The sequence below is a fragment of the Paenibacillus sp. NFR01 genome, assembly GCF_900111565.1.
Lineage (GTDB): Bacteria > Bacillota > Bacilli > Paenibacillales > Paenibacillaceae > Paenibacillus_AQ.
On sequence record NZ_FOIK01000003.1, the window covers coordinates 1 to 57,671 of the forward strand.

A 57,671-nucleotide genomic window follows, 5' to 3' on the forward strand; every position below is an offset into this window, starting at 1 on the left:
CTCCGTCTTTCATCCTCTCTTCAGGCGAAAAGAGGAATTATCCGGTATTAGCTACCGTTTCCGGTAGTTATCCCAGTTCATGGGGCAGGTTGCCTACGTGTTACTCACCCGTCCGCCGCTAAGCTTATCCCGAAGGATAAACTCCGCTCGACTTGCATGTATTAGGCACGCCGCCAGCGTTCGTCCTGAGCCAGGATCAAACTCTCCATAAAAGTGTTTGACTTGCTCATTTAAAACATCTGACGAGAATTTGCATTCTCTTTAATACTCACTCGTTGTTCAGTTTTCAAAGATCAAACTTTGTTTCGCCGCTGCAATTTCTCATCAGCAGCAACTCTTATACTATATCATATCCAGCCGTTCGATGCAAGCTCTTTTTTTAACTTCATTCGAGCGTTTCATCTGATATTTCTTGGCCGGAATAATAATATACCATGTACAGAAGATGAATGCAAGCTTTTTTTAAAACATTCCCTTTATGCAATAATCTCCTGAATATACAACTCCCGTTCCAACATCAAATTCACGATTTTTCCCTCGATCTGAACCATTGGTCTTGTAGGGTTACTGCGGTCTGTGAAGATAATCTCTCCATGCCGGCCGTCGCTGAGCCGCACTTTTGTGCCATTATACAGTTCGGTGGCTTTTTGAATAAAGATTTGTACAATGGCCGGGTCGAGTTTGCCGAAGCTTTCTTTGAGTATTTGCTCTAATACCAGATAAGGCGACTGCGCTTTACGGTAGGACTTTTCCAGCGTCATGGCATGAAAGATGTCGGCAACCGCGACGATTTTGGCATAGGCATGAATTTGCGTGCCATCGAGATGCAGCGGATAACCAGTGCCGTCCACCTTCTCATGATGCTGCAAAGCTGTTAAGCGAACACCTTCGTTGATCGCCGTTACCGTACGGAGAATCTGATAGCCAAGCGTTGTATGCTTACGCACTTCTTCCGCTTCCGAATGTGTTAATGTCATTGGCTTATGTAAGAGGAAGTTATCAACTTTCGTGTTGCCGATATCGTGAAGCAGACCGGCAAACGCCACCTGCATCCAATCCTTTTGCGGATAGGCGCACCACTGGGCCAGTTTGTACGACGTCAGGGAAGATAATACCGCATTGTGGTAGTTGTAATCCTCTTCACGCAATGCCCGTGGAACAAATTTAAGCACATGGTAATCTTTAAGATGAGCAATCAGCGCCTCGAGTTGGCCGCGCAGCTCAAGCATCGGCAACGGGGCCGCGCCGGCAGAGCGGTAGCATTGCTTAATCAGAGACAGCATCTTGTCATATTCATCATGTAGCGGAGAATTACTCTTGGAGAGCAGCGCTTCATTGACGACCGCGCCTGCTTTGACCGTATTCGTTTTTGCAGCTTTTGGACCCTCACCCGGCTTAGGCTCAGCGGCCTGAACCCCTTCAATCTCCACCTGTTGGATTAAAAAGGCCTGCAAAATCTCAAGATCGCGCGGCAATATGACTTTTCCTTTGGTAAAGAGCGTTCCTCCCAGTGGAGTAACAACATCTTTGATGATTTTCGAACCCGGTTTGATCTCTGATACCGCAACGTACGGCATATGCTCAGCCCCTCTATCCCAAAACTTCACGTGGTTAAAATTTGTCCATTTTATTATAGTATGGATACTTATCATCGGCTAGATAGACAGAAAAAAAAGAGCACGGTTCCCCGTGCCCTTTACGTCGTATTATTCGTTTTGGTCTTCGGATGTGTCTTGGAATGTTTCTTCTGATGCGCCTTCATCGGACGATTCCAAATCGGCTTCATGATCAGATTCTTCTTCCTTGTCGGCCCGGCACAATGTAGCTACGGCGTCATCCTCACGGATATTGATCAGCTTCACGCCTTGGGCATACCGGCCCATCGTCGAAATTCCATCCATGCTCATCCGGATCAGCGTACCGCTGGTTGTAATAATCATCAGGTCCTCATCGGTTTTAACGACCTTCAGACCGACGACAAGACCGTTCTTCTCGGTCAGGTTGATCATCTTGATCCCCTTGCCGCCGCGTGTCTGGAAGCGGAAATCGCTTGCTGGCGTCCGTTTGCCATAGCCGTTGGCCGTGACAATCAGCACTTCAAGTTCCTTATCGACGCAGTCCATACCGATGACATGGTCATTCTCATCCAAGGTGATGCCTTTGACCCCTGTGGCACTGCGGCCCATAGAGCGCACATCGTTTTCAGAGAAGGTAATGGACATGCCGTTGGCGGTACCGATAATCAGATTTTGCGCGCCATCGGTCAACTTGACTTCGATCAGGGAGTCTTCTTCACGAAGGTTAATCGCGATCAGGCCGCCTTTGCGGATGTTGTTATAGTCCTCAAGCGGCGTCTTCTTCACAATGCCTTCGCGTGTAGCAAAGAACAGATATTTATCGCTGTCGCTTTCCTCAACCTGAATGACCGCGCTGATCTTCTCTCCTTGTTCGATTTGAATCAGGTTAATGATCGGAGTTCCCCGCGCAGTCCGGCCAAGCTCCGGAATCTCGTAGGCCTTGATCCGGTAGACTTTACCCTTGTCGGTGAAGAACATCAGGTAATTATGCGAGTTGCTCACAAAGAGATGCTCGACAAAATCCTCGTCTTTGGTATCCATGCCGATAACCCCGCGCCCGCCCCGCTTCTGGCTGCGATATGTGTTTACTGGCAGCCGCTTGATATAGCCGGTATGGGTAACCGTAATGACAACCTCTTCGCGCGGGATCAAATCCTCATCCAGAATGCTTTCTTCGCCGATCGTAATCTCCGTCCGGCGTTCGTCGGAATAACGGTCGCGGATATCCTGCAGCTCATTGCCGATAATCTCCAGCACGAGATGCTCATTAGCCAAAATCTCACGATATTCGGCAATCTTGGCGATCAGCTCGTTATATTCGTTTTCGATTTTTTCCCGTTCCAGACCGGTCAGGCGTTGCATCCGCATGTCCAGAATCGCCTGGGCTTGCTCCACGCTAAGGCTGAAGGTCTCCATCAATCCGTCGCGGGCAATCTCCGTTGTACGGGATGCGCGAATCAAGGCGATGACCTCATCCAGATGGTCGAGTGCTACCCGCAAGCCTTCGAGAATATGCGCACGGGCTTCCGCTTTCTTCAGATCGAAAATCGTCCGGCGACGGATGACTTCGATCTGATGCTGCAGATAATGGTGCAGGACATCGCGAAGATTCAGGATCTTCGGCTCATTGCCGACGATCGCCAGCATGTTGATGCCGAAGGTCGACTGCATGGCCGTATGTTTATACAAATTGTTCAGAACGACATTCGGGTTAACGTCGCGCCGCATTTCCACAACGATACGCATCCCGTTGCGGTCCGATTCATCTCTGAGGTCGGTAATGCCTTCAATCCGTTTTTCACGGACCAGCTCGGCGATTTTCTCCACCAGTCTCGCCTTATTCACCTGATAAGGCAGCTCGTGGACGATGATCCGCGCCTTACCGTTGTTGTCTTCAATCGTCGCTTTCGCGCGCATCGTCACCGAGCCGCGGCCGGTACGATAAGCCTGGCGGATCCCTTCACGGCCAAGAATATAGCCGGCAGTCGGGAAATCCGGACCTTTGATATATTCCATGAGCTCCATAGGCGTGATATCGGGATTCTTGATCATCGCCTGCACGCCGTCGATGACTTCGCCGAGGTTATGCGGCGGAATGTTCGTAGCCATCCCTACGGCAATGCCGGAGACTCCGTTTACAAGCAGATTCGGATAACGGGAAGGCAGGACAACCGGTTCATTTTCTTCGCCGTCATAGTTGGGTGCAAAATCAACCGTCTCCTTGTTCAGATCGCGCAGCATTTCACCAGCGATTTTGGAGAGACGGGCTTCGGTATACCGCATAGCCGCCGCCATGTCACCGTCGATCGAGCCGAAGTTGCCGTGGCCGTCGACCAGCATATAACGCATGGAGAAATCCTGGGCCATCCGGACCATCGTTTCATAGACCGCGGAATCGCCGTGCGGGTGGTATTTACCGATGACTTCGCCCACGATTCTCGCTGACTTCTTATGAGGTTTATCCGCAGACATCCCAAGTTCCGACATCGCAAACAAAATGCGTCGGTGAACAGGCTTCAGTCCGTCCCGCACATCCGGCAAAGCCCGGCTAACGATGATGCTCATCGCGTAATCCATAAAGGAATCGCGCATCTCCACACCAATGTCCCGATCTCTGATTTGCGGGTTATTTTGTTCAGCCATGTGTTGCTGGACCTCCTTCAGTTAAAAAACCGCTACCCCTAATTATATTACTTTCACAAAAACTGCACAATTAAACGCCTGATGGCTTATCCGTCTTCAAAGAACTCTTTTTTTAGAGCAAGCAGGGGTATTCGCCCTTTCCGCCACTATCACACCTACATAGACTGTAGAAAAAGAGCTGCGGCGATTGTCCATCATTCGTCAATTAAGGGGCTCTCGCATCCTTATATTATAACATTGTTTACTAAGCTTGTCCTGATATTTCAGCCTGCATAGGAGGAAGATGATGAGTATACAACGGGTTTCAAGCAAATGGGCTAAAACAAAAGTCATCCTGCAAAATCCCCGGCTCTCTCCCTATATTCCTGAAACACGAGTATACACCAGCTCGGGTTTATCCACGTTGCTCGGACTATACGAAACCGTTTATATAAAGCCTGACCGCGGCACGTACGGTGTCGGCGTGATGCGTGCGGAACGGCATGTGCTGATGCCGCAAGTCAGCAGTCTGGATCCAGAGCCTGAGGATGCAGAGCTCCCTCCCGAAACGGATGAGCAGCTGCAGCCGGCCGTAGCTGTAACCGAGGAACCCCAGACGCTGTACATTCTCCGCCATGGCAAAGAGTCGCACTCTTTTATGACAGTCGAAGCCCTGAATAATGCCATCGCCCAGCGGATTCAGAAACGAAAGTATCTAATTCAGCAAGGCATTCAGCTTCTCTGCCATGAGCGGCTGCCGTTTGATTTGCGGATCCTGACACAAAAAAATCCCCATGGTGGCTGGGAAACGACCGGTATGGTGGGCAGAGTAGCGGCTCCGCAGAAAATCGTAACCAACTATCATAACGGGGGCAAAGTAGAATGGGTCAGCAAGCTCCTGAAAGATCATATGAGTCCCATCGAGGCAGCCGCAACGATCAAAAAACTAAAATTGCTCGGACAGCGGATCGGGCAGCAACTGGAGAGCGCTTATCCGTCGATCAAGGAAATCGGCCTGGACGTTGCCATCGATGAGCATCATGACTTGTGGCTGCTGGAGGTCAATACGCTTCCCGCTATCTTTATTTTCAAACAGTATCCCGATAAAACCGTTTATGAAAAAATCCACCGCTACGCATCGGCATACGGCCGACTCAAAAAGAATAAACCGGCGGCTACCTCTAGACGAAAATCACCCGCCAGACGTTCCAGCCGGAGATGACAAAAAAAGAACCTCCGCCTGTTCATACGAACAAGGAAGGTTCTTTAGGTTTGTGCCGCTGTTAAATATCGAGATTGCGTACCGATTGGGCATGCTCTTGAATAAATTCGCGCCGTGGCTCGACATTGTCGCCCATCAGCGTATCAAAGATAGCATCGGCCAGAATGGCATCTTCAATCGTAACCTGCAGCATGCTGCGGTTCTCCGGATCCATGGTCGTATCCCACAGCTGCTCGGCATTCATTTCCCCGAGACCTTTGTAACGCTGTACGTTGACCTTCACGTTGTCTCCAAAGGAGGCGATGATCTCATCGCGCTCTTTTTCGGATTGGGCGTAGCGTACCACTTTATTGCGTTCGATCTTGAAGAGCGGCGGCTGGGCAATATAAATAAAGCCGGCATCCACAAGCTTGCGCATATAGCGGTAAAAGAAGGTCAGCAGCAGCGTCCGGATGTGGGCACCGTCGACGTCGGCATCGGTCATAATTACGACTTTGTGGTACCGTGCCTTGCTCAAATCGAAATCGTCGCTGATGCCGGTACCGAGCGCGGTAATGATTGCCCGGATTTCGGCGTTGGACAAGATCCGGTCAAGCCGGGCCTTCTCTACGTTGAGAATTTTGCCGCGCAGCGGCAAAATCGCCTGGAAATGCCGGTCCCGGCCTTGTTTGGCCGAACCGCCTGCGGAGTCCCCTTCGACGATATACAGCTCGCTGATCGAAGCGTCCTTGGAGGAGCAGTCGGCCAGCTTGCCCGGCAGGGCACTGACTTCCAGTGCGCTCTTGCGGCGCGTCAATTCCCGTGCTTTACGGGCCGCTTCCCGCGCACGGGATGCCTGCAGCGATTTCTCAAGCACGCGGCGGGAGATCGCCGGATTTTCTTCCAGGAATTCCTGCAGCTTCTCCCCGAACAGCGATTCCACGACGCCGCGCACTTCGCTGTTGCCGAGCTTGGTTTTGGTCTGGCCCTCAAATTGCGGCTCAGGGATCTTCACGGAGATGATCGCCGTCAGACCTTCGCGGACGTCATCGCCGGTCAGATTGGAGTTACTGTCCTTGATGATGCCGGATTTGCGGGCATAGTCGTTGATGATCCGCGTCAAGGCACTCTTGAAGCCGGATTCATGGGTTCCGCCTTCATGGGTATTGATATTATTGGCGAAGGAGTAGATGTTCTCCGTATACGAGTCGTTATATTGCAGCGCGATTTCGACCTGGATCATGTCGCGCGAACCTTCGACGTAGATCGGCGCTTCATGCAGCGCTTCTTTTTTCTCGTTCAAATATTTCACGTATTCCACAATGCCGCCTTCGTACTTGAAGGTGTTGGACACGCCGGTCCGTTCATCGAGGATGGACAGCTCAATGCCTTTGTTCAGGAAGGCCAGCTCGCGCAGACGGGTAAGCAGCGTGTTGTAATCAAATACCGTAGTTTCGGTAAAAATCTCCGGATCGGGTTGGAACGTTGTTGTCGTTCCGGTTTCTTCCGTATCGCCGACGATTTTGATATCGTACTGCGGCGCGCCTCGGCGGTATTCCTGACGGTAGGCGTGACCATCGCGTTTGACGGTTACCTCAACCTTTTCAGACAATGCGTTGACTACGGAAATCCCTACACCGTGCAGACCGCCGGATACCTTGTATCCGCCGCCGCCGAATTTACCGCCCGCATGAAGGACGGTCATGACGACTTCCAGCGTCGATTTTTTCAGCTTAACGTTCTCCCCGACCGGGATCCCCCGGCCGTTATCGATAACCGTTACGCTGTTATTTTCATGGATGATGACCTGAATGCGGTCGCAAAATCCGGCCAACGCCTCATCGATACTGTTATCGACAACCTCCCAGACCAAATGATGCAGGCCTTTGCTGCTCGTCGAGCCGATGTACATGCCGGGACGCTTACGGACGGCCTCCAGCCCTTCCAGGACCTGTATCTGGCTCTCATCATATGTCGGTTGATTCATGGACATGCTTTCACCTACTTCTTTTATATTTCAAGCAAGATTTTTGCTCTCTTTTTGAGTGTTGAGGAAGAAATCGGAGAGTAGTAGATTGTATTTTTGGTCACAACGATGGATTTGGCTTCTTCGTCGCCGATCCGCTCGAGCCGCTTGTCTTGCAGGGAACAGGCGATAAACTGCTTGGATATCTTGGAAGATTTCTCAATCGAAATATCAAAGATCGCAATCAGCTCCGAGGACCGGATAATTTTTTCCCCGCCCAAATGAATATACATCGTCTTCCTCCGCTCTTTAGAACTCCACGCTTCCGTCATGGACATGATACAGGCATGCGCCCTTCAGCTTTCCGGTGTTCAGCCCTTCGACGCCCGTAGCGGTAATAAAGGTCTGAACCTTGCTTTGAAAGGTTTCGATCAGCTGGGTTTGGCGGTACGGGTCAAGCTCGGATAATACATCATCCAAAAGCAGCACCGGATATTCACCGATCTCTTCGTGAATCAGCTCGATTTCCGCCAGTTTAAGCGACAGCGCCGCCGTGCGCTGCTGCCCTTGCGAACCGTATACCTGAGCTTCCCTGCCATTGATAAAAAAGGACAGGTCATCCCGGTGGGGGCCCGTCAGCGTCATGCCGCGCCTGATTTCCTGATCTCTTGTTTGTGATAACTTTAACATAAAATTGTCCAATAAGACAGCTTCATCTTCCTCTTCGCGTTCGCCAAACGACGGAACATAGGCTAATTTCAGCTCTTCCCCGCCGCTAGTAATCCCTCTATGAATGCTTTCGGCCCACACTTGCAGCTTCTTTATGAATTGTTTCCTCTTTTTGATAATTTTAACACCGTGCTCGGCCAATTGGGTATCCCAGATCTCCAGAAGTTCTCTTGCGGAACCTTCTTTCCCCCATAATTGCTTTAACAGATTTCCTCTCTGTACCAGCACTTTCTGGTATTGGGACAAATGAAACAGATAGCCGGGCTGTACCTGGCCGATCTCCATATCGAGAAAACGGCGCCGTACCCCCGGCGTGCCTTTCACAATTTCCAGATCCTCAGGCGCGAACATCACCACATTTAGCGATCCGACGAATTCACTCAGCCGGCGCTGCTCCAGCCCGTTGATTTTGGCTTTTTTACCTTGCGGCGAAAGCATCAGCTCCAGCTTCAATTCGCCGTATTTGCGTTCCACCTCGGCAATAATATGGGCGGAACCAGAGGGAGCATCGAAAGCGATCAACTCCCGGTCTTTGGTTGTACGGTGACTCTTCGTCATGGCCAGCACGAACAGTGCCTCCATGAGATTGGTTTTGCCCTGGGCGTTTTGCCCGAGAATCAAATTGACATCGCCCAAGCTCTCCAGGCGCAGTATGCCGTAGTTGCGGTAATGCTGCAATCCGATATTTTTGACAAACACGTAATGCGCGCCTCCTCCGGATCGCTCTTCCTATTCCCGGCTTCCACCGTCCTCGACGATGAACACTCCGTTGTCCTCGACCTCTATTTTATCACCTGGGTAAAGCTTCCGGCCACGCCGTTCTTCAAGTTCACCGTTTACGCGTACGGCTCCTTCCTGCAGCAGCGCCTTCGCCATACCGCCTGTGGATACGCAATCGGAGAGCTTCAAAAACTGGTCCAGCTTAATATATCCACTGTGGATAAGTATTTTTTTCATCGTTCGTTATTCCTTCCCTCACTTATCCACAGTCGTGCGGACAGTGATCTTAGTTGGTTGTACGGTACGGCAGAATGACATAAAGCGCGCGGCTGTCGTCCAGTGGACGCAGAATAATCGGACTCATCATTCCGGTAAAAGCAATGGTCAACTGCTCGCTGTCCACGACCTTCAGCACGTCAAGCATATATTTGGAGTTGAAGGAGATCCGTAGCGGTTCGCCTTTGAAATCGGCAACTTCGAGCTCCTCCCGTACCTTTCCGAGTTCCGACGAGCTGGAGGAGATTTCGATATCTCCGTTATCGAGCGTCTGCATGCGCACAATATTCGTTTTTTCCTCACGGGACAGCAAATAAGCGCGATCGATGGAATCGGTCAGTTTTTTTGTGTCCAAAGTGAGTTCTGTTTTGAAGGCTGTCGGAATAATTCTAGAAGTATCCGGATACACGCCGTCCAGAATTCGCGTGTAGAACAGCACTTTGTCGATTTTGAACAGCACCTGGTTGTCGGCGACGACGATGTCCACGAGCATATTCTGATCCGGAATGATTTTGCTGAGCTCGTTCAGCGTTTTACCGGCAATGACGATGTTTCCGAATTGAACATTGTCCGTTCCTTCAAGACTTGCCGAGCGGGTGGCCAGGCGGTGGCGGTCCGTCGCGGTGAATTTGAACTCGTTATTGCTTAGGTTCCAGAGAATGCCGGTCAGAATCGGCGTTGTTTCCTGGGTGGAAATCGAAAAAGCCGTTTGCTTGATCATATTCTTCAGCAGATCGCCAGGAAGGGAGATCATATCGTTCTCTTCGATGCTCGGCAGCACCGGGAATTCCTCCGGATCTAGGCCGACGATTTGAATTTCTGTCGATCCCGAGGAGATAAAGGTTTGAAACCCTTCCTTCACTTCCATCTGGATTTCTTTGGACGGCAGCTTTTTGATGATTTCAACGAAAAATTTGGCAGGCAAAACAACGCTTCCCGGTTGTTCGACCTTCACAATGGTGTGATTGTCATCTTCCGCTGGAATAAAGGATTGGATAGAGATGTCGGTATCGCTTGCGGTAAGCGTTACGCCATTGTAATTTACTTCAAACTTGATGCCGGTCAGAATCGGTATGGTTGTACGGCTGGAGATGGCTTTCGATACGTGGCCAATGGATTCGTTAAGCTCATTTTTGAGAATGGTGATTTTCATAGTTTCACTCCTAGCGAGAATTTGGAGAATGGTCTGCGGAAGCTGCTGTGCAGCGCCGCTTTTTATGATGAATTAATTATAGTTATTAATAGTATTAGTAGTAGGCGGGACGATTATGTGGATAACCTGGACAAGCGCATAAAATTAAGCCTACCCACATGTGTATAGATTGTGTATAGGCTCTTTGTTCCTCTTAGGAAGGATTTTTAATTTTCTCTGCGATGTTGTTTACCACTTTATAAAGCTCCTGATCCTCTTTCATCGACTGCGTTATCTTCTCGTGGGCGTGGATGACGGTGGTATGGTCGCGCCCGCCGAATGCCTCCCCGATCTTAGGCAGCGAATAATCGGTCAGCTCCCTGGATAGGTACATGGCGATCTGCCGCGGAAAAGCTACGGCTTTGGTGCGTTTGCGCGCCTTGAAATCCTCCATCCGCAGGTTGTAATATTCGCCGACCTTCTGCTGAATGTCTCCGATCGTAATCATCTTCGGCCGGCTGGACGGGATAATGTCCTTCAGCGCTTCGGCAGCCAAATGGGTCGTGACATCCTGGTTCGTCAATGAAGAATAGGCGACGACGCGGATGAGCGCTCCCTCCAGCTCGCGGATGTTCGTATCGATCTGGTTGGCAATATACATCATCGCTTCGTTTGGAATATCAAGGTTCTCCGCTTTTGCTTTCTTGCGCAAAATGGCGATCCGCGTCTCCAGATCCGGCGGCTGAATGTCGGTGATCAGGCCCCATTCGAAACGGGAGCGCAGCCGCTCTTCCAGCGTCGGAATTTCCTTGGGCGGCCGGTCGCTGGAGATAATAATCTGTTTGCGTTCCTCATGCAGCGCATTGAATGTATGGAAAAACTCCTCCTGCGTCGATTCCTTGCCGGCCAAAAACTGAATATCGTCGATGAGCAGAATGTCGACATTGCGGTATTTGTTGCGGAAGCTTTCGCCGCGGTTGTCGCGAATAGAGTTAATGAATTCATTCGTAAATTTCTCAGAGGAAATATAAATAACCTTATGATTCGGATTATGTTCCAGCACATAATGCCCGATGGCATGCATCAGGTGGGTTTTACCGAGTCCAACGCCGCCATACAGAAACAGCGGGTTATAAGCCTTGGCCGGAGCTTCGGCGACAGCTAGCGAAGCGGCATGGGCAAAACGGTTGCCGGAGCCGATGACGAAAGTATCGAACGTATATTTCGGGTTAAGCAGATGCGTCTGGGCTTCCTCGCGGGATACCGCTGGAGCCGGAGCGGCCTGCTGAATGACCGGCTCAGCCGGCTTGTTCTCTTCGATGACGAATCTGACGTCGACTTGTTGCCCGGTCACTTCCATGACCGTGGCGCCGACCAGCTTGGTGTAGCGGCTCTCGAGCCATTCCACGGCAAATGTCGTCGGAGCGGAGATAATCAGCGCATCGGAAGAAAAGGTTAACGCTTTCGTCGCTTTAAACCATGTATCGAAGCTGGGTTTGCTTAATTTGGTCTGGATAATCGATAAAATTTGCTGCCATAATTCGGAAGTATGGCTGTCCACAGACTGTCACTCCTTTAAATCTTCCAAATGTGGCGTCAGCCATGAAGTGGAATGTCGAAGAAAATAGGTTGGTGCAGAAACTTATCCCCAGCAAGCAGTATCAAGAGACACAAAAATATGGATAAATTTGAATTGTTCACAACTTTATCCACAGCTTGTTGATAATATAGAGAACTAACAAATCTATTCACAATCAAAAGTAATACCATCATAGCAAAACCACCCTTGTTTTTCAATGAGCGGCGATAATTTATCCACAAATTCAAGCGCTTGTGTACAATTCTTAATAACAACACTACATATTGTTGATATGTTGTTCACCGTTCGACAAGTTCCGTCAGGGGACTTGTTTTTTTGTGCACAGCTTATGCTCAGTCGTTCAGGTTCGACGGCATTCGCTTAACCACAGGTGGATAACTGCCGAAAGCTGTGGATGAATCTACTTGCGTGTCTAAACGTGCATAATAGGAAGCTTTTTTGGAGAAGGAAGATCAAGGTTGACTTCTATGTATGGGTTGTGCTTTAATATATAAAGGTGTTTTCTGTGAGGTTGTTGTCCGTAAATCAAGGACGGCTCGTCCGTTAATATGACATTAATGAAGATCCTGTAAGGGAGGTGCAATACATGAGACCGACGTTCAAACCGAATGTGAGCAAACGCAAAAAGGTGCATGGTTTCCGCGCAAGAATGAGCACGAAAAACGGCCGTAAAGTGCTGGCAGCCCGCCGCCTGAAAGGCAGAAAAGTTCTGAGTGCGTAAGCGAGGCCACTTAGAGGGACCACTACGGTGGTCCTTTTTTAGTAATATCAGAAGTATAATTTCATGGATGATTTAGGTTCTGGGGTCCCCTCAAGGTTGCTTGGCAAGGCTTCAAAGTCAAGGCATGCTTTGTGGGGTATTTTATATGGGGCGATAATCGGGTTCCACAGCTGCCGATTGTGACGGAAACGGCACATTCCTTCCATCAAGGGGGAGAGGGACCTTTGTTTAGACCGATGTAATTTACCGTTTATGGCGGTGTCCATGTGACCATACTAATAAGAAGAAAAAAATTCGGACCGCGGCAGGCGGCCCGGTTTTTGAATAGGGGATTGCCGTGCACAAAAGTTTACGATTACGAAACCGCGCCGACTTCAGCCGCGTATACCGCCATGGGAAGTCCTTTGCAAATCACCAGTTCGTCGTATACTGGAACAACAGGAAAGAGGTGGAGCGGTTTAGGCTAGGAGTATCGGTCAGTAAAAAGGTAGGCAACGCCGTAGTCCGCAACCGCATGAGACGGCTGGTGAAGGAGATTATCCGCCATCACGAGACAGAGATCGCCGAGGGGCTGGACATGGTGTTTATCGTAAGAAAAGGTGCGCTGTCGAAGGATTACGCGGAGCTCGAAAAAAGCGCGCTGCATGTGCTGCGCAAAGCCAAGCTGCTCAAGGCTTCACGCAAGTAAGGCCTTCTAAGGGGCTTGTTTATTTGTATTCATAATTATGGTATGATTTACGGTGCAATGGAATGTTTATGAGAGGGGTTATGAAGTGTCTCTATTGAAGACTAGACGAGGAAAATGGTTTCTCCTCCTCGCTGTAATGATGATGTCGTTACTGGTGCTTTCAGGCTGCTCGCCGTCGGCGAATGTAACGCATACTACGGAGGATTTGAAAAATGGTGGCTTCTGGCAGAGCAATGTAGTTTATTACTTCGCCATTGCCCTCAATAAGTTCGCTGAGTGGTTTAATGGACAATATGGTCTGGCCGTGCTTGTCATGGTGATCATCGTCCGTACAATAATTTTGCCGCTTACTATCAAGCAGGTGAGAAGCTCGCGCGCGATGCAGGCCATTCAGCCGGAGCTTGAGAAGATCAAGAAGAAATACAAGGATCAGCCGGAAAAAGTGCAGCAGGAAACGATGCGCCTCTTCCAGGAGAATAAAGTTAACCCGATGGCAGGCTGTCTGCCGCTGATCGTGCAAATGCCGATTTTTATCGCCCTGTACAACTCGATCTATTACAATCCGGCGCTGCGCGAGCATTCGTTCCTCTGGCTCCAGCTCGGCAAACCGGACCATTACTTCATTTTGCCTTTGCTGGCTGCAGCGACTACATTCCTGCAAACCCGGATGATGACCAAAATGAATCCGGTACAGCAGCAAGGCCCGATGCAGTTCATGATGATGGTGTACCCGGTACTGATTTTCATCATGTCCTACAACTTCCCGGCCGCACTTCCGCTGTACTGGTGTTACAGTAACTTGTACACCATCATTCAGAACTATTTTTTATATCGCAACAAGAACAAAACGAATACCAATTTGGCTGTTGCGGGTGCCGGAAGCGGCAAAAGTACTGCTGCTCCTGCCGTGAAGAGCACTGGCGGCAAAGCTTCGAAGGGAGCTAAAAAGTCGAAATGAGCAAAGTCGTCGCGACAGGGAAAACCATTGAAGAAGCTGTAGAACGGGGACTGAATCAGCTTGGCGTTCAAAAGGACCGGGTTACGGTCCAGATACTCGAACAGCCGTCAAAAGGGTTCCTTGGATTGATCGGTGCGAAGGGAGCCAAGGTAGAACTTACCTTGATTGCCGAAGCCGCACCGGTATCAGCGGCGAGTGCTCCGTCTACTCCTCAGCAGTCATCTAAGGAGAACATACAAGAGGCGACCGGCGGTGTACCGCGCCAAGATTCCGGACAACCGGCAAAGGATGCTTACCAGGAGGCCGTTCATTTCATTGTGGATGTAGCCCAAAGCATGGGACTTGTAGTTGAAGTAGAAATCGCTCATAGCAAGGAATCGACTACGCTGCAAATATCCGGTCCGGATCTGGGTCTCTTGATCGGCAGAAGAGGACAAACCCTCGATGCTTTGCAGTATTTGGCCAATATTGTGGCCAACCGTTATTCCGACAGTTTTATTCGTCTCGTGCTGGATGCGGAGAATTTCCGCGAACGGCGCAAAAAGACGCTGGAAGAGCTGGCTGACCGGCTGGCCAGCCGGGTGGTACGAACCCGGAAGGAAGTTGTCCTGGAGCCGATGTCTCCCCAGGAACGCAAGATCATCCATTCGAGGCTTCAGGACCACCGTCAGGTCAGCACCCTGAGCAGGGGTGAAGAACCGAATCGCCGTGTCGTAATTACGTTGAAGTAAAGAATATTGCCGCAATGACTCCTTGACCATTTAAGGGGTCATTGTTTTTTTAGATGAGCGTAAATTCTATTAATTGAGGTGAAAGCAGCAATGATCAGTGATACAATCGCAGCCGTCTCTACCGCGCTCGGCGAAGGTGGGATTGCGGTCATTCGGGTCAGCGGGCCGGAGGCCATTGCCCAGGTTCATCCGCTGTTCCGCAGCCGGATTCCGCTGAATGAGGCGGAAAGCCATACCGTTCATTATGGACATATCATTCACCCGGAACATGGAGAACGGATGGAGGAAGTGTTGGTTACCGTAATGAAGGGACCGCGTTCTTTTACCACTGAAGATGTTGTGGAGATTAGCGCGCATGGCGGAATTATCGCCGTACGGCGCATTATGGATTTGCTGCTGCAGCAGGATATCCGACTGGCCGAGCCCGGTGAATTCACGAAACGCGCTTTTTTGGGAGGGCGGATCGATCTGTCTCAGGCAGAAGCGGTTATCGACCTGATTCGCTCCAAATCAGACCGGGCGTTCTCAATTGCCCTGAAGCAAGTGGACGGGTCACTGTCCGATAAAATTGCCAACCTCCGTCAAACCCTGATCGAGATGCTGGCGCATATCGAGGTAAACATCGATTATCCGGAGCATGATGTCGAATCGCTCACGGCTGAATATATCAAGGATAAAAGCAAGGAAGTTATGGAAGGCATCAACAGGCTGCTCAAAACAGCCAATGAAGGAAAAATTCTGCGTGAGGGGATTACGACGGCGATTGTCGGCCGGCCGAACGTCGGCAAATCCTCGTTGCTGAATGCGCTGGCCCGCGACAATAAAGCGATTGTGACCGACATTCCGGGCACGACGCGTGATGTGATAGAAGAATATGTGACGATTAACAATATTCCGCTCAAACTGCTTGATACTGCGGGAATTCGCGAAACGATGGATATTGTGGAAAAGATCGGCGTTGAGCGTTCCAAAGCCGCTTTCGGAGAAGCCGATTTAATTCTGCTGGTGCTGAATGCAGGAGAAGAGCTGCATGAAGACGAATTGGCTCTGATGGAACAAATCCACGGTAGACAAGCTTTGGTCATCATGAATAAAATGGACTTACCGACGCGTCTGGATCAAGGGCAACTGCTGGCTTATTTTAAAGAATCCAGTATTGTGCCGATGTCGGTGCTGGAGGAAGAGGGATTGGATAAGCTGGAGGATGCCATTTCACAGCTTTTCTTTGAAGGAAAGCTGGAATCAGCCGATATGACTTATGTCAGCAATGTACGGCATATCGCCCTGCTGAAGAAAGCCTACAAATCGCTGCAGGATGCTTATGAGGCCGCGGAGATGCTGATTCCGATCGATATGATTCAGATCGATGTCCGGCTCGCTTGGGAGCAGTTGGGCGAGATTGTCGGGGATACGGCTGCGGATTCGCTGCTGGATCAGATTTTCTCCCAGTTTTGTTTGGGCAAGTAGCTTTGACTGCGCACCGGAGCAAGGTGCGATGACTATATATGTACAGGAGGAAAAGCAATGAGTTACGAAGGAGGCAGCTATGACGTTATCGTCATCGGCGCCGGCCATGCCGGCAGTGAAGCTGCGCTGGCAGCAGCCCGGATGGGCTGCCGTACGCTGATGATTACAATTAATCTGGATATGATCGCTTTTATGCCGTGCAACCCGTCGATCGGCGGTCCGGCCAAAGGTCATGTTGTGCGGGAAATCGATGCCCTGGGCGGTGAAATGGGCCGCAATATCGACAAAACCTTTATTCAGCTGCGTATGTTGAATACCGGGAAGGGTCCTGCAGTGCACGCGCTGCGCGCGCAGGCGGATAAATTCCTGTATCAGCATGAGATGAAAAAAACAATGGAAGAAACACCGAATCTGACACTCCGGCAGGGGATGGTCGAAGAGCTGATCGTCGAAGACGGCCGCTGCGCGGGCGTTGTGACGAAGACAGGCACAGTCTACCGCAGCAAAACGGTCATTTTGACGACAGGCACCTATCTGCGCGGCAAAGTGATCATGGGTGAGCTGACCTACGAATCCGGCCCTAACAACCAGCAGCCTTCCGTAAAGCTGTCTGAGAACCTGCGCGGGCTTGGTTTTGACCTGGTCCGCTTCAAGACGGGTACGCCGCCGCGCGTGCATAAGGATTCGATTGATTTTTCAAAAACAGAAATTCAACCGGGGGATGAAAAACCGAAGTTTTTCTCCTTCGAAACGAAATCATCGGATAACGAGCAACTCCCGTGCTGGCTGACTTATACTTCGGAAGTTACGCATCAAATCATCAATGATAACCTGCACCGTGCACCGATGTTCACCGGCATTATTGAGGGAACCGGACCCCGGTATTGCCCTTCCATCGAAGACAAGGTCGTCCGATTCAGCGACAAGTCGAAACATCAGATTTTCTTGGAGCCGGAAGGTAAAAACACCTCCGAATATTATGTGCAGGGTCTTTCGACCAGCCTTCCCGAAGATGTACAGCTGGCAGTGCTGCGTTCCATCCCGGGGATGGAGAAGGTAGAGATGATGCGCAACGGGTATGCCATCGAATATGACGCGGTCGTGCCGACACAGCTATGGCCTTCGCTGGAAACCAAACGTTTGCCGGGGCTGTTTACTGCGGGACAAATCAACGGCACTTCGGGTTATGAAGAAGCAGCTGGACAAGGCATTATGGCCGGAATCAATGCTGCACGTAAGGTGCAAGGCAAAGAGCCGGTAGTGCTGGACCGTTCGCAAGGTTATATTGGCGTTCTAATTGATGATCTCGTCACTAAAGGAACCGCTGAGCCTTATCGTCTGCTGACTTCGCGGGCGGAATACCGGCTTCTGCTGCGTCACGATAATGCCGACCTCCGTTTGACTCCCATTGGCCATGACATCGGTTTGATTCCGGAGGCCCGTTATCAAGCATTTATCGATAAAAAAGAACGGGTGGAGCGGGAAATTGTCCGCCTGCAGGAAACAAAGGTTAAACCGTCGGAAGTCAACGAAGCTTTGGCACGTTATGAATCCGCTCCGATTGTGGACGGCAGCAATCTGCTGACATTGATGCGGCGGCCGGAAGTGGGCTATCATTTCGTGGAAGAAATTTCGCCGTCTCCGGAAGCGCTGGATGAAGATATGAAAGAGCAAGTGGAAATCCAGATCAAATATGCTGGTTATATCGAAAAACAATTGATGCATGTGGAGAAGCTGCAAAAGATGGAACAGAAGAAAATTCCGGAAGATATCGATTATAACGAAATTCACGGACTTGCCATCGAAGCGCGTCAGAAGTTGACGAAGATTGCCCCAATCTCCATTGGTCAGGCTTCGCGGATCTCAGGGGTAACGCCGGCTGACATTTCAATTCTTCTGGTGTATCTGGAACATTATAACCGGGTCACGGCAGCGAAAGGATAATTTATGGATACAACAGTGTCTCAATTTACGACTTTGCTCCAGGAGCATCATATAAAGCTTGAGGCAGCGCAGCTCGTACAGTTCGAACAGTATTATACCGAGCTGGTAGCATGGAACGAGAAAATGAATTTAACCGGCATTACCGAGCGGGACCAGGTGTATATGAAGCATTTTTATGATTCGCTGACCCTTTCCATCTATGTAAATATGAGCGAAGCAGAACGTCTTGCGGATATCGGCTCTGGTGCCGGCTTTCCGGGAATCCCACTAAAGATTTGTTTTCCGCATCTAAAGCTAACCATAGTTGATTCTTTAAGCAAGCGTATTACGTTTTTGCAGCATATTTGCGATACCCTGCAATTAAAGGATGTCACACTCATTCACGGTAGGGCAGAGGATATTGCCCGATTGACAGAGCATCGGGATGCTTACGATGTGGTTACTGCACGGGCTGTGGCAAGACTGTCGCTGCTAAATGAGTTTTGCTTGCCCTTTGCCCGCAAGGGAGGTTTATTTGCCGCTATGAAAGGCAGTGATCCTGCAGAGGAAGTACGCGAGGCAAAGCGCAGCCTTAAGGAATTACGGGCGGAACTGACCAAAGTTGAATCGTTTACGTTGCCGGTTGAGGATTCGGCGCGGCACATTATTTTGATCCGGAAAACCATGGAAACACCGGCTAAATATCCCCGCAAGGCAGGCGTTCCCGCCAAGTCGCCATTAATCTAAAATGTTTCACGTGAAACATTTGGAAAATCCCTTTAGAGACCAAATCACATGATTTGGTCTCTTTCGGTTGCAGGAAAAATAGGACTATACGGAGAATAGGATTATTGGCTGAAAAGTGATAGAATGATATAGTAAGACTTTTGCAGGAACCGGCATCATGAAACGGTATTTCTTGCTGTACGATAAGCTTTTGCCATAGAGCGTATGAGGATCGTACTATAACGAAATTAGGTGGTTATGAACGGAATGAAAGAACAATTCACCAAGCTTTTTGGGTTTACCGAGCGGAGCAGCGGAGAAGAGATCAAACAAATCCCGGTCCAAGAGGTTGTCAGCAGTCCTTATCAGCCACGGACTATTTTTGATGACGAGAAGATCGATGAGCTGTGTCAAACCATTAAGACTCATGGCGTCATTCAGCCCATTGTCGTCCGGCAGCGCGATTCGCATTACGAGATTATCGCCGGAGAACGTCGCTGGCGTGCGGTAAAAAAACTAGGCATGGAGACAATTCCCGCCATTATCCGCGAATTCAACGATTCTCAGGCTGCATCAATCGCCCTGATTGAGAACCTGCAGCGTGAAGGGTTAACCTCAATCGAAGAAGCTATCGCCTATCAAAAATTGATTGATATCCATCAACTGACACAAGAGAGCTTAGCTCAGCGCCTCGGCAAAAGCCAATCCACCATTGCGAATAAAATTCGACTGTTGCAGCTGCCTGAAGAAGTGAAGAAGGCACTTATGGAACGCCAGATTACTGAACGGCATGCGCGTTCGCTTCTATCGCTGGACAGCGTAGAGATGCAACTGAAGGTTCTCGCAGAGATCATCGCTAAAGGCTTGAACGTCAAGCAAACCGAAGCAAGAATCGCTTTCTATAAAGCCGTGACGCAAGAAGCGGCCAAAAAGTCCAAACGCATCTCTTATACCAAGGATGTCCGGCTGGCACTGAATACGATCCGACAATCGATCGACATGGTCACCGGCTCTGGTATGGAAATCAAAACATCGGAAAATGATCGCGGGGATCATTACGAAATCGTGATTCAGATTCCAAAACGCTAATTGAATCATGCGATACAAAGGCGGCCCTAAGGTGAGTTGGCCGCCTTTTCTGTGACCTGTATACCATGATATAAGCAGGGGGATTGAGATCGTCGCCTGCCAACAACTTACGACCTACAAGATGATTCTTTCTAACAATTCGAGGTGAAATACGTGTCCAAGATTATTGCCATAGCTAATCAAAAGGGCGGTGTCGGCAAAACAACTACATCGGTTAACCTTGGAGCCAGCTTGGCTACACTAGGGAAAAGAGTGCTTTTGGTTGACATCGATCCGCAAGGCAACACAACCAGCGGCGTTGGCGTCAACAAAGCTGATGTCGAAAACTGTATCTACGATATCCTTATTAATGAAGTGAATCCGCAGGATACAATTCAGCAGACGGAAGTTGAAGGGCTTCATATCATTCCGGCAACTATCCAACTGGCTGGTGCGGAGATCGAGCTGGTATCTACCATCTCCCGGGAGCTAAAGCTTAAAAAAGCACTGCACACCGTCAAAAAGAATTATGATTATATGATTATTGATTGCCCGCCATCCCTTGGCATATTAACAATTAACTCGTTGACTGCAGCTGATTCCGTCATTATCCCGATTCAATGTGAATATTACGCGCTTGAAGGACTCAGCCAATTGCTGAATACCGTTCGGCTGGTGCAAAAAAATCTTAATCCGCATCTGCAGATTGAGGGAGTGTTGCTGACCATGCTGGATGCCCGGACAAATTTGGGGATTCAAGTTATTGAAGAAGTGAAAAAGTACTTTCAGGAAAAGGTCTACAAAACGATTATCCCGCGTAATGTCCGCCTGAGCGAGGCGCCGTCCCATGGCCAATCCATCATTACGTATGACTCGCGTTCCAAAGGGGCGGAAGTATATTTGGAGTTGGCGAAGGAGGTAATCTCCTATGAATAAGCGATTGGGGAAAGGTCTGGATGCACTGATCCCATCTCTGTCCATTAATGAAGACGATAAAGTCGTTGAGATTCCTTTGGCGCAGTTGCGGGCTAATCCGTACCAGCCGCGGAAGGATTTTAATGAAGAAGCGATTCAAGAACTGGCAGAATCCATTCGGCAACATGGCGTTATACAGCCGATCATCGTTCGCAGTGTTTTAAAAGGGTACGAAATCATTGCCGGTGAACGCCGGTTCCGGGCTTCGCAATACTGCGGCAAAGCGACGATTCCGGCAGTCGTCCGCAATTTCAGTGATCAGCAGGTTATGGAAATCGCTTTGATCGAGAATCTCCAGCGGGAGAATCTGAATGCGATGGAAGTAGCGGTTGCTTATCAAGGCTTGATGGACCAATTCACATTAACCCAAGAAGAGCTTTCACTCAAGGTAGGGAAATCCAGATCGCACATCGCCAACTTTCTGCGGCTTCTTTCCTTGCCGGAGGAAGTAAAGGAATATGTTTCACGTGGAACAATTTCTATGGGACATGCCCGTGCCATCGTTGGTTTAAAGAATACAAATACCATTAAGCAATTGGCTGAACAATGCGTCGAGCAACAATGGAGCGTCAGACAATTGGAAGAAGTGGTTAAGAACCTGGATCGTAAGCCGGCAAATGCGGTGAAAGGAAAAATAGTTAAACGCGATCCCTACATTGATAATGTAGAGGAAACATTGCGTGAAAGATTTAAAACTACCGTTAAAATCAAACCCGCAAAAGACAAAGGGAAAATTGAAATCAATTACTATAGTGCTCAGGATCTCGAAAGACTGCTGGAACTTTTGGGCAACGGATAAAGGAACATCCCCGAAACATATCTCGAAATATCCTGTAAGAGGGTATGGTGAGATATGTTTTTTGAACTAAAAGAAAAGGGGGAGACTATGGAACGATTGGTGTATCTTGATCATGCGGCAACTTCCTGGCCAAAGCCGTCAGAGGTGGCTGCTGCGATGATGGACGCGCTGGACCATGCGGCTGCGAATGCCGGACGCGGGAATTACTCGTTAGCTTTAGATACCGGTAGAGTGCTTATGAGAGCCAGAATGCAGCTTGCAGAACTATTTGGAGTAACCCATGCCCACGATATTGCTTTTACCCATAATACGACCATGGGGCTGAATATGGCGATTCAAGGTTTTCTCCGCCCGGGGGATCATGTCTTGTCCACCATGACCGAACACAATTCGGTCCGCCGGCCGCTAGAGCATCTGCGCAAAAGTATTGGTATCGAAATTGATTATGTAAAAGCCGATGCCGCCGGACAAGTTGATCTTCATCAAATGAATCGCCTGTTTAAAACCAATACGCGAATGGTGATTTGTAATCATAGCTCCAATCTGCTTGGCAGCATATTGCCGGTCGGTGACATTGGTGATCTGACAAAATCGCATGGAGCGACGTTTCTGGTCGATGCCGCGCAAAGCGCAGGATCGATTGCAATCGATGTGGGAAGCATGAATATCGATATGCTTGCTTTTCCCGGCCATAAGGGATTGCTGGGGCCGCAAGGGACAGGAGGCTTGTACATTTCGCCGCGCATCGATTTGGAGCCGCTATTGCTTGGAGGCACCGGCAGCCAATCGGAAAACAGCGACCAGCCGACCGTTCGTCCTGACCGTTATGAAGCGGGCACGCAAAATACGGTGGGGATTGCGGGCTTGCTTGCCGGCGTGAATAAAATCAAATCGCTGGGAATCAGGAATATTCATCAGCATGAATGGCAGCTTGTACAACGGTTGATGGAGGGGCTGGAACGAATTCCGGGATTAAAGCTGCTGGGGCCGGCAATCGGACTTCCGCGCAGCGGAATTGCGGCTTTTACTGTCGAAGGGCAGGACTCAGCGGGAGTTGCCCACCAACTGGACCGCGAATACCACATAGCTGTACGCGCAGGTATGCACTGCACGCCGCTTGCGCACCAGACCGCAGACACGATGGCCAGTGGAGCCGTTCGGGCGAGTGTTGGACCAAGCACCACCGAAGAAGAAGTGGATTATCTGCTGCACGCAATGAACGAACTGTACGGAAGTAAAAACAAATAATAGATGGAATGCCAATTGAAGCCGAGTTGGCAATGTCGCTGGCTCTTCTTTGGCAGAAGCTTCTCATGAAATATCAGGAAAACAAAGGATGGGTCCCTACATGTCACAGTTAAATGAAACGATAAGCGATCAATTGGGATGGTTCGTTATCGGGTTTACAGCAGTTTCACTGATCTTGTTATTGATTGCAATTGTGCAAGGGGTTAAGCTGCGTAAAATGCGGCGGCGGTATGAAGCCATGATTAAGGGAAGCGGTGTCGAAGACCTGGAATCCCTGCTGATTGATTTGCGGACGCAAAGCGACCAGTTGGAGGATACCCAAAATGCACATAAAGACATGATCGAATCGATACAAACTAGAATGCGCGGGATGAAAGCAAACGTAGCAATGAAGCGTTATAACGCCTTCGGAGAGCGCGGCAACGACCTTAGCTTTTCATTGGCTATTCTTGACGACAATAAGGATGGGCTGGTGCTGACAAGTTTGTACAACCGCGAGAATTCCTATCTTTACTCCAAAGGATTGACCGGCGGTGAAGCGCAGGTGCAATTATCTCCGGAGGAAAAAGAGGTTATTGCTCTCGCGTCGCAGCGGATCTAGCATGCAGTTTCCATTGCTTCAGTGCAGAATAGAGACTGACAGCAATAATATCCGATAAACGCATTACGAGGCTTAACCGGGTGTTCTGGAGCACGAAATACTCCATAAAGCCGCCGACATTCACGATGCCGGTTAAATGGATATCACCCACCGGGGAGAGCTGTTTATTGACTCCCGCGCCGGGACGCAGTGGTCCATCGATAACCTGAATGGAGCCGACGCTTCCGGAATGGCCAAGGCAGGCGTCGATGGCAATAACAAAAGGATTTTCGTGGTCCTTGTGGATTTGTTCCAGCGTCTCTTCTAAATTAACGGCATGGACCGGTTCATCCAGAGTGCCGTATAAATGGAAAAGCGGGCTGCGAAAGCGGGCCAAGGCGGTGCCGACCAGCGGACCCAGGGAGTCGCCCGTTGAACGGTCCGTACCGACACAGACGATGACAAAAGGAGTTTCGGGTCGGGTACGGGCAAAATAAAATAGCAGACGGTGAGTGATGGCAGAATAGATGTCGGGATCGGTATGTGCTATTTTTAAACAAGACGGTTCTTGCTGAGGTATGGCTTTCGATAAGAAGTTCATATCATCATCCTTCCCGAAGACGGCGAAACTTCCAGTGGAAGCATAGACCGATAGATTTGGCGCACTGCATGAATGTCTGGTAATGTTCCTAGTATATGGATGAAACTTGGTTTTTATACTTCAGCAAAAGATAGAATTATTCGCTTTAAGAGGGGGAGGGGAAGCGATGGACCAGGAACTGCTGATTGCCTTTGACTCGACGCAACAGGCGCTGCGCGCGGAAATGCTGCTGGAGTACGCAGAAGTGGAGATTGATATTTTCCCGACTCCCAAAGAAATCACGGCAGGCTGTGCAATGTCGATCCAGTTTTACCGCAGTGCTTTGGCTGAAGTGAGGACGATCATTGCTGAGCAAAATGTGGAGATCCGCGGGATATTCGGCAAAGACGAAAAAGGCGGGTATCAATGGATTGATGGACAGGAGGAGTTGAATGAAAACCTGGATGCTTAGTGCATTGGCTGAGGCTACAGACGTGAAGCAATTAGAAAACTTTAAGGACAAGGTCGTGAACTGGGTTACGGATGCCGATATGTGGGCGGGCGTGCTGTTTGCTGGTATCCGGATCATTGTGATCTATCTTTTGACACGTCTGATCATTCGCTTTGTCTCCAAAGTCATTGATCGTTCCATTGAGCGGGAGAACCCCCGCGGACTGCTCAACAACAGCCGTCGTGTATCGACGGTAGGGGGACTATTAAAAAATGTCACGAGCGTGATCTGCAATTTCGTGATGATCATGCTGATTTTGTCCGAATTCCATTTTGACCTGGCACCGCTGTTGGCTGGAGCGGGAGTGGTGGGGTTAGCCATCGGTTTCGGGGCGCAAAGTTTAGTCAAAGATGTCATTACCGGCTTCTTTATCATTTTTGAGGATCAGTTTGCAGTGGGCGACGTCATTCAGACTGGAACTTATAAAGGGACGGTGCAGGTCATCGGCCTGCGGACGACGAAGCTGCTGAGCAGCACCGGCGAAGTGCATATTATCCCCAATGGTTCGATTGCCAATGTGACGAATTATTCGCTCGCGAATGCCCTAGCCGTAGTCGATGTGCCGATCAAAATGGAGCGCAGCCTGGAAGCCTCTCTGGCTTTGATTAGCGGGGCGCTTCGCGGCATCGAAGAGCGCAACCCGAATGTGGTTGAATTCCCGAATGTTCTTGGCATTCAATCCATGAATACCTCCGAATACGTCATCCGGGTGGCGGCGAGCTGTCTGCCAAACGGACGGGAAGCGGCGGAGCGGCAAATCCAAAGCGATATCAAAGTAGCACTCGAAACACAGACCGCGCTGGAGGCAGCTCAAGCGGAAACGGCGGCCAGGGCCGCGGAAGAAGCGGCTAAACGGCAGGCGGCGGATGAAGCTGATGCGGAAAGGCGAAAGAGCGGGGAGGCTGCTACAGACAGCGACGTGAAGCGGGAGGCAGCAGCGGCCCAAGAAAACAACAAGGAGGAGAAGCGGTAGTGGAACGGAAGGTCTTCGGTTTGGGCGACATCGTACAAATGAAGAAGCCGCATCCTTGCGGAAGCAATGAAATGGAAATTATACGCATGGGGATGGATATCCGGATCAAATGCACCGGCTGCCAGCACAGCGTACTGATCCCCCGGGCCAAGTTTGAAAAAAATCTTAAAAAAGTAGTGCATTCCGCGGCAGAAACCGAGCAAAATAATTAGGCTTGTCAAAGCCGGTTCAGCGTGATATAATAAATCTTGCTGCGGAGAGGTACCCAAGAGGCCCAAGGGGGCTGACTCGAAATCAGCTAGGCGTGTCAAAGCGTGCGTGGGTTCGAATCCCACTCTCTCCGCCACCTAGCCCATAAATGACAATCCTTTGCCTGAAGGCAAAGGATTTTTTTGTGCCCAATTCACTAAGTTAACAGTAAATGCAAAAAAAAAGAAGGACCCTTTCGGGTCCTTCCATAGGCGGCACATCAATGATGTTCGGATTTCTCTGTTTGTAGCCGCTAAAGTGGCGGGCCAGCTCAGGCTGTTGCCTTTACACTTCCCGGATGACAATAGTTGCTGGAATCAGAATCCTTGTGATCGTGTTCGTCTACGACGTTCAACGGAACCACACCTCTCTTTTGTACCGCCTGAGTATAGTATGGCCGGCTTTGCCCGTTCTATACTTCAAATTCGAAAATTAGTGCACGCGCGCCTTCTCGACTTTTTTCCACTTGCGATCCTTGTTGCTGGTTTCCGGGAAGCGTTCACCCTTTTCCAGTTCAATCCGCTTTGGATCCTGAATCTCCGTATGGAAGCTTCGCGCCTCGCCAACCTCCACATAGATGCCCGGATTCGGGGCACGGTCGCCTTTTTCAAATTCGGTACGTTCACCCATTGCTGCTTCCTCCATCTCATGAGTAGAATAGATGCCGTTTTATTGTGCGCCGCAACGCATTGCTTCATGTAGTTGGTTTTTAACCATGATCTGCCGAGCCTAGATATAGCTTGCAATGCTGCGGACAATTTGGTATATTAATACGGTGCGAGTTTACATTTGTGCTCGTCCTTGCTCCTGACTTGATCAGGGGCCTCAGACCATAAGGAGGTGAAAATTATGCGCAAATACGAAGTGATGTACATTATTCGTCCTGACATTGAACAAGAAGCCGTTCAAGCAGCAGTCGAAAAATTCCAAGGCGTCATCTCCAACGGCGGAGAAATTACAAAGCACGAAGTGCAAGGTAAACGCCGTCTTGCGTATGAGATCAAGAAATTCCGTGATGGCGTTTATGTTCTTGTTAACTTTACTGCAGAACCTGCAGTCGTTACCGAGCTTGAGCGTCAAATGAAAATTTCTGACGAAGTCATTCGTTATCTCATCACGAACGACGTAGCCTAAGACTTACCGAGCTTTGCAATGAATTGCCCAAAGGAGGGGACCTGAATTGTTGAACCGTATCATTTTGATCGGCCGGTTGACGCGTGACCCGGAACTTCGTTATACTCCAGCCGGCGTGGCGGTAACCCAGTTTACGCTTGCCGTAGACCGACCGTTTACCAGCCAAGGCGGCGAACGCGAAGCGGACTTCATTCCCGTCGTAACGTGGAGACAGCTGGCGGAGACCTGTGCCAATTATTTGCGCAAAGGCCGTCTGACAGCCGTAGAAGGACGCATTCAGGTACGGAATTACGAGAATAACGAAGGTAAACGTGTATACGTGACCGAAGTGATTGCCGATAATGTCCGTTTCCTTGAATCTTCGCAAAACCGTGAGGGCGGCAACGCTCCAAGCGGTGCGAGTATGCCTGAAGAGCCATCCTACGGTGGCGGCAACAGTGGACGCGGTAACAATAATAACTACTCGCGTAACAACAATAATCAAGATCCTTTTTCGGGCGATGGAAAACCGATCGATATTTCGGATGATGATTTGCCATTTTAATTAGGAAGGACTGACAACTGACATGGCTTTCAAACAAAGAGAAGGCGGAGACAACGACAAAAGACCAGCACGTCGTGGTGGACGCAACAAGCGCAAAAAAGTGTGCTACTTCACTGTGAACAAAATTACTCACATTGACTATAAAGATACTGATTTGCTGAAGAAATTCATCAGCGAACGTGGTAAAATTTTGCCGCGCCGTGTAACCGGCACAAGTGCGAAATACCAACGTGCTCTGACCATTGCTGTAAAACGCTCGCGTCAAATCGCGCTGCTGCCTTACACAACGGAATAAGCTTACAGAAAGCGGCCGGATTCCCGGCCGCTTTTTTAATTCGGAAATTTATTTTACTGCTCCGCTGCTGCCCGGTGCAATTGACGCCGGCCTGAGAATATAGTACATTACAGATATCCTAAGCCAAAGGGGAAATTTTGATGTCGGTGAGCGTTCTTAACTAAGCAATTTCATATCACGGTTCAATAAGCGAGCGGTGCTTTAAAGTACCTGCTTTGTTTGCATCTGCTTGAAGGCGGAAGCATCTTGTTGAAGTGATGAAATTAGTTAAGAACACGCAAAGCGTCAACATTGGCCTCATTCCGGCTAACTGTTCACTTTGAGATTACCGTGCTCTTGCAGCACGGTTTTTTTGCGTTCAAGGAAGGTTGCCCCTGTAAAGGCAGCCTGGTTTGAGCGCTGCAAAGGAGGACAATCCGGAAGCGAAGAGGGCAAAGACAGCGAACGCGCTGTTTTTGCCCTCTTTTTTACGTTTAGGCGTCTATTTTAAAGCAAGACGAATGCGATCGGAGGAATAGAAAAATGAAATGGCAAAGCATCAATATTCTTGAATACGAACAAATCAAAGCGGATCTGCAAAATCATATCGTATCTTATGAAGGCAAAAGGCATGTAGAGGAACTCATGCCGATGACATCGCTGGCGGCAATCGGGCGGGCCATGGAAGAGACGGAAGAAGCGAAGGAGCTCCTGGACAAAGGGGCAAGCGTACCGATTCCTTCCCTTGAAGGAATGGAGTGGATGATGTCCCTGCTGGGCACGGGATATTTATTTACGGAAGGCGATCTTACGGCGGTTGCTACTTTTCTGAACAGCTGCAGCCAGCTGCGAAAATATATGGCTGCCAAGGAAATGTTCGCGCCGCGGATCGCGGCCTATGCCGGTTCGCTGCTGGAGCTGCGGCAGGTGCGTGAGGAGATTGAACGCTGTATCCGATTTGGCGTCATTGAAGATGATGCCAGCAAAGGGCTGGAGAAGGTACGTAAGCGCCTGGCAGTAGCTAAAGAAAGGCTGCACCGCAAGCTGGATAGCCTGATGGCAAAACACCAAAGTATTCTGCAGGAGAACTTGATCAGCATGCGCGGCGGACGATATGTCATTCCGGTCAAACGCGAATACCATAAGCAAATCAAAGGAGCGGTACTGGACCAATCGACCAGCGGCCAGACGGTATTTGTCGAGCCGTATGAAATTGCTGCACTTCAAGGAGAGATGGAGCTGCTCAGTGCCGAGGAAGCCAGGGAAGAGGCTATCATTCTGAGCCAGCTAACGGCCATGGTGGAGCGGGAGCAGGAAGCGCTGCGGCTGAATATTGAGATCACCGGCAATTACGATTTCATCTTTGCCAAAGCGAAATACGCCCGTACGCTGGGAGCCAAGCGCGTCTCGCTGAATGAGCGAGGAATCTTCAAGCTGAATGGCGGGCGGCATCCGAAGCTGGCGCAAATGATCCCTGTCAGCCTGGAGTTCGGACGGGGATACAAGTCACTGATTATCACCGGCCCGAATACGGGAGGCAAGACCGTTGTGCTGAAGACGCTGGGGCTCCTTGCCGTTATGGCACAATCCGGACTTCTGGTGCCGGCGGAGGCGGACAGTGAATTTGCCGTTTTTGGCGACGTGATCAGCGTCATTGGCGACGGACAAAGCCTAACGCAGTCGCTCAGCACCTTTTCCGCGCAAATGAAAAGCATTGAAGGGATGCTGCGGCAAGCCGAGCCGGGCGTGCTGCTGCTGATTGACGAGCTGGCGGCAGGAACAGACCCGGGCGAAGGCTTTGCCCTCTCCATTGCGATTCTGGAAGAGCTGAGCCGCAAGGGGGCCAATATCGTCGTTACCACCCATTTCAACGAACTAAAGACGTTTGGCGCCACCGCGGAAGGTTTCCGCAATGCAAGGATGGAGTTTGACAAGGAGACGCTCCAGCCGCTGTATAAGCTGACGATTGGCGAAGCCGGGGAAAGCTATGCGCTGCAAATCGCCGCGAAACTCGGCATTCCGGAGGCGGTGATCGGCCGCTCCCGCGAGCTCGTCGGCGCCCGGCAGCCGCAGGGGAGCAATATCGGCCTTTTGCCCATAACTCCGCAGCTTACTATGGAAAGAGACCAACTGGCGGGCAGGCCAAACCGGCCTTCCAAGCCGGAGCAAGCCCAAAACGTGTCTCATGAGATAATGGAGGAAGTATCGGAACTGCCGAAATCGTCTAAAGGGTTTGCCATCGGGGATGCGGTCTATGTGACCTCGCTTCGCCGGACAGGGATTGTCTATGCCGAGCAGGATCCCATGGGGATGGTCGGGGTTATGATCCAGAAACAGAAGTTGCGCTTTAACCATAAGCGGCTGAAGCCTTATTTATCCAAGGATGAGCTGTATCCGGAGGAATACGACTTTGACATTATTTTTGAAAGCAAGGAAAACCGCAAGAAACGGAAGCTGATGCGGCGTAAGCATGTCGAAGGAATGAGCATTATCAAAACGGAGGATGAATAAGACAGGATACACGGTCCGCCCGCAGGGGCGGGCTTTTTTTTCGTTAACCGCCTTTTTATTAATTTGGAACAAATTTGCCAAGCAAACGTCATATACATATGTAAAATCCGCGACCTGTTGCAGAAAATGTCGTTAATTGTTATTTCCTTTTGCAAGCCAAGTGTTTACAATAGAAATATTGTTTGTTTCAAGCACGGAAGGGGGAAATTAAAATACGGGGTTCATCCCGCATTCATTCGTGTAAAGTCATGTGAGGATCTGTTCATATATATTCCATTATAAAGAAGGTAAATTTAATATGAAAAAACTGAAAAAGCGATATATCGCGCTTCTTGTATTGTTCCTTGTCGTTGCCGGCGGGTATATATTCCGCAATTCGCTGGCAGTACTCGCCTTTGATTTATTTTTGTCCGATAAGGTGGAAGCCAAATTGGAGCAGGAGTCGTATAAGCCGCTCGATAATGAGGGAGTCACGGTCAAACCCGAGCCGGTCGTTTATAAAAGCGATCCGTTTTCGGTTATGTTGCTCGGTACCGACCAGCGTGCTGAGGAGCCGGCCCGTTCCGATACGATGATCTTCGCCGTGGTGCGCCCGGAGGATTACAAGCTGCTGCTGATCTCCATTCCGCGCGATACGTATACCGAAATCATCGGCCATAAAGACAATAAAAAAGACAAGATTACGCATGCCTACGCATTCGGCGGACAGAAGATGGCCAAAGATACGCTGGAGGCGCTGCTGGATAATGAAATCCAGTATTATGCCACCATCAACTTCCAAGGTCTTAAAGACGCGGTTGACGCCATTGGCGGCCTGCCGCTGCCGATTCAGAAGGATATTGTCAACAAAGGTAAAGACCATGAGAAATTTTCGATCGAAGGCGGAAAATCGAATTATAACGGCGAAGAGTCGCTGAACTATACACGATACCGCGAGGACAGCGATTTTAACCGGACCAAACGCCAGCAGGTCTTTATTGACGTCTTCGCGAATAAAATGTTATCGATCAGCCAAATCGGCAAAATTCCGGAGCTGCTCGATATCATGGGCAAAAATTTCACGACCGACATGCAGCCGTCCATGATTATCAGCCTCGCCAAGAAGTTCATGACCGGCAAAGATATGGACATCTCAAGCTTCACGGTAATGGGCGAAAGCGAACGGATCAACGGCATTTATTACGATATTCCCGATGAAGAGGATCTGACCGAAGCGAGAAAGCTGATCGACAATTGGATGAACGCCGCTACGCCGGCCAATCAGCTGATCGAGCCGGGCAAAGCAGAAAATGCGCTTAAGCCTTCTGCCACGCCGGCAGCACAGTAATCAAGCATTCTTTATGATCTCCTTATAGCTTATTTAAAAGATCGGCAGCCATTTGTAACAACCAGGTGGCTGCTGCTTCTTTTGTTCATGCTATAATGGAAAAGAACAAGGATAATCTTTCGAGATCTTCTCGAGGAGGAGCAACAGATGAACATTGCGTTTTTTTTGCTTCCGAAACAGGAAGTGGCGTGCGTAACACTGGACTCCACACTGCGCCAGACGCTTGAACGGATGGAGTACCACCGCTACACGGCGGTGCCGATTTTGACCCATCAGGGCGAATATGCCGGGACGGTAACCGAAGGCGATTTGCTGTGGTACATGAAGGATTCGGGCGGAACGATCAATTTTGAGAATGCATCCAAATATTTGCTTAAGGATGTGCCGCTGCGGATGAATAATCTGCCGGTGTCCATCGACGCCGATATGGAGGATTTGATCAAGCTGGCCAAGGTTCAGAATTTCGTGCCGGTGGTGGACGACATGAACCGGTTCATTGGTATTGTCCGCCGCAGTCAAATCATTGAATACTGTGAGAAGATCGTCTCGCGCCAATCCCAGGAATCATTTTAAACCGATTTCATACAGGGTTCACCAGGCCTGCAGCCCCGCCAAACCAGCGGTCCTGCGGGCCTTTCCGGCTTTTGATGGGGGCAGGGAAGGTTTGTGTGGCCGGGAAATATTTATGCTATAATGGAGAATAATGCTTTTTACCCGGAGGTAGAGAGAAATGCCCAATATGCCGAAGGATCTGGATGTAGCCAAACGCGCCAAAGTCATTGAATGGTTAAAAACCGAAGTCATTGACCAGGTCTCGCGGTTATTCAAAGCGCTCTGGGAAGGCAGTACGGCCCGTGTCGGCGACAGTTTGGCCAGTCTGCTGATGAGTGCGTATATACTGGGACGCAGGCTTGGAATTCCTTACCGCGAGATGGATGAACTGCTGCTGGAGAAGCTCCGCAAGCACAGACAGGAAGGTCACCAGCTTGAGGAATGGTATCAGGATATATCCGCGTTAGAAGAACATATGCGTAAGAGGTGAATACTGTTGAAATTTCGCTGGAATTCCGTGGCATGGAGCATCGTCTATCTGCTTTTGCTGCTATCCTTGTCCACCCCGCTGATTATTGTTACTACCCTGTTTTTGATTATTCCCGCCGCATTATTGTTTGCAACCTTAAACAACAGGCAGTTTGTACTTCATATCCTGCCGATTTTGCTGATCGTGGGTCTCATTACACCGGTATATGTGCTGATTGCTGTGTATTTTCTGATTCCGGCCCTCGTCATGGGCCACTGGTACCGGAAAAGGGCTTCGGCCATGTCGACGCTCATCGCCGGCACAGTAACGATTCTGGGCGAGTTTTTGCTGCTGCTGCTGCTGGGAACTCTGTTGTTTGATTTCAGTCTGTCGGCGTATATTAATGATTATGTCAGCGATCTGTACGGACTGTTGACTTCGCCGTTGTCCGGCTTGAATACAGGCAACCCGCTGGCCACCGATCTGAAGCTCTCCGCCGATGATATCAGCAAAATAAGCACGATGACCCTGCAAATTATTCCAATGATGCTGATTCTCAGCTCGATGGTCCTGTCGGTCATTACGCATATCATTGTACGTCCGATTCTGAACAGCATGGAATATGCCGTTCCAAAGCTGAAGCCGGCCCGCGACTGGCGGATCCCGCGCTCCTTTATCTGGTATTACCTGCTGGCGGTAATTGTCAGTATGCTGTTCGGCCATTCGGACAGCGGCTTTATCGTCATGATTACGCTCAATTTGCTGCCGCTGCTGCGGTTGGCGTTCAAAGTGCAGACGATAGGCTTCCTCTTCTTCCTGGTCCATGAGCGGAAATGGAGCAAATTTGTAGCGGTGGTTCTGGCCATTCCAGTGCTGCTGCTGCCGGGATTATGGATTATCGGTGTCATTGACACCGTCTTCCCGCTGCGGGAGTATGTGAAGAAATCGAAACGATAGGGTGAGAGCTCATGCCTAAATTTCTGCAACGACGCTGGCACGGCTATCATACCGTCTGGGCGTTTCTGCTGCTGCTGATCCTGATCATTATCGTCAGCATTTATTCGTGGGTACTTGGCGTGGCCAGCATGTTTCTGGCCGGAATGCTTTGTTTCTCCATGCTGAAATCGGAGCTGTCGTTCCGCCGGAATCTGGTGGAGTATATCAGCGGCCTTTCTTTTCGCATCAAGCGGGTGGAGGGCGAGGCCGTCAGCACGCTTCCGCTGGGCATTATCCTATACAGCGAGGACCGGACCGTAGAGTGGAATAACCGGAATGCCGGGGATATCTTCTCCCGGAAATCGCTGGTGGGCGAAGCGCTGCAGGAGCTGCTGCCGGAAATGTTCCCGCTGATGCAGGCGCCGGCAGCGGGTCAAACCAAACGCGAGCCGGTTAAGGAAAACGGGTCGAAAGAGGTCCGGCAGGAGATCATGGTCGACGGCCGGCATTATCAGATTGTAATTATCCCTAGTGAGCGAATGATCTATTTGCAGGATATCACGGAGCTAGTCGTGCTGCGCGAGCGGTACGAGGACGAGAAGCTTGCCGTCGGTATCGTTCTGATGGATAACCTGGATGAAGCTGCGCAGGGCATGGACGATCAGCAACGGACATCGTTGATCGCCAAGGTGGCCAGCGAGATTACGGAATGGAGCAAGCAGTACGAGGTATATTTGCGCCGATTGTCTTCGGAGCGGTACCTGATGCTGCTTAACCACCGCAGCCTGCAGGCGCTGGAGGAGAGCCGTTTCGTCATTCTCGATGAAATCCGCGAGATGACGGCGGATTTGAAGGTGCCGATGACGCTGAGCATCGGCCTCGCTTTCGGTGCCGAGTCGGCCAGTGAGCTCGGCGCGCTGGCGCAGTCGAGCCTTGATATGGCGCTCGGCCGCGGCGGCGACCAGGCCGCTGTAAAAGCCGGCCAGCGGCTGTCCTTCTACGGCGGCAAGAGCAACGCCGCCGAGAAACGCACGCGGGTGCGCGCGCGGGTCATCGCCCACGCGCTGCGGGACTTGATGCAGGAAAGCGACCGGGTGCTGATCATGGGGCACCGGGTGCCGGACATCGACTCGATCGGGGCGGCCATCGGCCTGCTGAAGGCGGCGCAGATGTATAACGTTGATGCGGCGATCGTCTCGGACGGGCCGAACCCGTCCATCGCTAAGATGATGGAGCAGATCCGCAAGGATGAGGAGCTGAATCAATCCTTTATCTCTGCCGAGCAGGCGCTTCAGATCATGACGGAGCATACGCTGCTCATCGTGGTGGATACCCATAAAGGCTCGATGACCATCGAGCCACGGCTGGTGCAATACGCCAGCCGGATCGTCGTCGTCGACCATCACCGCCGGGGCGAGGAGTTTATCAACGACGCGGTGCTCGTCTATTTGGAACCGTATGCGTCCTCCACCTGCGAGCTGGTCACCGAATTGTTGCAGTATATCCATGACAAGATCCGGCTGAGCCCGCTGGAAGCCACGATGCTGCTGGCCGGGATCACCGTGGACACGAAGCATTTTGCGCTGCATACCGGATCGCGGACATTTGAAGCTGCGGGGTTCCTGCGGCGGATCGGGGCCGATACGATTCTGATCCAGCGGATGCTCAAAGAGGATCTGGAGGAGTATCTCTCCAAAGCGGAAATCATCAAGCATGCACGGATGGTCTACGACCACATTGCGCTGGTAGTGACCGAACCGGGTATGAAGATTCCGCAGCTGCTGATCGCGCAAGCCGCGGATACGCTGCTGGGCATGACCGATGTCGTCGCTTCCTTCGTGGTCAGCGAACGTCCGGACGGCCTAATCGGCATCAGTGCCCGTTCGCTTGGACGAATGAATGTGCAAGTGGTGATGGAGAAGCTTGGCGGCGGCGGCCATTTGTCCAATGCGGCAGTGCAGCTGGAAGGGACATGCAAGGAAGCAGAAGCCAGACTGCTTGAAGTGCTGGCGGAAATCGAAGCGAAAGAGGGGCTATTCGAATGAAAGTAATATTCCTAAAAGACGTTAAAGGCCAAGGCAAAAAAGGACAAATCAAAGAGGTATCCGAAGGATACGCTACAAACTTCCTGCTGCCGCGCGGACTGGTCCGTCCGGCAACCGACGGCAACGTGAAGACGCTGGAGAACCAAGCCGCGGCCGAAGTGCGCAAGAAGGAACAGGAAAAGGATGAAGCGCGTCAGCTGGGCGCTAAATTGGACGAGCTGACCCTGACCATGAAAGCGAAAGCCGGAGAAGGCGGACGCCTGTTCGGCGCGATCACCAGCAAGCAAATCGCCGAATCGCTGGCCGCGACCCATGGCATCGCCATCGACAAACGCAAAATCGAACTGAACGATTCGATCCGCCATATTGGAACCTTTAATGTGCATGTGAAACTGCATACCGAAGTGAAGGCGAACCTTACCGTTCATGTGACGGAGGAATAATATGGGCGGAGAGCTCTTTTTCGACCGGATTCCTCCGCAGAATCTGGAGGCGGAACAGGCCGTGATCGGCGCCGTTCTGCTGCAGGACGAAGCGCTGATCACGGCGATGGAGCGGGTTAACACCGAGGACTTCTACGATAAAGCGCATCAAATGATCTTCGAGGCGATGGTCCAGCTCGGCGAAGAAAGCCAGCCGATCGATCTGGTCACCTTAACCTCGAAGCTGCAGGATAAAGGACAGCTGGAGGATATCGGCGGCGTCAGTTATTTGGCCAAGCTGGCTCATGCGGTACCGACCGCAGCCAACGTCGAGTATTACGCCCAGATTATTGAAGAAAAAGCGATGCTCCGCCGGCTGATTCGCACAGCCACGCAGATCGTCAGCGAAGGCTACACCGGCGGCGAGGATGTCGGCGATCTCTTAAGCGATGCCGAACGGCGGATTTTGGAGATCTCCAACCGGCGCAGCGGCAGCGGCTTTATCGCCATCCGCGATGTGCTAATGGAGGTCTTTGACCGGGTGGAGCTGCTCCATCAGAATAAAGGGAATACTTCGGGGATCCCGACGGGCTTCGTCGATCTCGACAAGATGACCAACGGCTTCCAACGCAACGACCTGATTATCGTGGCCGCCCGGCCTTCTGTGGGTAAAACCGCCTTCGCGCTGAATATCGCGCAGAACGTGGCGGTACGTGCCAAAGAAACGGTCGCCATCTTTAGTCTGGAAATGTCGGCGCCGCAGCTGGTGCAGCGGATGATTTGCGCGGAGGCCAATCTGGATGCGAACATCATGCGGACCGGCGACTTCAAAAGCGATGACGATTGGGCCAAGCTGACGATGGGCATCCAGTCGCTGTCGGAGTCGGAGATCTATATCGACGATACGCCGGGCGTCACGGTGCAGGATATCCGCTCCAAATGCCGCCGGCTGAAGAAGGAAAAAGGGCTGGGGATGATTGTCATCGACTACCTCCAGCTCATTCAAGGCCGGGGTAAAGCCGGCGAGAACCGCCAGCAGGAAGTATCTGAAATCTCTCGTACACTGAAGCAAATTGCCCGTGAGCTGGACGTTCCGGTCATTGCCTTGTCCCAGCTCAGCCGGGGCGTGGAGCAGCGGCAGGATAAACGCCCGATGATGAGTGACTTGCGCGAATCCGGTTCCATCGAGCAGGACGCCGATATCGTCGCTTTTTTGTACCGGGATGATTATTACAATCAAGATACGGAAAAAAAGAATATTATCGAAATCATTATTGCCAAACAGCGTAATGGTCCCGTGGGCACCGTCGAGCTTGTTTTTTTGAAAAATTTTAACAAGTTCGTCAACTACGAGCGCACGCATGCAGAACCTTTTGCAGGTTAGGCGATTTCCGCACAATATCCGAACGATTGCACATTTTAATGGGTGATCGTTCGTTTTTATTTGACTTTGAAAAGTACCGCTGGTACACTGGTTATTGTGCTTTAGTGGGTTAAACCGCTTTAGCGGCCAGAGGGGCTACGTAGGGAAGTGCGCTACAAGCCCATATTTTTGAAAAATAATGGTGCCGTGCATGCACCTACGGAGGAATGAACATGTCAACGGTAGTCGTCGTGGGAACACAATGGGGAGACGAAGGCAAAGGGAAGATCACGGATTTTCTGGCGGAAAGCGCTGATGTGGTCGCTCGTTATCAAGGGGGTAACAATGCCGGTCACACGATTCTGATTGACGGTAAGAAATTCAAGCTCAGCCTGATTCCATCCGGCGTATTTTATAAAGAGAAAACCTGCGTCATCGGCAACGGAATGGTCATCAATCCGGAGGCGCTGATTCAGGAAATCAACTATATCCACGAAAACGGCTTTGATACGAAAAATCTGGTGATCAGCGACCGCGCGCATGTCATTATGCCTTATCATATGCTGCTGGATGCGCTGGAAGAAGACCGCAAGGGGCCGAACAAAATCGGCACCACGCGCAAGGGCATCGGTCCGGCCTACATGGACAAAGCGGCGCGCAACGGGATTCGCATTGCCGACTTAATGGACCCTGAAGAGTTCGAGCAGCGGTTGCGTCCTCTGATGAAAGAGAAAAACCAGATCATTACCCAAGTCTACGGCGCCGAGCCGCTGGATGTGGAAGAAATTCTGGTCAAATATTTAGGTTATGCCGAGACGCTGCGTGGCTACGTGACCGATACGTCGGTGGTGCTGAACGATGCAATCGACGCAGACTCGAAGGTGCTGTTCGAAGGCGCCCAAGGCGTTATGCTGGATATCGACCAAGGGACATATCCGTTTGTGACGTCCTCGAACCCGTCGGCCGGCGGCGTCTGCATCGGTTCGGGCGTAGGACCGTCCAAGATTAAGCAAGTCATCGGTGTAGCCAAATCGTATACGACCCGCGTTGGCGACGGACCGTTCCCGACCGAACTGAAGGATGCGACAGGTGACTACATCCGCGAGACCGGCCATGAATACGGTACGGTGACCGGACGTCCGCGCCGTGTAGGCTGGTTCGACAGCGTCGTTGTCCGCCACGCCCGCCGCGTAAGCGGTATTACCGGCCTGTCCCTGAACTCGCTGGACGTACTCAGCGGTCTTCCGACCGTGAAGATTTGCACAGGCTACAAATACCGCGGGGAGATCATTACCCACTATCCGGCCAGTCTTAAGATGCTTGCGGAATGCGAGGCGGTTTATGAAGAGCTGCCGGGCTGGAGCGAGGATATTACCGGTGCGAAGACGCTGGAAGATCTCCCGGAGAACACACGCAAGTATGTGGAACGGGTCGCCGAATTGACCGGGATTCCGATTGCGATTTTCTCCGTCGGCCGCAACCGTGAACAAACGAATCAGGTATTGCCTATCTACATCTAAGATCATCGAAGGGGCCTCCTTGGGGAGGCTCCTTTTTTGCGTTTTATGGAAGCTTTACGAAATCTCCCATGCAGGTTTTTTCCGGAGACTTCCGGTCAATACTGGAAGAGTAGGATAGAAGAGAGCAGCGGGAGGGATTGAACATGACCTGGTTAAAACGAGGGCTGGTGGTATGCCTGATTGTAGTGTTGGCCAGCGGCTTATCGGTGTTGACGACGGCGTATGTAGTAAATACGTATATCCAATCGGCGCTGGCAAGCTTCGATATCGAACTGGATGGAGCGAAACCCGGACTTGGCGGATTCATAGATCTATTGACCGGCAAAGACAGCAAAACTACTTCTGACGCTACGAAAGCACCGGAGGCTACGCCGAAACCGAGCGAAGCGCCGGCTGGAGAGAAGGTGCCCGAGGATTCATTGGCCGTCATGGGGCAGGCTTCGGATGCAGAAGAGCAAAGCCAGGATCTGGTCATGACGCCGGGTGCGATGAGCTCGATGAAAGATAACCTTGGCACCGATGAAAAATCCAATATTTTCAATATCTTGATGACCAAGGTTCCGGCAGAGGAGATGCAGAAGATCTCAGCAGCCATGGAAAACGGGCTGACCGAAAGCGAAGTCATGGACATCCAGCAGATTATCGCCAAATATGTGTCGGATGAGGAATATGACTCTTTAATGAAAATGCTTACACCGGATAAGACCTCTGAACCTTAAGTGGAAAATTATTGTCGTTTTTTGGACAAAGTTTGGCGTAAAAACTACATCTTTAAACCTAAAACCCGCGATTTATGCGGGTTTTTTACGTAGATGAAAGTTGAAATTTTTCTTCCGGCTATGTTAAAGTAAAAAAGGACTAAAAGGGGTTAATTTTTTGTAACCTTTTTTTGCGCTTTCATCAGGATCTACATCTATAGTCGCAACTATAAATAGACGCAGCAGAACACATATAAAGGGGTCGTACTACAGCCAACCGTTTGATGCGGGTTGAAAGGGAGAGTTTCATGAAAGGAACAAGTTTCTTGCGCCGGATGGGGAAACTGCGAAGCCGTGAAGAGCGGCCTGCAGAATCCGGGGCAGAGGGCCGTCAAGGAAGGAAAAGAACCATTCGGATCACCTGGATCGCCGCTTCCGCGGGACTGATTGTTCTGGCCTCTGTATTGGTCGGAGCGGAGAAGAAGTACGTAACTGCAAATACCGAGACCTATTACAAGGTAATGGTTAAGGGAACGGAGATCGGCACGATTCATGAGGTCGCTGAGCTTGACCAGCTGTTCGAGCAGAAGCGTGAGGCGTACCAGGAGAAATATCCGAAGGTTGAAATGGTGCTTCAAACGAGCGGAATCACGACCGAAGCAGCAAAGGACTACAAGCCTGAAATCGACAGTGAAGCGACGCTGGACAAGCTGGACGGAATGCTGAAAGCCTATGCGGTCGGCGTGGAGCTGGTCGTGGACGGAAAATCGCTTGGCATCGTGAAGGATCAGGCGACGGCCGCGGCTGTTTTGGAGAAGGTCAAAGCGCATTATGCGCCTCAGGCTGCAGCAGCAAAAACTACCGGCCTGATGAAGACGGCGGCGTCCATATCCGCCAAAACGACGGATACGGACAGCAGCAAAGTGGAGTCGGCGGAAATCCAGGAAGACGTTACCGTCGTTCCGGTCAAAGCGGATCCGAATAAGGTGCTCAGTGTAGACGAAGCAGTGCAGATGCTTACGAAAGGCAAGGAAGCACCAATGGTATATACCGTACAGGAAGGCGATACCATTTCAGCAATTGCCAAGCGGTACGGCGTGACCCAGGCGGAGCTGTTCCGCAACAATCCGGATATCAAGGAACTGACGCTGCAGATCGGCGACAACCTGAAGCTCACCGTGCCGCAGCCGGATCTGACCGTTGTGACGGTAGAGCAGATTACGGAGCAGCTGGTTACCGAACCGGAAGTCATCGTCCGTAAAAGCGCCGATCTGGCCGCAGGCAAAACCAAGGTCGTGCGCGAAGGACAGACGGGACTCAAGGAAATGCAGTACCGGGTAACCAAGGAGAACGGATTGGTCGTTAAGGAAGAGTGGCTCGGGCAGGCCGTGCTGAAGGCATCGCTTCCGGAGGTTGTGTACAGCGGGACCAAAGTGGCTGCCGAAAGTACGGGCCGGTTTGCATGGCCGGTGGTCGGTGCCACCTTATCCAGCAGCTACGGGGAACGTTGGGGCCGGGTACATAAAGGCGTCGATCTTGTATCCAGCAACCGTAACATCAAAGCGGCGGATGCCGGTGTCGTTACCTTTGCCGGGGTGCAAAACGGATACGGCAATGTCGTCATCGTCGACCACCGCAACGGTTATGTTACCTATTACGGCCATTTGAAATCGATCTCGGTATCGGTCGGCCAGAAGCTTCAGCAAGGATCCAAAATCGGCATCATGGGCAGCACCGGCCGTTCAACCGGAACGCATTTGCATTTCGAAATCCGGAAAAACGGGGTTGCCGTCAACCCGCTTAAGTATTTGAAATAATACCATACTCTAATGATGAGACCGTCCGGAGCCATCCGGGCGGTTTCCGCGTTTATAAGGGCTGGCGCCCGATGGTGGGATGTGAGGCGTAGACAGGTATGTTAGAATAAAGGGAAGGAAAAGTACTTGCGGAAAGGTGACACGGAGCGATGCGGATGGGAACGATTCTGGTTGTGGATGATGAGCAGCCGATTGCAGATATACTCAAGTTTAATTTGGAAAAAGAAGGATACGACGTCATCTGCGCCTTTGACGGCATCAGCGCCGTGGAGCTGGCCTTGTCCAAGCGGCCCGATTTGATGCTGCTGGATCTGATGCTGCCCGGCAAGGATGGCATGGACGTATGCCGCGAAGTGCGGCAGGCCCATCTGGATATTCCCATCATTATGCTGACCGCCAAAGACGGGGAGATCGATAAAGTACTTGGCCTGGAGCTGGGTGCGGACGACTATGTGACCAAGCCGTTCAGTACGCGCGAGCTGCTCGCCCGGGTCAAAGCGCAGATGCGGCGGCAGCATAAGCCGGTTCCGCAGGAGTCGGTCAGCGAGCCGCTGGAGAGCAAGCAAGGCATCCAGCATTTCGGCTTATTCGTCGACACCGATATGTATATGGTCTACAAGGACGGCGAACCGCTCGATTTGACCCACCGGGAATACGAGCTGCTGTATTATATGATCCGCAATGCCGGCAAGGTCATGACCCGCGAGCATCTGCTCCAGGCGGTTTGGGGCTTTGAATACTTCGGCGATGTGCGCACCGTCGACGTAACCATCCGCCGGCTTCGGGAGAAAATTGAAGAAAATCCAAGCAAGCCGGAATATATATTCACCCGCCGGGGACTCGGGTATTTAATGCATAGCCCGAAAAACGGAGGCCTGTGATGAAAGGGCTGTCCTTTTTTCGGACGATTCAAGCCAGACTGATCATTATTTATGTGCTGCTCATCCTGATTGCGATGCAGTTAATCGGGGTGTATTTCGTCAGTTCGATGAAGAATTCGCTGACCGACAACTTCACCAAGGACTTGAAGGCCCGGGCCGAGATGCTCTCCATTCTGACTGCCGATAAATTCGCCAGCGAAGCGGGAACGGCGGATGAGGAGTCCGCGGTGGAAAGCCTGCGCGGTATGGTCAACAATCTGTATATCAACGGCGCGGAGATTCAGGTGCTGGATGCCAGCGGAAAAATCATTACGACTTCCGTTCCGTCGCAGACCGACTATGTCGGCCAGCGCAATACGCAGACCGTGGTCAACCGCGCCCTGCAGGGCATCAGCGACAACGAGGAATACATTATTGCCGATGACAATGTGCGCAAGAAGGTGGTCGCAAAGCCGGTGATCTCCGGCGACAAGGTCGTAGGCGCGATCTATATTGCTGCCGACATGAAGGATCTGTACGCCACCATGCGGCGGATCAACAGCGTATTCCTGTCCGGGTTGCTGCTGGCGCTTGCTTTGACTGCCGTGCTTGGCGTCATTCTGGCCCATACCATTACGCATCCGATCAAGGAAATGACCAAACATGCGACGGCTTTGGCCGAGGGGAAATTCAACCGGAAGATGCCGCTGTTCGGCAATGACGAGATCGGCCAGCTCAGCCAGGCATTCAACTATATGACCGAACGGCTGCGCGAGGCGTTGTCGCAGAACGAGGAAGAGAAGGAGAAGCTGGAGTCCATTCTCGCCAATATGAGCGACGGCGTCGTCGCCGCCGACGAGGGCGGCCGGGTGATGTTAATGAATACCCGTGCTGCCGGCATGCTCGGATCGGAAGGGCCGCTGCCTGACGGGGCGCCGCTGTACGAGCTTTTGTCCCTCAGCACGGAGCAGACCGGCTCGCTGGCCGAGGGCAACGCCCAGTCGGCGATGCTGCATCTGTCGCCGATGGGCGGCGATGATCCGAAGATCGTGCGCGTCACGTTTACGCCGATCCACCGCCGGGAAGACGGGGGCATCGCCGGCACGATCGCCGTGCTCCAGGACGTCACCGAGCAGGAGAACCTGGAGGAGTCGCGGCGCGAATTCGTGGCGAATGTCTCGCATGAGCTGCGGACGCCGCTGACGACCATCAAGAGCTATGTTGAAGCGCTGGACGACGGCGCGCTGGACGATCAGCAGCTGGCGGTGCGGTTTGTCGGCGTCATCCGAAACGAAACCGAGCGGATGATCCGCCTGGTTACCGACCTGCTGCATCTTTCGCGGCTCGATTCCAAGGAATCCAGCCTGCGGATTCAGCAGACCGACATTGCCGAGATGCTGGAGGATGTAGCGGACCGCTTCTCCTTCCAACTCCGCCAGAAGCGGATTCATGTCAGCACCCAGGTGCGCAAGGATGCGGCCGTCGCCTGGCTGGACCGCGACCAGATCGACCAGGTGCTGGGCAATCTGGTGTCCAATGCGCTGAAATATACCCCTGAAGGCGGAATGATTCAGCTGGCTGCCCTCAAAAATGAAGAAGGCATGCTCTCCATCTCGGTGCGCGACTCCGGGATCGGGATTCCAAAGAAGGATATCGAGCGCATATTCGAACGCTTTTACCGGGTGGATAAAGCGCGCTCGCGGAATATGGGCGGTACGGGACTCGGCTTATCCATTGCCCGGGAAATTGTGAAGGCGCACGGCGGTTCCATTTCCCTGCAGTCCGAATTGAATGAAGGCTCGCTGGTCACCTTTACGCTGCCTATGAAAGAGCAAAGGGGGAGTGAGCAGTGAAAGAGAAAATCAAATCCTGGCTGCTCTTCCTGCTGGTCGTGGGGAGCCTGGTGGAGAGTTATTACCTGATCTACCGGCTCCCGGGCAGCGACTCGGCGGTGCTGTCGGAGAATCTGTATGTAAAGACGGACAATATGGGGCCGGAGGAGAAGGTCGAGAACCTAATCTATCCGGATAAAATGATCATTCATATGGGGGAGAACAAGCACACGTTGTTTTATCCCGATTCCACCTTTTACGATCTGATCTTCAACCGGCTGAAGGGCCGCAGCTTTGAGAGCTTTCAGCGGCATTCGGTGGTCGATTTCGACTGGAACAAGATTCGAAGCGAAAATTCGGGGATCGAGCTGAGCTTCGGGGCCGGCATTCCCGTGACGCTGCTGCAGCGCGTGATGCAGCTGTCGCCCGATTCGCTGTTCGAAGGCGAAAGCATCAACCGGATCTGGATCTACAATGTGAAAAACGATACCAAAGCCCATGCGGTGTTCTTCAGCACCCGGGGCGATGTCGTCTATGAAGCGGCCAAGGTCGACTTGACTATGCAGGACGTGCAGCAGCATGTCGACTTCGGGAAAAATTGGACGCCGTACACGCTGGCCGGCGGCGGCGCCTATTATATGCCGGAGGCGGAGTTGTCGCTTGTCCAGGCAGAGATGCCTTCCAGCATGTTCACGATTGAGCAGATGCAGAGCAATTTGTTCTCCGATGCCGGGAGCACCCGGTACATTCCGGAAAAGGATGGCTCGAAGATCTATACCGACAGCAAACGCAGCTTGCAGGTCGACCAAGAGCAGAACTGGATGAGCTTCAGCGATCCGGCGGCACTGTCGGCCGGCGACAGCACGCCGGCCAAAGACGTGCTCGAGGCCGTCGACTTCGTGAATCAGCACGGCGGCTGGAACGGCGCCTACCGGCTGGCTGCCGCAGAGGAGAGCCGGCAGGAACGCGAAGTGTCTTTCCAGCAGTATTACGGATCATATCCGATTATGAGCAAGCCGCATCTCCAGTACGGGGTGATTCAGCTGGTGCTGCAGCAGGGCGCGGTCTCTTCTTATGAACGTTCGCTGATGAACATCGACGAGAGCCTCGCCGTCAAAAAAGTGGTGACGCTCCCGGGCGGAGATACGCTGCGCGAGCGGCTTGCCGCGGTCGGACAATCGGCAACCGTTCGCGATCTGACGCCGGTGTACGTGCCGCTTGTCTCCGAGGGCAAGCTTCGGCTGTCCCCGGCGTGGCAGGTTACGCTCGCTGACGGAACCGTGCTTACATTGAATTAATTCAGCACCGCATTATGCGTTAAGGAGGAATCCGGGATGGACTGGGGACGGGCCAAAAATGTGCTCATCTACGCTTTTTTGGTATTGAATCTCATCTTGTGTTACCAGCTGTGGATTGATCTGCGCGACCAGGCCAGCGCCAACCTGGATTTCACCTCTTTGTCGGAGGAGACGCAGGCGGTGATGGAGCAGAAGGGGATCCGGGTGTTATGCCCGATCCCGGCGGCGACGCCGAAGCTCCCCAATATTACGTACCGCTATTCCGGCGACGAGCAGAATCAGGATCCGGTCAAGCTGAAGGAGCCGATCGACAGCGGGCTAATGTATTCTTCGTTCGCCGATTTAAGCAAAGCGCTGGCCGGGCAGATTCCGGACATCGGCAGCTACCAGTTTGACTCGCAGGAGAGCGAGGTCGGCAAATTTGTGCTCCATCCCCTGGTCGACGGGAAATGGCCGATGTATCAGATCCGGCTGGAGCTGCTCAACAGCAATCAGAAGATTGTCGCCTACCGCCTGCCCAAGCTTGAGCTGGGTGCGACCGGTACCGCGGACGTGCAGAAAGTCCTGCCCGCGTCGCAGGCGCTGAGCAGCCTGATTGAGAAATATTTGCCAACCGATTCCATTGTGAAGGAAATTGAGCTAGGCTATTACGGGGAGCTTTTTAATTCGGAGAGCCAGGTGGCTTCGCCGATGTGGCGGTTTATGCTGGAGAACGGCAGCGCCTACTACGTGGATGCCATCAGTGCGGACATTATCAGTCCGAAGACAACAGAGTAAAAGCAGGGAGAGAGAAACATGGGAATTTCATTTTCGGTGCTGTCCAGCGGGTCTACCGGCAATGTGACGGTGGTGCGCAACGGAGAGACTACGCTGATGATCGATGCCGGGCTCAGTGCGAAGCGGATCGACGAGCTGCTCGCGATGCGCGGGCTGACGGGCCGGGACATCCACGGCATACTGGTCACGCATGAGCATTCGGACCATATCAAAGGGCTGGGAGCGATGGCCCGCAAATACGAGCTTCCGATCTATGCCAACTCGAATACATGGGCGGCTATCGAAAAGGGAATTGGCGCTATCGAGGATCATCACCGGATGATCCTGGAGACGGGAGCTGCGCGTGATTTCGGCAGCCTTCGGGTGGAGTCGTTTGCCATCTCCCACGATGCGGCCGAGCCGGTGGGATATAATTTTTATGACGGGAATGAGAAGCTGTGCGTGGCCACCGATCTGGGATATGTCAGCGACAAAGTGAGAACGGCCATATCCGACGCCGATGTGCTGGTGCTCGAGGCGAATCACGATATTGAAATGCTGCGGATGGGGCGCTATCCGTGGAATACAAAGCGGCGCATTCTCGGGGACCTGGGACATCTGTCGAACGAAGCAGCCGGGGCGGCGCTCAGCGAGATTTTAACCGGACGAACGAAGCGGACCTATCTGGCCCACCTCAGCCGGGACCATAACATGATGGATTTGGCCAAAATGTCGGTGCGGGGGGCGATGGAGGACCGCGGGTGCTTTTACAAGGACAGCGAGTTCAGGCTTTGCGACACGTATTACGATCAGCCTACGCCATGGGATAAGGTGAGCCAATCATAAGCTTGTCCATCTGGGCGGCTTTCCCTTCGATTTCCTTGCGGGTGAATACGCCTTTGTCGATTAACACTTCGATCATGGCGCTTTGAAGCAGCAGCAGCTGGTAATGCTCTTCTTTGAGATCGCCCAGCTTGCCGATAAATTGAACCAGATCCATACTTGAGGAGAATGCCTCCATGATCTATCAGCTCCTTACTTGTTAAAAATTATCAGCGTGTTTATGACAGAAAAGACAAGGCCTGCGGGCCGTCCTGTGTTACAATTATAGCTGAGCGTATTTCAATACAGGATTGGCAGTTCCTTCTATTATTATAATCTTCGAAGCTGTAAAATATTCCGAATTCGTAGAACAGACACTGCCGATAGCATTGCAAAATGAGAGACCCTTAGAGGGGAGAGATGAACGGTGGGACTGTTTGATGACGATTTCTATTCGACAAAGGTATCGCGGCGAAGTCATCGAGAATCGAAAGACTCGAAGAGGTTTGGCAGCCGCAAGTGGGCGGTAAGCCGGCCGAGACGCAGTCTGGCAACCTGGCAGGTATCGGTAATCAGTTCCGTCATCAGCGCGGTGGTAGCCGTACTCCTGTTTGGCGTGGTCACCGGGGAACTGACCGATGAGCATGCAGGAAGCTCAGCCGTCATCGACAAGGTGGAGATGAGCAGCGGGGATCCGTATGACCGCCTCATTCAGGCCGCAGCTGCGGTGCGCCCTGCCGTGGTAAGCATCATCAACCATAAGGAAGACAACAAAGAAGAAAATGTTCTCGACGAGTCCTCGCTGGGCTCGGGTGTTATTTATAAGAAAGACAAGGATAAAGCACTGATCATTACGAATAATCATGTCATCGAAGGTTCAGGCAAGCTGGAAGTGGTGACGGTCGACGGGGAGACGCGCAAGGCGGAGCTGGTCGGCGCGGACAAGGTGACCGATATTGCCGTATTGTCGGTGGACGCAGCAGGCATCAACACGGTCGCGCAGATCGGCGACTCCTCCAAGCTGCGGCTAGGCGAGACGGTCATCGCCATCGGTAACCCGCTCGGACTGGGCGATACCCTGACCTCGGGGATCATCAGCTATACGGACCGGACCATTCCGGTCTCGCTCAATCAGGACGGCGTCTACGATTGGGAGCAGGATGTCATCCAGACCGATGCAGCCATTAACGAAGGCAACAGCGGCGGCGCACTCGTTGACCTTAACGGCAAGGTCATCGGCATCAACACGATGAAGATTTCCGATACCGGGGTTGAGGGCCTGGGCTTCGCCATTCCGGCTAACCATGTCATGGAAACGGCCGATGAACTGGTGGCGAACGGAAAAATTGCGCGTGCCTATCTGGGCGTGTATTCCGTAGATTTGAACAACCCTTATGTGCCGCTCGACGAAGAGCAGCGCAAAGCGCTGAATCTGCCGGATAGCGTCAAGGAAGGCGTAGTGGTGCTTGATGTGGTCGGACCGGCCAAAGAAGCGGGTCTGAAGCTGAATGATGTCATTACGGCGTTTAACGGTGAGCCGATTACCTCAACCTTATCGCTGCGCAAATATTTATACGATAAAACCAAAATCGGCGATGATTTGATGGTTACGTATTACCGTGATGGGGTAAAGAATGAAGTGAAGGTGAAACTTCTCGAAAAACCGGAGGAATAATCCCTCCGGATCCGGTATATAATAATGAGGCAAACGGCAGAGGGAATGCAGCCGCCGGCTCCCTGAAGGAGAGGCGGTTGACCCCTAACCTTTTTAAGGGAATACAGGATAAATACGGATACGCCCAACTTGCTTTAGCTAAGCAGATGTGATAACATAACATTAAATCTACTTTTGGTACCCAATTCACATAATGAAAAGGGCTGTCAATGGAACACAACCCTTTTCAATGTGTGAATTTTTTCTTTGTCTGAAGATAAAAAGAACATATTAATTTAAATTTGTGGAGGTAACACACATGCAAACAGGTACAGTTAAATGGTTCAACGCAGAAAAAGGCTTCGGTTTCATCGAAGTTGAAGGCGGAAGCGACGTATTCGTACACTTCTCCGCTATCGTTGGCGACGGCTTCAAAACTTTGGACGAAGGCCAACGCGTTGAATTCAACGTGGTTCAAGGCAACCGCGGACCACAAGCTGAAAACGTTGTAAAACTGTAATAACCGAAGAAACGCCGTTCCCGCTTTAGCGGGGGCGGCTTTTTTTTGCAAGATCAGAAACTATAGGTTTTCGGGGTCCCCGCAAAGTACCTGACTCAGCTTCGAAGTCAAAGCCCCACTTTGTGGGGTTATTTTGTGTCAAAATGTTCCGCGCAACGTTCACAAAAACGAAGAAACTCCTTATTATTTTTACTTTCTAAATGTGTTATTGTGATTTTAGTCACAAATATTTTAAGATTTGGCGCTAAACAGCTGAATTAATGTGATATATATCACACATCAATACTTAAATTTTTGACAGAATAGACGTATTGAATGGGGAGAAGGAAGGGGAGAACAATGGATACAGTAATGCTGTCGCGCATACAATTTGCATCAACGACAATCTTTCATTATTTCTTTGTTCCAGTGTCAATTGGTCTTGCGCTTTTGATTGCGATTATGGAGACGATGTATGTACGCAAAGGCAATGACGAGTACAAAAGAATGGCCCAGTTCTGGGGCAAGCTGTTCCTGATCAACTTCGCGGTAGGCGTGGTGACAGGAATTCTGCAGGAGTTCCAGTTCGGCATGAACTGGTCGGATTACTCTCGGTTCGTCGGCGATGTGTTCGGAGCTCCGCTTGCGATCGAAGCGCTGCTTGCGTTTTTTCTGGAGTCCACATTTATCGGGATCTGGATTTTCGGCTGGGATAAAGTCTCGAAGAAGGTTCACCTGGCCTCGATCTGGATGGTTGCCCTCGGCACTATGCTGTCGGCTTTCTGGATTTTGGCGGCCAACTCGTTTATGCAGCATCCGGTAGGCTTTGCCATTAACAACGGCCGTGCCGAGATGAATGATTTCCTTGCACTTATCACGAATGGACAATTGCTGGTTGAGTTCCCGCATACCGTGCTTGCGGCTTATGCGACCGGAGCGTTCCTGGTAACGGGGATCAGTGCTTATAAACTGCTTAAGAAACAAGATGTTTCGTTCTTCCGCAAATCGTTTGAAATCGCCGCGATTGTCGGCATCGTGTCTTCGCTCGGCGTAGCGGTTGCCGGACATGCCCAGGCGCAATATCTGGTGAAGACCCAGCCGATGAAAATGGCTGCTTCCGAAGGCATCTGGGAAGACAGCGGCGACCCGGCCGCCTGGACGGTATCGGCGTTTATCGACCCGGACAGCAAAACCAACTCGGGCGAAATTAAAATTCCTTATCTGCTCAGCTTCCTGTCCTACAGTAAGTTCTCCGGCGAAGTTAAAGGGATGAACACGCTGCAAGCGGAATACGAACAAAAATACGGTCCCGGGGATTATATCCCGCCGGTGCGCACGACCTTCTGGAGCTTCCGGATCATGGTTGTTGCCGGCTCGCTGATGTGTGTGCTTGGACTGTATGCAATGTATCTGATTTGGCGTAAAAAGATGGACCGTCCGAACACCTGGTTCATGCGCTTTATGCTGTGGGGCCTTCTGCTTCCGCCGATTGCGAACACCGCAGGCTGGATCATGACGGAGATCGGGCGCCAGCCATGGACGGTATTCGGTCTGATGACGACGGAAGACAGCGTATCGCCGAATGTATCGGCCGGATCGGTACTGTTCTCGGTAATTTCGTTCACGGCCATTTATGCTATTCTCGGCGCAGTGATGATTGGATTGTTCATTAAAGTTATCAAAAAAGGTCCTTATGCGACAGACCTGACGCATGAAGGCGAGTCGCATGATCCATACAGCAAGGAGGGATCGCATGCTTTCTCTTAATGAATTGTGGTTTGTGCTGATCGCGGTACTCTTTATCGGATTCTTTTTCCTGGAGGGCTTCGACTTCGGCGTAGGGATGGAAACACAGATTCTGGCTAAAAATGATACCGAACGCCGGGTACTGATCAACTCTATCGGACCGTTCTGGGATGCCAACGAAGTATGGCTATTGACCGGCGCCGGCGCGATGTTCGCCGCTTTTCCAAACTGGTATGCCACGTTGTTCAGCGGATTTTACATTCCGTTCGTATTCGCCCTGCTGGCGCTCATCGCCCGCGGCGTCGCCTTCGAATTCCGGGGCAAACGCAATTCGCTCGCATGGAAAAAAACCTGGGACGCCTGCATTTTCTTCGGCAGCTTCCTGCCGCCGTTCCTGCTTGCTGTAGTCTTCGCCAGCTTCATTAAAGGGCTGCCGATCGACGGCGATATGCAAATGCATGCCGGTTTCTTCGACATCGTTAACGGGTATACCGTTGTAGCGGGACTTACCGTTGTAATGCTCTGCCTCGTGCATGGCCTGATGTTTACGACGCTGCGTACGGTTGGCGATCTGCAGGAACGCGCCCGCAAGCTGGGACGTGTGCTGCTGGTTCCGCTGGCTGCGCTGCTCGTAATCTTTGTAATCATGACTTACACCATGACGGATGTGTTCGATCATCGCGGCGCGCTGCTGTGGGTGGTTGTCGTTCTTGGCGCTGCAGCCTTCGTATTGTCCGGTTATTTCATGAACAAGAAAAAAGACGGACTGGCTTTTGGCATGACCGGTGCCGTGATGGCGTTGTCGGTACTGTCCGTATTCATGGGACTGTTCCCGCGGGTTATGATCAGCTCGCTCGACCAAGCGTTTAACCTGACGATTACGAATGCCGCTTCGGGTCATTATTCCCTGAAGGTCATGACGATTGTGGCGCTGACGCTGCTGCCGTTTGTGCTCGGCTATCAAATCTGGAGTTACTTTATCTTTCATAAACGGGTTCACGAGAAGGAGCATCTGGAATACTAATGGATAAAAATTTGCTTAGGGTCAAAGGAGTGAAGCCGGTCTTTGTGATCGTCGGCTTCCTCACCCTGGTGCAAAGCTTATCTATCCTTCTGCTGGCGAGTTCGCTGGCGGAAGTTGTATCTGCGCTGTTTGCGGGTGAACCGCTGAAGGAACAAGGGGCGAAGTCGCTCTTGTTCCTTCTTGCGTTTCTTGCGCGTCATGCCTGTGCGCTCTTGATGAGCCGCATCTCCTACCGGTTCGCCGAAGCGACCGGCAGCAGCCTGCGCAGACAAATGATGGACAAGCTGTTTCAGCTGGGGCCAAGATTGGCCGGCGGACGGGGAACGGGGGATTTGGTGACCCTGGTCCTCGAAGGCGTCGCCAAATACCGTACTTATCTCGAATTAATCATTCCGCGGATGGTCAGCATGGGCATTACGCCGTGGCTGCTGCTTCTGTACGTCTATATGAAGGATATTACGAGCGGCATCATTCTGACGTTGACGATGCCGATCATCGTGGTATTCATGATTCTGATCGGCATGACGGCGCAGAAGCAGATGGACCGGCAATTAAAATCGTACCGGACGCTCTCCAATCATTTTGTCGATTCGCTGCGCGGCTTGGAGACGCTCAAGTTTCTCGGGCGTAGCCGCGCTCACAGCGAGAGCATTGCGGTTGTCAGCGATCGTTACCGCTCGGCGACGATGCGTACGCTGCGCGTTGCGTTTTTGTCTTCGTTCGCATTGGACTTTTTTACGATGTTGTCCGTTGCCACGGTAGCGGTAAGCCTGGGCTTGCGGCTCGTCAATGAACAGATGACGCTGGTCACCGGGCTGACGATTCTTATTCTGGCGCCGGAGTATTTCCTGCCGGTGCGGCTTGTCGGGGCAGACTTCCACGCGACCTTGGATGGCAAGGAAGCCGGGCAAGCGATGCAGGACATCATCGACCGCGAGACGGTGGGAGCGAAACTGCTGGGCGAGGGTGAAGCAGTAGCTGCTGCACCGCCGGGCGGGGAAGAGCCGGGTGCGGGTTCCAAACGGAAGATCCGACCGGGGAAAATGCGGAGGAGTTCAGCGGCGGTAGAGCCGCAGGTTCCCCCGGTTCCTGCGGACACTTGGGTATGGAAGGCGGACAGCCGCCTTGCGTTGGAGCAGGTCGGCGTCGATTACGGCGAAGGCTCAAAGGCCTCGCTGCAGGATGTGAATCTGACGATTCAGGGCAACCTCAAAATCGGCATTATCGGAGAGAGCGGCGCGGGCAAGTCGACGCTGATCGATCTGCTCGGCGGCTTTCTGCATCCGACCTCAGGCAGCATTACGCTGAACGGGACCAGACTCAGCAGCCTGACCGCGGATGCCTGGCGCAGCCAGACGAGCTACATCCCGCAGGCGCCGTATCTGTTTAGCGGCACGCTGGCCGACAATGTGCGCTTCTACGCCTTAGGTGCATCGGATGAGGCAGTACAGGCAGCCGTCAAAGCCGCCGGCCTGTCGGCGCTGGTGGATGGCCTGCCGAACGGGCTGGGCGAGGCGATCGGCGGCGGCGGACGCCAGCTCAGCGGCGGGCAGGAGCAGCGCGTGGCGCTGGCCCGGGCGCTGCTGAGCGACCGGCCGGTGATGCTGCTCGATGAGCCGACCGCCCATCTCGATATCGAGACCGAATACGAGCTGAAAGAGACGATGCTGCCGCTCTTTGCCGGTAAGCTGGTGCTGCTCGCGACGCATCGCCTCCATTGGATGGCCGACATGGATCTTATCGTCGTGATGCAGGGCGGCCGCGTTGCCGAGATCGGGACGCATGAAGAATTGGCAGCCCGCCGCGGCGCTTATTACGATCTAATTCAATTGCAATTGGAGGGAGTCCGGTGAAACGCGAAGGATGGTTTGCTCCCTATATCTCCGCTTATTTTTGGCGCTTTCTCGGCATTGTGCTATTAGGCGGATTGACCGTATTTTCGGCTTCCTCCCTGATGTTTACTTCAGGGTTCCTGATCTCCAAGGCATCGATTCCGCCGGAAAATATTCTGCTCATCTACGTGCCGATTGTCGGCGTGCGCACCTTCGGTACGAGCCGGGCAGTCATTCATTATGCCGAACGCCTGGTCAGCCACAGCGCCATCCTGCGCGTGCTGGCCAAAATGCGCGTCCGGCTCTACAATCTTTTGGAGCCGCAGGCCTTGTCATTGTCCTCGCGTTTTCAGACCGGGGATATCCTCGGAATGCTGGCCGACGACATCGAATATTTGCAGAACGTATACTTGCGGACGGTATTTCCGAGTATCGTGGCGCTGCTGCTCTATGCGGCTGCCGTTATCGCTTTGGGCACCTTTGACTGGGCTTTCGCCCTGCTGATGGGGCTGTTCATCCTGGTGCTGGTGGTTGTTTTCCCGCTGATTTCGCTGGCCTTCACGCGCACGAAACAGCGGCTGGTCAAACAGGAGCGTAACCGGCTGTATCAAAAGCTGACCGACGCCGTGCTCGGCATGGGCGATTGGATGATCAGCGGCCGGCAGCGCGAGTTCGTGGCCTCCTATGAACAGGATGAGCAGGCCGTTGCCCGCACGGATGGTTCGCTGCGGCGCTGGGCCCGGCTGCGGATGTTCCTCAGCCAGGTTGTCATCGGACTGGCTGTGCTGTCGATGATCTACTGGGCCGGGGGCGAAGTGGCCGACGGGAAGCTTGCCGGCACCTTCATCGCCGCTTTCGTTCTGATCGTCTTCCCGCTGGCCGATGCTTTTCTACCCGTATCCGATGCCGTAGAGAAGATTCCGCAGTATCAGAATTCGCTGGAACGGCTGACCGGCGTGGAGGCATCTAGCCTGCGCGACAGCGAGGCGCAGGCAGGTGTCGCTTCTGCGGCCGAGACGGAGGCCGCTGTAGCGGAGACCGGCCGGATGAAGCAGGACGGCCGGTGCCGGATCAAGCTTGAGGGTGCCGGGTACAGCTATCCCGGTACCGAAAGCTGGTCGCTGCGCGGCCTGGATCTCGATATTCCGCAGGGGCGGAAGATCGCCATCATCGGCCGCAGCGGGGCCGGCAAATCAACGCTGCTCAAGTTGATTCAGGGGGTGCTGCCGCCGACCGCGGGGACGGCGGCGATCAACGGAATCTCCGCCGCCGCTTACGGCGAGCAGATTCCACGGCTCATTGCGGTGCTCAACCAGAGCCCGCATCTGTTCGATACGACCGTGGCGAATAACATCCGCCTCGGGAACCCGGACGCTTCCGATGAAGACGTGAAGCGTGCCGGAGAACTGGCGAAGCTGGATGCGCTGATCTCTTCGCTGCCGGAAGGCTACGCCACGCCGGTCCGCGAGGCCGGCAGCCGCTTCTCCGGCGGCGAGCGCCAGCGGATCGCGCTGGCCCGCATCCTGCTGCAGAACACGCCGGTCGTCATTCTCGACGAACCGACTGTAGGGCTCGACCCGCGCACCGAACGCGAGCTGCTGTCCACGATGTTTGCGGCGATGGAGGACAAAACCGTCATCTGGGTGACGCATCATCTGGTCGGCGCCGAAACGATGGACGAAGTCATCTTTATGGAGAACGGCCAGGTCGAAATGCGCGGCACCCATGCCGATCTGATGGCGACCGAACCGCGCTATCGGCGGCTGTATGAACTGGACCGGCCGATGAAATAAACTGAATGGAGCCGCTTTGACTCTGATTGAGCCTCCCGCCCGCATGGGCTGGGGGCTTTTTGGCTTGAAGGCGCCTGAGTGCGCCGTTTGCTCAACGATAACGGCAAAAGTGCCGTTATTTCTGCCGTCTACGCTACCACCCGCGCCGCTGTGCCCCAATGACTGGACGGTTCCGGGTCCAGCCTCCAGTGTGCCTTATGCAAACAGTCGCCCCCGCCATTTTTCAAACCTGCCTCTACCGCGCCAGTCAGTCCATCAGTCATACTCCCGGCCGAGATAATAAAAATTTAAAATTTTACAAACGAACGGTTGTTCGCGGGGTGGATTCGATGATAAGATGGGAAAATAACAAAAGATACAGATAGGTTAAGGAGGGAAACTGCTTGAGTATTTCAGCGGCTATGGCTGGCTCAAACCAAGATCTGACTGGAATTAAACGTGGCCCGATCGTCGCCTCGCTCATCATCGGCGCATTCGTGGCGATCCTGAACGAAACGCTGCTCAATATCGCTTTTCCGGATCTGATGATTGAATTTGGCATTACGGCAGCGACCATCCAGTGGCTCTCGACGGCGTACATGCTCGTCATCGGGATTCTTGTCCCGGTAACGGCACTGCTGCAACAATGGTTTACAACCCGGCAAATGTTCCTGTCGGCGATGATCCTGTTTCTGGTCGGAACGATTATCTGCGGCGTCGCACCGGCCTTCAGCATTTTGCTGGTCGGACGCGTCGTTCAGGCACTCGGCACAGGGCTGATGCTGCCCGTCATGATGAATACCATCCTCGTCATCTATCCACCCGAAAAACGCGGCGGTGCGATGGGCATGATTGGTCTTGTCATCATGTTCGGTCCGGCCATTGGACCCACGCTTGCCGGGCTGATTATCGACCAACTGAACTGGCGCTGGCTGTTCTACCTGGTAGTTCCGCTTGCGGCTTTTTCGATTATTTTCGCGGCGTCTTATTTGCGCAATGTGTCCGACCTGACCAAACCGAAGGTGGATGTCCTGGCGATCGTGCTCTCCAGCGTTGCTTTTGGCGGTATCGTGTACGGTTTCAGCAAAGCGGGCGAAGGCTCCTGGTCGGCGCCTGAAGTGATCTGGACGCTGGTGGCCGGGGGAATCTCGCTGGTTCTGTTCGTGATCCGGCAGCTGACGGTCCGCGAGCCGATTCTCGATCTTCGGGCATTCAAATATCCGATGTTTACGCTCGTCACCGTTATGATGCTTGTGCTGATGATGACGTTGTTCTCGACGATGATTCTGCTTCCGCTCTTCCTGCAGACGGCGCTGATGATGACCGCATTCAAAGCCGGTCTGACCCTGATGCCGGGCGGCATCGTCAACGGGATTATGGCACCGGTCTCCGGCAAGCTGTTCGACAAGTTCGGGCCGCGCGTATTGGTCATTCCCGGTCTTATTCTCGTGCTTCTGGCGGTTTGGCTGTTCACCGGCATCTCCGTGGAGACGACAACGGCTCATGTGGTGACGCTGCACATCATTCTGCTGATCGGCATTTCGCTCGTAATGATGCCTGCGCAGACCACCGGTCTGAACCAACTTCCGCGCCACCTGTACCCGCATGGTACGGCAATTCTGAACACGCTGCAGCAGGTGTCCGGCGCCATCGGGACGGCGCTGTTTATCAGCATCATGTCCTCGGGCACGAAGGATTACCTTGCGACTGCGACCAATCCGAATCCAGCCGAAGGGCTGGTGGCCGGGCTGCATGACGCTTTTGTCGTCGCATTGTGCATCGGTTTTCTGGCGCTCGTGCTCGGCTTCTTCATCAAGCGGGTGCAGCCGCCGCAAGAGGAGAAGGAAGCTTCGCATTAATCGGCTAACGACAAACGGTTCGTCCTTTGGGGGCGGGCCGTTTTTTTGTGCTGCACGACACTTTTTTCCGCATGAACGGGTGCTG

The 57,671-nt window shown here is 52.1% G+C and carries 53 protein-coding genes, 1 tRNA gene and 1 rRNA gene; 43 read left to right on the forward strand and 12 right to left on the reverse strand.

Annotated features, from left to right (window positions below):
* From BMW84_RS14805 to gyrA, 3 genes are all read right to left on the reverse strand, one after another.
* Positions 1 to 212, reverse strand: a 16S ribosomal RNA gene (locus tag BMW84_RS14805); the annotation flags it as partial.
* A gap of 264 nt (positions 213 to 476) precedes the next feature.
* The gene (locus BMW84_RS14810) at positions 477 to 1,577 is read right to left on the reverse strand and encodes an HD-GYP domain-containing protein (protein ID WP_091069782.1); all 1,101 of its coding nucleotides are present in this window, start codon (positions 1,575 to 1,577) and stop codon (positions 477 to 479) included.
* 129 nt (positions 1,578 to 1,706) lie between these two features.
* Positions 1,707 to 4,220 (reverse strand): DNA gyrase subunit A, encoded by a 2,514-nt coding sequence (gene gyrA / locus BMW84_RS14815; protein ID WP_091069783.1) that lies wholly within the window; start codon positions 4,218 to 4,220, stop codon positions 1,707 to 1,709.
* Positions 4,221 to 4,506: 286 nt separating this feature from the next.
* On the opposite strand from gyrA, the gene BMW84_RS14820 reads away from it, so the two are divergent.
* Positions 4,507 to 5,421, forward strand: a complete 915-nt coding sequence (locus tag BMW84_RS14820; RefSeq protein WP_091069785.1) for a YheC/YheD family protein — start codon at positions 4,507 to 4,509, stop codon at positions 5,419 to 5,421.
* A gap of 61 nt (positions 5,422 to 5,482) precedes the next feature.
* Here BMW84_RS14820 and gyrB read toward each other — a convergent pair whose 3' ends face one another.
* The 6 genes from gyrB to dnaA all read right to left on the reverse strand — a co-directional run bounded on the left by gyrB (position 5,483) and on the right by dnaA (position 11,784).
* Complete coding sequence (gene gyrB / locus BMW84_RS14825; RefSeq protein ID WP_091069786.1) at positions 5,483 to 7,393, reverse strand: DNA topoisomerase (ATP-hydrolyzing) subunit B; 1,911 nt, start codon at positions 7,391 to 7,393, stop codon at positions 5,483 to 5,485.
* 17 nt (positions 7,394 to 7,410) lie between these two features.
* Positions 7,411 to 7,659: an extracellular matrix regulator RemB gene (remB, locus tag BMW84_RS14830; protein ID WP_091069788.1), complete on the reverse strand. Its 249-nt coding sequence runs from the start codon at positions 7,657 to 7,659 to the stop codon at positions 7,411 to 7,413.
* Between the two features lie 16 nt (positions 7,660 to 7,675).
* On the reverse strand, positions 7,676 to 8,794 hold the full coding sequence (gene recF, locus BMW84_RS14835; RefSeq protein ID WP_091069790.1) for a DNA replication/repair protein RecF: 1,119 nt from the start codon (positions 8,792 to 8,794) through the stop codon (positions 7,676 to 7,678).
* Positions 8,795 to 8,824: 30 nt separating this feature from the next.
* Positions 8,825 to 9,052 (reverse strand): S4 domain-containing protein YaaA, encoded by a 228-nt coding sequence (gene yaaA, locus BMW84_RS14840; RefSeq protein WP_091069791.1) that lies wholly within the window; start codon positions 9,050 to 9,052, stop codon positions 8,825 to 8,827.
* 49 nt (positions 9,053 to 9,101) lie between these two features.
* Complete coding sequence (dnaN, locus tag BMW84_RS14845; RefSeq protein ID WP_091069793.1) at positions 9,102 to 10,244, reverse strand: DNA polymerase III subunit beta; 1,143 nt, start codon at positions 10,242 to 10,244, stop codon at positions 9,102 to 9,104.
* 193 nt (positions 10,245 to 10,437) lie between these two features.
* Complete coding sequence (dnaA, locus tag BMW84_RS14850; RefSeq protein WP_091069794.1) at positions 10,438 to 11,784, reverse strand: chromosomal replication initiator protein DnaA; 1,347 nt, start codon at positions 11,782 to 11,784, stop codon at positions 10,438 to 10,440.
* Between the two features lie 625 nt (positions 11,785 to 12,409).
* On the opposite strand from dnaA, the gene rpmH reads away from it, so the two are divergent.
* The 12 genes from rpmH (at position 12,410) to BMW84_RS14910 (ending at position 23,728) form a co-directional block, all read left to right on the forward strand.
* Entirely contained in the window at positions 12,410 to 12,544 is a 135-nt protein-coding gene (gene rpmH / locus BMW84_RS14855; protein WP_025337168.1) for a 50S ribosomal protein L34, read from the forward strand.
* A 337-nt stretch (positions 12,545 to 12,881) separates the two neighbouring features.
* The gene (gene rnpA / locus BMW84_RS14860) at positions 12,882 to 13,232 is read left to right on the forward strand and encodes a ribonuclease P protein component (protein WP_091069798.1); all 351 of its coding nucleotides are present in this window, start codon (positions 12,882 to 12,884) and stop codon (positions 13,230 to 13,232) included.
* An 85-nt stretch (positions 13,233 to 13,317) separates the two neighbouring features.
* On the forward strand, positions 13,318 to 14,190 hold the full coding sequence (locus BMW84_RS14865; RefSeq protein WP_091069800.1) for a YidC/Oxa1 family membrane protein insertase: 873 nt from the start codon (positions 13,318 to 13,320) through the stop codon (positions 14,188 to 14,190).
* On the forward strand, positions 14,187 to 14,921 hold the full coding sequence (jag, locus tag BMW84_RS14870; RefSeq protein WP_091069802.1) for an RNA-binding cell elongation regulator Jag/EloR: 735 nt from the start codon (positions 14,187 to 14,189) through the stop codon (positions 14,919 to 14,921). Before BMW84_RS14865 ends, jag begins: the two co-directional genes overlap by 4 nt.
* Before the next feature lie 90 nt (positions 14,922 to 15,011).
* Positions 15,012 to 16,388 carry a tRNA uridine-5-carboxymethylaminomethyl(34) synthesis GTPase MnmE gene (mnmE, locus tag BMW84_RS14875; protein WP_091069803.1) on the forward strand — a complete coding sequence of 459 codons (1,377 nt, stop codon included), beginning with the start codon at positions 15,012 to 15,014 and terminating at the stop codon, positions 16,386 to 16,388.
* 57 nt (positions 16,389 to 16,445) lie between these two features.
* Complete coding sequence (gene mnmG, locus BMW84_RS14880; protein ID WP_091069805.1) at positions 16,446 to 18,332, forward strand: tRNA uridine-5-carboxymethylaminomethyl(34) synthesis enzyme MnmG; 1,887 nt, start codon at positions 16,446 to 16,448, stop codon at positions 18,330 to 18,332.
* A gap of 3 nt (positions 18,333 to 18,335) precedes the next feature.
* On the forward strand, positions 18,336 to 19,058 hold the full coding sequence (rsmG, locus tag BMW84_RS14885) for a 16S rRNA (guanine(527)-N(7))-methyltransferase RsmG (protein WP_091069807.1): 723 nt from the start codon (positions 18,336 to 18,338) through the stop codon (positions 19,056 to 19,058).
* Positions 19,059 to 19,304: 246 nt separating this feature from the next.
* Complete coding sequence (noc, locus tag BMW84_RS14890) at positions 19,305 to 20,126, forward strand: nucleoid occlusion protein (RefSeq protein ID WP_091069808.1); 822 nt, start codon at positions 19,305 to 19,307, stop codon at positions 20,124 to 20,126.
* A gap of 153 nt (positions 20,127 to 20,279) precedes the next feature.
* The gene (locus BMW84_RS14895) at positions 20,280 to 21,041 is read left to right on the forward strand and encodes a ParA family protein (RefSeq protein WP_091069810.1); all 762 of its coding nucleotides are present in this window, start codon (positions 20,280 to 20,282) and stop codon (positions 21,039 to 21,041) included.
* Positions 21,034 to 21,879 carry a ParB/RepB/Spo0J family partition protein gene (locus tag BMW84_RS14900; RefSeq protein ID WP_091069811.1) on the forward strand — a complete coding sequence of 282 codons (846 nt, stop codon included), beginning with the start codon at positions 21,034 to 21,036 and terminating at the stop codon, positions 21,877 to 21,879. Before BMW84_RS14895 ends, BMW84_RS14900 begins: the two co-directional genes overlap by 8 nt.
* 87 nt (positions 21,880 to 21,966) lie before the next feature.
* A complete protein-coding gene (locus tag BMW84_RS14905; RefSeq protein WP_091070527.1) occupies positions 21,967 to 23,127 on the forward strand; it encodes an aminotransferase class V-fold PLP-dependent enzyme in 1,161 nt (386 codons plus the stop codon).
* Between the two features lie 100 nt (positions 23,128 to 23,227).
* Positions 23,228 to 23,728 carry a DUF4446 family protein gene (locus BMW84_RS14910; RefSeq protein WP_091069813.1) on the forward strand — a complete coding sequence of 167 codons (501 nt, stop codon included), beginning with the start codon at positions 23,228 to 23,230 and terminating at the stop codon, positions 23,726 to 23,728.
* On the opposite strand, the gene yyaC is transcribed toward BMW84_RS14910, so the two are convergent.
* On the reverse strand, positions 23,700 to 24,308 hold the full coding sequence (yyaC, locus tag BMW84_RS14915) for a spore protease YyaC (RefSeq protein ID WP_091069816.1): 609 nt from the start codon (positions 24,306 to 24,308) through the stop codon (positions 23,700 to 23,702). The two genes, BMW84_RS14910 and yyaC, sit on opposite strands and share 29 nt — an antisense overlap.
* A gap of 166 nt (positions 24,309 to 24,474) precedes the next feature.
* Here yyaC and BMW84_RS14920 point away from each other — a divergent pair, with 166 nt between their 5' ends.
* The 4 genes from BMW84_RS14920 to BMW84_RS14935 all read left to right on the forward strand — a co-directional run bounded on the left by BMW84_RS14920 (position 24,475) and on the right by BMW84_RS14935 (position 26,117).
* On the forward strand, positions 24,475 to 24,759 hold the full coding sequence (locus BMW84_RS14920) for a putative Se/S carrier protein (protein ID WP_091069818.1): 285 nt from the start codon (positions 24,475 to 24,477) through the stop codon (positions 24,757 to 24,759).
* Positions 24,740 to 25,771 (forward strand): mechanosensitive ion channel family protein, encoded by a 1,032-nt coding sequence (locus BMW84_RS14925; protein WP_254773006.1) that lies wholly within the window; start codon positions 24,740 to 24,742, stop codon positions 25,769 to 25,771. Before BMW84_RS14920 ends, BMW84_RS14925 begins: the two co-directional genes overlap by 20 nt.
* Positions 25,771 to 25,983: a DUF951 domain-containing protein gene (locus tag BMW84_RS14930; RefSeq protein WP_091069819.1), complete on the forward strand. Its 213-nt coding sequence runs from the start codon at positions 25,771 to 25,773 to the stop codon at positions 25,981 to 25,983. The genes BMW84_RS14925 and BMW84_RS14930 overlap by 1 nt, the downstream gene beginning before the upstream one ends.
* A gap of 43 nt (positions 25,984 to 26,026) precedes the next feature.
* A tRNA-Ser gene (locus BMW84_RS14935) sits at positions 26,027 to 26,117 on the forward strand.
* 335 nt (positions 26,118 to 26,452) lie between these two features.
* On the opposite strand, the gene BMW84_RS14940 is transcribed toward BMW84_RS14935, so the two are convergent.
* Positions 26,453 to 26,650 carry a YjzC family protein gene (locus tag BMW84_RS14940; RefSeq protein WP_091069821.1) on the reverse strand — a complete coding sequence of 66 codons (198 nt, stop codon included), beginning with the start codon at positions 26,648 to 26,650 and terminating at the stop codon, positions 26,453 to 26,455.
* A gap of 219 nt (positions 26,651 to 26,869) precedes the next feature.
* Between BMW84_RS14940 and rpsF the strand changes: the two genes are divergently transcribed.
* The 19 genes from rpsF (at position 26,870) to BMW84_RS15035 (ending at position 47,224) form a co-directional block, all read left to right on the forward strand.
* Positions 26,870 to 27,154 (forward strand): 30S ribosomal protein S6, encoded by a 285-nt coding sequence (gene rpsF, locus BMW84_RS14945; RefSeq protein ID WP_091069822.1) that lies wholly within the window; start codon positions 26,870 to 26,872, stop codon positions 27,152 to 27,154.
* A 46-nt stretch (positions 27,155 to 27,200) separates the two neighbouring features.
* The gene (ssb, locus tag BMW84_RS14950) at positions 27,201 to 27,698 is read left to right on the forward strand and encodes a single-stranded DNA-binding protein (protein ID WP_091069824.1); all 498 of its coding nucleotides are present in this window, start codon (positions 27,201 to 27,203) and stop codon (positions 27,696 to 27,698) included.
* 22 nt (positions 27,699 to 27,720) lie between these two features.
* Positions 27,721 to 27,993: a 30S ribosomal protein S18 gene (rpsR, locus tag BMW84_RS14955; protein WP_091069826.1), complete on the forward strand. Its 273-nt coding sequence runs from the start codon at positions 27,721 to 27,723 to the stop codon at positions 27,991 to 27,993.
* Positions 27,994 to 28,515: 522 nt separating this feature from the next.
* Entirely contained in the window at positions 28,516 to 30,483 is a 1,968-nt protein-coding gene (locus BMW84_RS14960) for an endonuclease MutS2 (protein ID WP_091069827.1), read from the forward strand.
* Positions 30,484 to 30,781: 298 nt separating this feature from the next.
* The gene (locus BMW84_RS14965; RefSeq protein ID WP_091069829.1) at positions 30,782 to 31,810 is read left to right on the forward strand and encodes an LCP family protein; all 1,029 of its coding nucleotides are present in this window, start codon (positions 30,782 to 30,784) and stop codon (positions 31,808 to 31,810) included.
* A gap of 147 nt (positions 31,811 to 31,957) precedes the next feature.
* Positions 31,958 to 32,383, forward strand: coding sequence for a CBS domain-containing protein (locus tag BMW84_RS14970; protein WP_091069831.1), 426 nt, complete (start codon positions 31,958 to 31,960; stop codon positions 32,381 to 32,383).
* 166 nt (positions 32,384 to 32,549) lie between these two features.
* Positions 32,550 to 32,852, forward strand: coding sequence for a MazG-like family protein (locus BMW84_RS14975; RefSeq protein ID WP_175498855.1), 303 nt, complete (start codon positions 32,550 to 32,552; stop codon positions 32,850 to 32,852).
* Between the two features lie 6 nt (positions 32,853 to 32,858).
* Positions 32,859 to 33,788 (forward strand): DUF2232 domain-containing protein, encoded by a 930-nt coding sequence (locus BMW84_RS14980; protein WP_091069834.1) that lies wholly within the window; start codon positions 32,859 to 32,861, stop codon positions 33,786 to 33,788.
* A gap of 11 nt (positions 33,789 to 33,799) precedes the next feature.
* Entirely contained in the window at positions 33,800 to 35,812 is a 2,013-nt protein-coding gene (locus tag BMW84_RS14985; protein ID WP_091069836.1) for a DHH family phosphoesterase, read from the forward strand.
* The gene (gene rplI, locus BMW84_RS14990) at positions 35,809 to 36,255 is read left to right on the forward strand and encodes a 50S ribosomal protein L9 (protein ID WP_091069838.1); all 447 of its coding nucleotides are present in this window, start codon (positions 35,809 to 35,811) and stop codon (positions 36,253 to 36,255) included. Before BMW84_RS14985 ends, rplI begins: the two co-directional genes overlap by 4 nt.
* A gap of 1 nt (position 36,256) precedes the next feature.
* Complete coding sequence (dnaB, locus tag BMW84_RS14995; protein ID WP_091069840.1) at positions 36,257 to 37,618, forward strand: replicative DNA helicase; 1,362 nt, start codon at positions 36,257 to 36,259, stop codon at positions 37,616 to 37,618.
* 212 nt (positions 37,619 to 37,830) lie between these two features.
* Positions 37,831 to 39,117 (forward strand): adenylosuccinate synthase, encoded by a 1,287-nt coding sequence (locus BMW84_RS15000; protein WP_091069842.1) that lies wholly within the window; start codon positions 37,831 to 37,833, stop codon positions 39,115 to 39,117.
* Positions 39,118 to 39,260: 143 nt separating this feature from the next.
* A complete protein-coding gene (locus tag BMW84_RS15005; protein ID WP_091069844.1) occupies positions 39,261 to 39,836 on the forward strand; it encodes a hypothetical protein in 576 nt (191 codons plus the stop codon).
* A gap of 287 nt (positions 39,837 to 40,123) precedes the next feature.
* Positions 40,124 to 41,632 (forward strand): peptidoglycan DD-metalloendopeptidase family protein, encoded by a 1,509-nt coding sequence (locus BMW84_RS15010; protein WP_091069845.1) that lies wholly within the window; start codon positions 40,124 to 40,126, stop codon positions 41,630 to 41,632.
* A gap of 149 nt (positions 41,633 to 41,781) precedes the next feature.
* Positions 41,782 to 42,513: a response regulator YycF gene (yycF, locus tag BMW84_RS15015; protein ID WP_091069847.1), complete on the forward strand. Its 732-nt coding sequence runs from the start codon at positions 41,782 to 41,784 to the stop codon at positions 42,511 to 42,513.
* Entirely contained in the window at positions 42,513 to 44,345 is a 1,833-nt protein-coding gene (gene walK / locus BMW84_RS15020) for a cell wall metabolism sensor histidine kinase WalK (protein ID WP_091069848.1), read from the forward strand. The genes yycF and walK overlap by 1 nt, the downstream gene beginning before the upstream one ends.
* On the forward strand, positions 44,342 to 45,622 hold the full coding sequence (yycH, locus tag BMW84_RS15025; RefSeq protein ID WP_091069850.1) for a YycH family regulatory protein: 1,281 nt from the start codon (positions 44,342 to 44,344) through the stop codon (positions 45,620 to 45,622). The genes walK and yycH overlap by 4 nt, the downstream gene beginning before the upstream one ends.
* A gap of 36 nt (positions 45,623 to 45,658) precedes the next feature.
* Positions 45,659 to 46,399, forward strand: coding sequence for a two-component system regulatory protein YycI (yycI, locus tag BMW84_RS15030; RefSeq protein ID WP_091069852.1), 741 nt, complete (start codon positions 45,659 to 45,661; stop codon positions 46,397 to 46,399).
* Between the two features lie 18 nt (positions 46,400 to 46,417).
* Complete coding sequence (locus tag BMW84_RS15035; protein ID WP_091069854.1) at positions 46,418 to 47,224, forward strand: MBL fold metallo-hydrolase; 807 nt, start codon at positions 46,418 to 46,420, stop codon at positions 47,222 to 47,224.
* Here BMW84_RS15035 and BMW84_RS15040 read toward each other — a convergent pair.
* Positions 47,193 to 47,399: a hypothetical protein gene (locus BMW84_RS15040; RefSeq protein WP_091069856.1), complete on the reverse strand. Its 207-nt coding sequence runs from the start codon at positions 47,397 to 47,399 to the stop codon at positions 47,193 to 47,195. The genes BMW84_RS15035 and BMW84_RS15040 overlap by 32 nt on opposite strands.
* A 228-nt stretch (positions 47,400 to 47,627) precedes the next feature.
* On the opposite strand from BMW84_RS15040, the gene BMW84_RS15045 reads away from it, so the two are divergent.
* The 7 genes from BMW84_RS15045 (at position 47,628) to BMW84_RS15075 (ending at position 57,586) form a co-directional block, all read left to right on the forward strand.
* Positions 47,628 to 48,875: a S1C family serine protease gene (locus tag BMW84_RS15045; protein ID WP_091069858.1), complete on the forward strand. Its 1,248-nt coding sequence runs from the start codon at positions 47,628 to 47,630 to the stop codon at positions 48,873 to 48,875.
* Between the two features lie 298 nt (positions 48,876 to 49,173).
* Positions 49,174 to 49,374, forward strand: a complete 201-nt coding sequence (locus BMW84_RS15050; protein ID WP_036592608.1) for a cold-shock protein — start codon at positions 49,174 to 49,176, stop codon at positions 49,372 to 49,374.
* 339 nt (positions 49,375 to 49,713) lie between these two features.
* Positions 49,714 to 51,120 (forward strand): cytochrome ubiquinol oxidase subunit I, encoded by a 1,407-nt coding sequence (locus BMW84_RS15055; protein ID WP_091069860.1) that lies wholly within the window; start codon positions 49,714 to 49,716, stop codon positions 51,118 to 51,120.
* Positions 51,107 to 52,123, forward strand: a complete 1,017-nt coding sequence (gene cydB, locus BMW84_RS15060) for a cytochrome d ubiquinol oxidase subunit II (RefSeq protein WP_091069861.1) — start codon at positions 51,107 to 51,109, stop codon at positions 52,121 to 52,123. Before BMW84_RS15055 ends, cydB begins: the two co-directional genes overlap by 14 nt.
* On the forward strand, positions 52,123 to 53,976 hold the full coding sequence (cydD, locus tag BMW84_RS15065; RefSeq protein ID WP_091069863.1) for a thiol reductant ABC exporter subunit CydD: 1,854 nt from the start codon (positions 52,123 to 52,125) through the stop codon (positions 53,974 to 53,976). Before cydB ends, cydD begins: the two co-directional genes overlap by 1 nt.
* A complete protein-coding gene (cydC, locus tag BMW84_RS15070) occupies positions 53,973 to 55,748 on the forward strand; it encodes a thiol reductant ABC exporter subunit CydC (RefSeq protein WP_091069865.1) in 1,776 nt (591 codons plus the stop codon). The genes cydD and cydC overlap by 4 nt, the downstream gene beginning before the upstream one ends.
* A gap of 401 nt (positions 55,749 to 56,149) precedes the next feature.
* Positions 56,150 to 57,586 (forward strand): MDR family MFS transporter, encoded by a 1,437-nt coding sequence (locus tag BMW84_RS15075; protein WP_091069866.1) that lies wholly within the window; start codon positions 56,150 to 56,152, stop codon positions 57,584 to 57,586.
* Positions 57,587 to 57,671 lie beyond the last annotated feature (85 nt).

Excerpts from the sequence above, each read along its gene's own strand:
- yaaA (WP_091069791.1), bottom strand. The coding sequence starts at position 9,052 with ATGAAAAAAATACTTATCCACAGTGGATATATTAAGCTGGACCAGTTT.
- BMW84_RS14905 (WP_091070527.1), top strand. The coding sequence starts at position 21,967 with ATGGAACGATTGGTGTATCTTGATCATGCGGCAACTTCCTGGCCAAAG.
- rsmG (WP_091069807.1), top strand. The coding sequence starts at position 18,336 with ATGGATACAACAGTGTCTCAATTTACGACTTTGCTCCAGGAGCATCAT.
- noc (WP_091069808.1), top strand. The coding sequence starts at position 19,305 with ATGAAAGAACAATTCACCAAGCTTTTTGGGTTTACCGAGCGGAGCAGC.
- yyaC (WP_091069816.1), bottom strand. The coding sequence starts at position 24,308 with ATGAACTTCTTATCGAAAGCCATACCTCAGCAAGAACCGTCTTGTTTA.
- rpsR (WP_091069826.1), top strand. The coding sequence starts at position 27,721 with ATGGCTTTCAAACAAAGAGAAGGCGGAGACAACGACAAAAGACCAGCA.
- gyrB (WP_091069786.1), bottom strand. The coding sequence starts at position 7,393 with ATGTCCATGAATCAACCGACATATGATGAGAGCCAGATACAGGTCCTG.
- cydB (WP_091069861.1), top strand. The coding sequence starts at position 51,107 with ATGCTTTCTCTTAATGAATTGTGGTTTGTGCTGATCGCGGTACTCTTT.
- BMW84_RS14810 (WP_091069782.1), bottom strand. The coding sequence starts at position 1,577 with ATGCCGTACGTTGCGGTATCAGAGATCAAACCGGGTTCGAAAATCATC.
- BMW84_RS15055 (WP_091069860.1), top strand. The coding sequence starts at position 49,714 with ATGGATACAGTAATGCTGTCGCGCATACAATTTGCATCAACGACAATC.
- rpmH (WP_025337168.1), top strand. The coding sequence starts at position 12,410 with ATGAGACCGACGTTCAAACCGAATGTGAGCAAACGCAAAAAGGTGCAT.
- BMW84_RS15010 (WP_091069845.1), top strand. The coding sequence starts at position 40,124 with ATGAAAGGAACAAGTTTCTTGCGCCGGATGGGGAAACTGCGAAGCCGT.
- BMW84_RS14820 (WP_091069785.1), top strand. The coding sequence starts at position 4,507 with ATGAGTATACAACGGGTTTCAAGCAAATGGGCTAAAACAAAAGTCATC.
- remB (WP_091069788.1), bottom strand. The coding sequence starts at position 7,659 with ATGTATATTCATTTGGGCGGGGAAAAAATTATCCGGTCCTCGGAGCTG.
- BMW84_RS14940 (WP_091069821.1), bottom strand. The coding sequence starts at position 26,650 with ATGGGTGAACGTACCGAATTTGAAAAAGGCGACCGTGCCCCGAATCCG.
- BMW84_RS14900 (WP_091069811.1), top strand. The coding sequence starts at position 21,034 with ATGAATAAGCGATTGGGGAAAGGTCTGGATGCACTGATCCCATCTCTG.
- BMW84_RS14985 (WP_091069836.1), top strand. The coding sequence starts at position 33,800 with ATGCCTAAATTTCTGCAACGACGCTGGCACGGCTATCATACCGTCTGG.
- yycF (WP_091069847.1), top strand. The coding sequence starts at position 41,782 with ATGCGGATGGGAACGATTCTGGTTGTGGATGATGAGCAGCCGATTGCA.
- BMW84_RS14920 (WP_091069818.1), top strand. The coding sequence starts at position 24,475 with ATGGACCAGGAACTGCTGATTGCCTTTGACTCGACGCAACAGGCGCTG.
- rplI (WP_091069838.1), top strand. The coding sequence starts at position 35,809 with ATGAAAGTAATATTCCTAAAAGACGTTAAAGGCCAAGGCAAAAAAGGA.
- dnaB (WP_091069840.1), top strand. The coding sequence starts at position 36,257 with ATGGGCGGAGAGCTCTTTTTCGACCGGATTCCTCCGCAGAATCTGGAG.
- gyrA (WP_091069783.1), bottom strand. The coding sequence starts at position 4,220 with ATGGCTGAACAAAATAACCCGCAAATCAGAGATCGGGACATTGGTGTG.
- yycI (WP_091069852.1), top strand. The coding sequence starts at position 45,659 with ATGGACTGGGGACGGGCCAAAAATGTGCTCATCTACGCTTTTTTGGTA.
- BMW84_RS15050 (WP_036592608.1), top strand. The coding sequence starts at position 49,174 with ATGCAAACAGGTACAGTTAAATGGTTCAACGCAGAAAAAGGCTTCGGT.
- jag (WP_091069802.1), top strand. The coding sequence starts at position 14,187 with ATGAGCAAAGTCGTCGCGACAGGGAAAACCATTGAAGAAGCTGTAGAA.
- BMW84_RS14975 (WP_175498855.1), top strand. The coding sequence starts at position 32,550 with ATGCCGAAGGATCTGGATGTAGCCAAACGCGCCAAAGTCATTGAATGG.
- BMW84_RS14970 (WP_091069831.1), top strand. The coding sequence starts at position 31,958 with ATGAACATTGCGTTTTTTTTGCTTCCGAAACAGGAAGTGGCGTGCGTA.
- mnmE (WP_091069803.1), top strand. The coding sequence starts at position 15,012 with ATGATCAGTGATACAATCGCAGCCGTCTCTACCGCGCTCGGCGAAGGT.
- cydD (WP_091069863.1), top strand. The coding sequence starts at position 52,123 with ATGGATAAAAATTTGCTTAGGGTCAAAGGAGTGAAGCCGGTCTTTGTG.
- BMW84_RS14910 (WP_091069813.1), top strand. The coding sequence starts at position 23,228 with ATGTCACAGTTAAATGAAACGATAAGCGATCAATTGGGATGGTTCGTT.
- BMW84_RS14965 (WP_091069829.1), top strand. The coding sequence starts at position 30,782 with ATGAAAAAACTGAAAAAGCGATATATCGCGCTTCTTGTATTGTTCCTT.
- BMW84_RS14925 (WP_254773006.1), top strand. The coding sequence starts at position 24,740 with ATGAAAACCTGGATGCTTAGTGCATTGGCTGAGGCTACAGACGTGAAG.
- mnmG (WP_091069805.1), top strand. The coding sequence starts at position 16,446 with ATGAGTTACGAAGGAGGCAGCTATGACGTTATCGTCATCGGCGCCGGC.
- BMW84_RS15035 (WP_091069854.1), top strand. The coding sequence starts at position 46,418 with ATGGGAATTTCATTTTCGGTGCTGTCCAGCGGGTCTACCGGCAATGTG.
- dnaN (WP_091069793.1), bottom strand. The coding sequence starts at position 10,244 with ATGAAAATCACCATTCTCAAAAATGAGCTTAACGAATCCATTGGCCAC.
- BMW84_RS15075 (WP_091069866.1), top strand. The coding sequence starts at position 56,150 with ATGGCTGGCTCAAACCAAGATCTGACTGGAATTAAACGTGGCCCGATC.
- walK (WP_091069848.1), top strand. The coding sequence starts at position 42,513 with ATGAAAGGGCTGTCCTTTTTTCGGACGATTCAAGCCAGACTGATCATT.
- rpsF (WP_091069822.1), top strand. The coding sequence starts at position 26,870 with ATGCGCAAATACGAAGTGATGTACATTATTCGTCCTGACATTGAACAA.
- BMW84_RS15040 (WP_091069856.1), bottom strand. The coding sequence starts at position 47,399 with ATGGAGGCATTCTCCTCAAGTATGGATCTGGTTCAATTTATCGGCAAG.
- BMW84_RS15005 (WP_091069844.1), top strand. The coding sequence starts at position 39,261 with ATGACCTGGTTAAAACGAGGGCTGGTGGTATGCCTGATTGTAGTGTTG.
- BMW84_RS15000 (WP_091069842.1), top strand. The coding sequence starts at position 37,831 with ATGTCAACGGTAGTCGTCGTGGGAACACAATGGGGAGACGAAGGCAAA.
- BMW84_RS14960 (WP_091069827.1), top strand. The coding sequence starts at position 28,516 with ATGAAATGGCAAAGCATCAATATTCTTGAATACGAACAAATCAAAGCG.